Source organism: Mycobacterium sp. E136 (genome assembly GCF_001666865.1).
Taxonomy (GTDB): domain Bacteria; phylum Actinomycetota; class Actinomycetes; order Mycobacteriales; family Mycobacteriaceae; genus Mycobacterium.
In genome coordinates this window covers 1-57,323 of the sequence record NZ_LZJE01000315.1, presented here as the reverse complement: position 1 = coordinate 57,323, position 57,323 = coordinate 1, and the positions used below count along the sequence as shown (strand labels likewise).

General features: G+C 67.5%; 55 protein-coding genes, 1 tRNA gene and 1 pseudogene (1 of these 57 running past the window's edge). 39 read left to right on the top strand and 18 right to left on the bottom strand.

Annotation, left to right across the window (positions count from 1 at the left end):
* Positions 1-613: the 5' portion of a mechanosensitive ion channel family protein gene (locus tag A5698_RS20540; protein ID WP_068300551.1), read on the bottom strand. 365 nt of this gene lie to the left of the window's left edge; only the first 613 of its 978 coding nucleotides appear in the window; the start codon lies at positions 611-613; its stop codon lies off the left edge, out of view.
* Between the two features lie 7 nt (positions 614-620).
* Positions 621-1,727, bottom strand: coding sequence for a peptide chain release factor 2 (gene prfB, locus A5698_RS20535; RefSeq protein ID WP_068300549.1), 1,107 nt, complete (start codon positions 1,725-1,727; stop codon positions 621-623).
* Between the two features lie 161 nt (positions 1,728-1,888).
* Here prfB and A5698_RS20530 point away from each other — a divergent pair, with 161 nt between their 5' ends.
* The gene (locus A5698_RS20530) at positions 1,889-3,253 is read left to right on the top strand and encodes an FAD-dependent oxidoreductase (RefSeq protein ID WP_068300547.1); all 1,365 of its coding nucleotides are present in this window, start codon (positions 1,889-1,891) and stop codon (positions 3,251-3,253) included.
* Here the strand turns inward: A5698_RS20530 and A5698_RS20525 are convergent, their stop codons facing one another.
* Complete coding sequence (locus A5698_RS20525; protein WP_068300545.1) at positions 3,254-3,625, bottom strand: hypothetical protein; 372 nt, start codon at positions 3,623-3,625, stop codon at positions 3,254-3,256.
* 23 nt (positions 3,626-3,648) lie between these two features.
* On the opposite strand from A5698_RS20525, the gene hisN reads away from it, so the two are divergent.
* From hisN to A5698_RS20510, 3 genes are all read left to right on the top strand, one after another.
* Entirely contained in the window at positions 3,649-4,431 is a 783-nt protein-coding gene (gene hisN / locus A5698_RS20520; protein WP_068300543.1) for a histidinol-phosphatase, read from the top strand.
* A gap of 96 nt (positions 4,432-4,527) precedes the next feature.
* Positions 4,528-5,919 (top strand): acyl-CoA dehydrogenase family protein, encoded by a 1,392-nt coding sequence (locus A5698_RS20515; protein ID WP_068300542.1) that lies wholly within the window; start codon positions 4,528-4,530, stop codon positions 5,917-5,919.
* A 23-nt stretch (positions 5,920-5,942) separates the two neighbouring features.
* The gene (locus tag A5698_RS20510) at positions 5,943-7,157 is read left to right on the top strand and encodes an acyl-CoA dehydrogenase family protein (RefSeq protein WP_068300540.1); all 1,215 of its coding nucleotides are present in this window, start codon (positions 5,943-5,945) and stop codon (positions 7,155-7,157) included.
* A gap of 84 nt (positions 7,158-7,241) precedes the next feature.
* Here A5698_RS20510 and A5698_RS20505 read toward each other — a convergent pair whose 3' ends face one another.
* Both A5698_RS20505 and A5698_RS20500 read right to left on the bottom strand, forming a co-directional pair.
* Positions 7,242-8,240 carry an acrylyl-CoA reductase family protein gene (locus A5698_RS20505; protein ID WP_068300538.1) on the bottom strand — a complete coding sequence of 333 codons (999 nt, stop codon included), beginning with the start codon at positions 8,238-8,240 and terminating at the stop codon, positions 7,242-7,244.
* Positions 8,241-8,308: 68 nt separating this feature from the next.
* The gene (locus A5698_RS20500; protein ID WP_068300536.1) at positions 8,309-9,286 is read right to left on the bottom strand and encodes an esterase family protein; all 978 of its coding nucleotides are present in this window, start codon (positions 9,284-9,286) and stop codon (positions 8,309-8,311) included.
* Between the two features lie 309 nt (positions 9,287-9,595).
* On the opposite strand from A5698_RS20500, the gene A5698_RS20495 reads away from it, so the two are divergent.
* From A5698_RS20495 to A5698_RS20445, 11 genes are all read left to right on the top strand, one after another.
* Positions 9,596-10,153, top strand: coding sequence for a TetR/AcrR family transcriptional regulator (locus tag A5698_RS20495; RefSeq protein WP_068300533.1), 558 nt, complete (start codon positions 9,596-9,598; stop codon positions 10,151-10,153).
* Positions 10,154-10,188: 35 nt separating this feature from the next.
* Positions 10,189-11,358 (top strand): acyl-CoA dehydrogenase family protein, encoded by a 1,170-nt coding sequence (locus tag A5698_RS20490; protein WP_068300531.1) that lies wholly within the window; start codon positions 10,189-10,191, stop codon positions 11,356-11,358.
* Positions 11,359-11,372: 14 nt separating this feature from the next.
* Positions 11,373-11,762, top strand: a complete 390-nt coding sequence (locus A5698_RS20485) for a nitroreductase/quinone reductase family protein (protein WP_068300529.1) — start codon at positions 11,373-11,375, stop codon at positions 11,760-11,762.
* Between the two features lie 76 nt (positions 11,763-11,838).
* The gene (locus tag A5698_RS20480) at positions 11,839-12,933 is read left to right on the top strand and encodes a homogentisate 1,2-dioxygenase (RefSeq protein WP_068300527.1); all 1,095 of its coding nucleotides are present in this window, start codon (positions 11,839-11,841) and stop codon (positions 12,931-12,933) included.
* Entirely contained in the window at positions 12,930-14,123 is a 1,194-nt protein-coding gene (locus A5698_RS20475; RefSeq protein ID WP_068300524.1) for an alpha/beta hydrolase family protein, read from the top strand. The genes A5698_RS20480 and A5698_RS20475 overlap by 4 nt, the downstream gene beginning before the upstream one ends.
* Positions 14,120-15,322 carry a CaiB/BaiF CoA transferase family protein gene (locus A5698_RS20470; protein ID WP_068300522.1) on the top strand — a complete coding sequence of 401 codons (1,203 nt, stop codon included), beginning with the start codon at positions 14,120-14,122 and terminating at the stop codon, positions 15,320-15,322. The genes A5698_RS20475 and A5698_RS20470 overlap by 4 nt, the downstream gene beginning before the upstream one ends.
* On the top strand, positions 15,319-16,233 hold the full coding sequence (locus A5698_RS20465; protein ID WP_068300520.1) for a hydroxymethylglutaryl-CoA lyase: 915 nt from the start codon (positions 15,319-15,321) through the stop codon (positions 16,231-16,233). Before A5698_RS20470 ends, A5698_RS20465 begins: the two co-directional genes overlap by 4 nt.
* Positions 16,234-16,239: 6 nt before the next feature.
* Complete coding sequence (locus A5698_RS20460; protein WP_067285412.1) at positions 16,240-16,860, top strand: TetR/AcrR family transcriptional regulator; 621 nt, start codon at positions 16,240-16,242, stop codon at positions 16,858-16,860.
* A gap of 20 nt (positions 16,861-16,880) precedes the next feature.
* Complete coding sequence (locus tag A5698_RS20455; protein ID WP_068300518.1) at positions 16,881-18,119, top strand: acyl-CoA dehydrogenase family protein; 1,239 nt, start codon at positions 16,881-16,883, stop codon at positions 18,117-18,119.
* Complete coding sequence (locus A5698_RS20450; RefSeq protein WP_068300516.1) at positions 18,116-19,087, top strand: phosphotransferase family protein; 972 nt, start codon at positions 18,116-18,118, stop codon at positions 19,085-19,087. Before A5698_RS20455 ends, A5698_RS20450 begins: the two co-directional genes overlap by 4 nt.
* Positions 19,084-19,434 (top strand): DUF6285 domain-containing protein, encoded by a 351-nt coding sequence (locus A5698_RS20445; RefSeq protein ID WP_068300514.1) that lies wholly within the window; start codon positions 19,084-19,086, stop codon positions 19,432-19,434. Before A5698_RS20450 ends, A5698_RS20445 begins: the two co-directional genes overlap by 4 nt.
* 54 nt (positions 19,435-19,488) lie before the next feature.
* On the opposite strand, the gene A5698_RS20440 is transcribed toward A5698_RS20445, so the two are convergent.
* Positions 19,489-20,115 carry a class I SAM-dependent methyltransferase gene (locus A5698_RS20440; RefSeq protein ID WP_068300510.1) on the bottom strand — a complete coding sequence of 209 codons (627 nt, stop codon included), beginning with the start codon at positions 20,113-20,115 and terminating at the stop codon, positions 19,489-19,491.
* 48 nt (positions 20,116-20,163) lie between these two features.
* Between A5698_RS20440 and A5698_RS20435 the strand changes: the two genes are divergently transcribed.
* From A5698_RS20435 to A5698_RS20350, 18 genes are all read left to right on the top strand, one after another.
* Positions 20,164-20,556, top strand: coding sequence for a nuclear transport factor 2 family protein (locus A5698_RS20435; protein WP_068300508.1), 393 nt, complete (start codon positions 20,164-20,166; stop codon positions 20,554-20,556).
* A 34-nt stretch (positions 20,557-20,590) separates the two neighbouring features.
* Positions 20,591-21,124, top strand: coding sequence for a YceI family protein (locus A5698_RS20430; protein ID WP_068300506.1), 534 nt, complete (start codon positions 20,591-20,593; stop codon positions 21,122-21,124).
* A gap of 15 nt (positions 21,125-21,139) precedes the next feature.
* Positions 21,140-21,541, top strand: a complete 402-nt coding sequence (locus tag A5698_RS20425) for an Rv3143 family two-component system response regulator (RefSeq protein ID WP_067285397.1) — start codon at positions 21,140-21,142, stop codon at positions 21,539-21,541.
* A gap of 166 nt (positions 21,542-21,707) precedes the next feature.
* Positions 21,708-22,082: an NADH-quinone oxidoreductase subunit A gene (locus A5698_RS20420; RefSeq protein ID WP_067081950.1), complete on the top strand. Its 375-nt coding sequence runs from the start codon at positions 21,708-21,710 to the stop codon at positions 22,080-22,082.
* Positions 22,073-22,627: a NuoB/complex I 20 kDa subunit family protein gene (locus tag A5698_RS20415; protein ID WP_067081948.1), complete on the top strand. Its 555-nt coding sequence runs from the start codon at positions 22,073-22,075 to the stop codon at positions 22,625-22,627. The genes A5698_RS20420 and A5698_RS20415 overlap by 10 nt, the downstream gene beginning before the upstream one ends.
* Positions 22,624-23,313: an NADH-quinone oxidoreductase subunit C gene (locus A5698_RS20410; protein WP_068300504.1), complete on the top strand. Its 690-nt coding sequence runs from the start codon at positions 22,624-22,626 to the stop codon at positions 23,311-23,313. Before A5698_RS20415 ends, A5698_RS20410 begins: the two co-directional genes overlap by 4 nt.
* On the top strand, positions 23,313-24,683 hold the full coding sequence (gene nuoD, locus A5698_RS20405) for an NADH dehydrogenase (quinone) subunit D (protein WP_068300503.1): 1,371 nt from the start codon (positions 23,313-23,315) through the stop codon (positions 24,681-24,683). The genes A5698_RS20410 and nuoD overlap by 1 nt, the downstream gene beginning before the upstream one ends.
* A complete protein-coding gene (gene nuoE / locus A5698_RS20400) occupies positions 24,680-25,543 on the top strand; it encodes an NADH-quinone oxidoreductase subunit NuoE (RefSeq protein WP_068300502.1) in 864 nt (287 codons plus the stop codon). The genes nuoD and nuoE overlap by 4 nt, the downstream gene beginning before the upstream one ends.
* On the top strand, positions 25,540-26,856 hold the full coding sequence (gene nuoF, locus A5698_RS20395) for an NADH-quinone oxidoreductase subunit NuoF (RefSeq protein ID WP_068300501.1): 1,317 nt from the start codon (positions 25,540-25,542) through the stop codon (positions 26,854-26,856). Before nuoE ends, nuoF begins: the two co-directional genes overlap by 4 nt.
* A 52-nt stretch (positions 26,857-26,908) precedes the next feature.
* Positions 26,909-29,299 (top strand): NADH-quinone oxidoreductase subunit G, encoded by a 2,391-nt coding sequence (locus A5698_RS20390; RefSeq protein ID WP_068300497.1) that lies wholly within the window; start codon positions 26,909-26,911, stop codon positions 29,297-29,299.
* On the top strand, positions 29,296-30,552 hold the full coding sequence (nuoH, locus tag A5698_RS20385) for an NADH-quinone oxidoreductase subunit NuoH (RefSeq protein WP_068300495.1): 1,257 nt from the start codon (positions 29,296-29,298) through the stop codon (positions 30,550-30,552). The genes A5698_RS20390 and nuoH overlap by 4 nt, the downstream gene beginning before the upstream one ends.
* Positions 30,545-31,090 (top strand): NADH-quinone oxidoreductase subunit NuoI, encoded by a 546-nt coding sequence (gene nuoI, locus A5698_RS20380; protein ID WP_067285379.1) that lies wholly within the window; start codon positions 30,545-30,547, stop codon positions 31,088-31,090. Before nuoH ends, nuoI begins: the two co-directional genes overlap by 8 nt.
* Positions 31,087-31,857: an NADH-quinone oxidoreductase subunit J gene (locus A5698_RS20375; protein ID WP_067285377.1), complete on the top strand. Its 771-nt coding sequence runs from the start codon at positions 31,087-31,089 to the stop codon at positions 31,855-31,857. The genes nuoI and A5698_RS20375 overlap by 4 nt, the downstream gene beginning before the upstream one ends.
* Positions 31,854-32,153 carry an NADH-quinone oxidoreductase subunit NuoK gene (nuoK, locus tag A5698_RS20370; protein ID WP_067285375.1) on the top strand — a complete coding sequence of 100 codons (300 nt, stop codon included), beginning with the start codon at positions 31,854-31,856 and terminating at the stop codon, positions 32,151-32,153. Before A5698_RS20375 ends, nuoK begins: the two co-directional genes overlap by 4 nt.
* A gap of 7 nt (positions 32,154-32,160) precedes the next feature.
* Entirely contained in the window at positions 32,161-34,041 is a 1,881-nt protein-coding gene (gene nuoL / locus A5698_RS20365) for an NADH-quinone oxidoreductase subunit L (RefSeq protein ID WP_068300493.1), read from the top strand.
* Complete coding sequence (locus A5698_RS20360; RefSeq protein WP_068300492.1) at positions 34,035-35,603, top strand: NADH-quinone oxidoreductase subunit M; 1,569 nt, start codon at positions 34,035-34,037, stop codon at positions 35,601-35,603. Before nuoL ends, A5698_RS20360 begins: the two co-directional genes overlap by 7 nt.
* A complete protein-coding gene (nuoN, locus tag A5698_RS20355; RefSeq protein ID WP_068300487.1) occupies positions 35,600-37,174 on the top strand; it encodes an NADH-quinone oxidoreductase subunit NuoN in 1,575 nt (524 codons plus the stop codon). Before A5698_RS20360 ends, nuoN begins: the two co-directional genes overlap by 4 nt.
* Before the next feature lie 49 nt (positions 37,175-37,223).
* Entirely contained in the window at positions 37,224-37,997 is a 774-nt protein-coding gene (locus A5698_RS20350) for an enoyl-CoA hydratase (protein WP_068300485.1), read from the top strand.
* A 156-nt stretch (positions 37,998-38,153) separates the two neighbouring features.
* On the opposite strand, the gene A5698_RS20345 is transcribed toward A5698_RS20350, so the two are convergent.
* Complete coding sequence (locus A5698_RS20345; protein ID WP_068300483.1) at positions 38,154-38,756, bottom strand: TetR/AcrR family transcriptional regulator; 603 nt, start codon at positions 38,754-38,756, stop codon at positions 38,154-38,156.
* A 43-nt stretch (positions 38,757-38,799) separates the two neighbouring features.
* Here A5698_RS20345 and A5698_RS20340 point away from each other — a divergent pair, with 43 nt between their 5' ends.
* Together A5698_RS20340 and A5698_RS20335 are read left to right on the top strand one after the other, a co-directional pair.
* A complete protein-coding gene (locus tag A5698_RS20340) occupies positions 38,800-39,933 on the top strand; it encodes a phosphotransferase family protein (RefSeq protein WP_067081903.1) in 1,134 nt (377 codons plus the stop codon).
* Complete coding sequence (locus tag A5698_RS20335; protein ID WP_068300482.1) at positions 39,933-41,045, top strand: Rv3169 family protein; 1,113 nt, start codon at positions 39,933-39,935, stop codon at positions 41,043-41,045. Before A5698_RS20340 ends, A5698_RS20335 begins: the two co-directional genes overlap by 1 nt.
* 63 nt (positions 41,046-41,108) lie before the next feature.
* Here A5698_RS20335 and A5698_RS20330 read toward each other — a convergent pair whose 3' ends face one another.
* Both A5698_RS20330 and A5698_RS20325 read right to left on the bottom strand, forming a co-directional pair.
* Positions 41,109-42,584 carry a flavin-containing monooxygenase gene (locus tag A5698_RS20330; RefSeq protein ID WP_068300481.1) on the bottom strand — a complete coding sequence of 492 codons (1,476 nt, stop codon included), beginning with the start codon at positions 42,582-42,584 and terminating at the stop codon, positions 41,109-41,111.
* A gap of 40 nt (positions 42,585-42,624) precedes the next feature.
* A complete protein-coding gene (locus A5698_RS20325) occupies positions 42,625-43,614 on the bottom strand; it encodes a TIGR03617 family F420-dependent LLM class oxidoreductase (RefSeq protein WP_068300479.1) in 990 nt (329 codons plus the stop codon).
* Positions 43,615-43,633: 19 nt separating this feature from the next.
* Here A5698_RS20325 and A5698_RS20320 point away from each other — a divergent pair, with 19 nt between their 5' ends.
* The gene (locus A5698_RS20320; protein ID WP_068300477.1) at positions 43,634-44,986 is read left to right on the top strand and encodes a flavin monoamine oxidase family protein; all 1,353 of its coding nucleotides are present in this window, start codon (positions 43,634-43,636) and stop codon (positions 44,984-44,986) included.
* Here the strand turns inward: A5698_RS20320 and A5698_RS20315 are convergent, their stop codons facing one another.
* Positions 44,987-45,955 (bottom strand): alpha/beta fold hydrolase, encoded by a 969-nt coding sequence (locus tag A5698_RS20315; protein WP_067081889.1) that lies wholly within the window; start codon positions 45,953-45,955, stop codon positions 44,987-44,989.
* Positions 45,956-46,097: 142 nt separating this feature from the next.
* Here A5698_RS20315 and A5698_RS20310 point away from each other — a divergent pair, with 142 nt between their 5' ends.
* Positions 46,098-47,069 carry an NADPH:quinone oxidoreductase family protein gene (locus A5698_RS20310; protein ID WP_067081886.1) on the top strand — a complete coding sequence of 324 codons (972 nt, stop codon included), beginning with the start codon at positions 46,098-46,100 and terminating at the stop codon, positions 47,067-47,069.
* 6 nt (positions 47,070-47,075) lie between these two features.
* Here A5698_RS20310 and A5698_RS20305 read toward each other — a convergent pair whose 3' ends face one another.
* The 5 genes from A5698_RS20305 to A5698_RS20285 form a co-directional block, all read right to left on the bottom strand.
* On the bottom strand, positions 47,076-47,828 hold the full coding sequence (locus A5698_RS20305) for an alpha/beta hydrolase family protein (RefSeq protein ID WP_068300589.1): 753 nt from the start codon (positions 47,826-47,828) through the stop codon (positions 47,076-47,078).
* A gap of 30 nt (positions 47,829-47,858) precedes the next feature.
* Positions 47,859-49,382, bottom strand: a complete 1,524-nt coding sequence (gene mbtM / locus A5698_RS20300; RefSeq protein ID WP_068300587.1) for a long-chain-fatty acid--ACP ligase MbtM — start codon at positions 49,380-49,382, stop codon at positions 47,859-47,861.
* A gap of 99 nt (positions 49,383-49,481) precedes the next feature.
* The gene (locus A5698_RS20295) at positions 49,482-50,144 is read right to left on the bottom strand and encodes a class I SAM-dependent methyltransferase (RefSeq protein WP_068300475.1); all 663 of its coding nucleotides are present in this window, start codon (positions 50,142-50,144) and stop codon (positions 49,482-49,484) included.
* Positions 50,145-50,221: 77 nt separating this feature from the next.
* Entirely contained in the window at positions 50,222-51,265 is a 1,044-nt protein-coding gene (locus A5698_RS20290) for an alpha/beta fold hydrolase (protein WP_068300473.1), read from the bottom strand.
* A gap of 88 nt (positions 51,266-51,353) precedes the next feature.
* Entirely contained in the window at positions 51,354-52,097 is a 744-nt protein-coding gene (locus tag A5698_RS20285; protein WP_068300471.1) for an MBL fold metallo-hydrolase, read from the bottom strand.
* Positions 52,098-52,194: 97 nt separating this feature from the next.
* Here A5698_RS20285 and A5698_RS20280 point away from each other — a divergent pair, with 97 nt between their 5' ends.
* Positions 52,195-52,668, top strand: a complete 474-nt coding sequence (locus tag A5698_RS20280; RefSeq protein ID WP_068300464.1) for an SRPBCC family protein — start codon at positions 52,195-52,197, stop codon at positions 52,666-52,668.
* Between the two features lie 65 nt (positions 52,669-52,733).
* Here the strand turns inward: A5698_RS20280 and A5698_RS20275 are convergent.
* The 3 genes from A5698_RS20275 to A5698_RS20265 form a co-directional block, all read right to left on the bottom strand.
* Positions 52,734-52,807: transfer RNA gene (locus tag A5698_RS20275), tRNA-Met, on the bottom strand.
* A gap of 206 nt (positions 52,808-53,013) precedes the next feature.
* Positions 53,014-56,031, bottom strand: coding sequence for a UPF0182 family protein (locus tag A5698_RS20270; protein WP_068300462.1), 3,018 nt, complete (start codon positions 56,029-56,031; stop codon positions 53,014-53,016).
* A gap of 77 nt (positions 56,032-56,108) precedes the next feature.
* Positions 56,109-57,068: a YlbL family protein gene (locus A5698_RS20265; RefSeq protein ID WP_068300460.1), complete on the bottom strand. Its 960-nt coding sequence runs from the start codon at positions 57,066-57,068 to the stop codon at positions 56,109-56,111.
* Between the two features lie 80 nt (positions 57,069-57,148).
* Here A5698_RS20265 and A5698_RS28725 point away from each other — a divergent pair.
* Positions 57,149-57,323, top strand: a pseudogene (locus A5698_RS28725) (PDZ domain-containing protein); the annotation flags it as partial.

Genomic DNA, 57,323 nt, shown 5'->3' with positions numbered 1-57,323 from the left:
CGGCGCGCGCCCAGTCCTTCGACAGGTTGACCGATTTGACGATCTGACCGTTGGGGATCGTCATCATCTCGCCCTCGCTCGAGCGCAGCTTGGTGACGCGCAACGTGACGTCCTCGACGGTGCCCTCGGCCGGCGCCGCGACACCCGTCACCGTCAACGACACCAGATCGCCGAAGCCGTACTGCTTCTCGGTGATGATGAAGAATCCCGAGAGCAGATCCTGCACGAGCCGCTGCGCGCCGAAGCCCAGCGCGGCGCCCAGCACCGCGGCGGGGGCCACCAGCGATCCGATCGGGATGGCGAGGATGTCCGTCACCTCGACGATCACGATGACGAACAGCAGCGCGACCGAAACCCACGAGATCACCGACGCGACCGCCTGGCGGTGCTTGGTGGTCTCCGAGCGCACCAACTGGTCGCTGCCCGCGTACTCGGCGTCGAGGCGTCGCACGACCTTCATTGCGCCCCAGTTGATGAACCGCGCCGCCAGCACGCCGCCGATCAGCAGGAGCGCGATGCGCACCCCGCGGTCGAGGATCCACACCCCGATGTTGCCGGTCCAGAAGCCGGTCCAGCGCTCGGCGAAGTCGAAGGCGAGTACGGTGCTGTTCATCTCGGCGCTAATCGTCTGATTGGCTCTTGCGCCAACGGATCCCGGCTTCCAGGAATCCGTCGATGTCCCCGTCCAGCACCGCGGCCGGGTTGCCGACCTCGAACTCGGTGCGCAGGTCCTTGACCATCTGGTAGGGGTGCAGCACGTAGGACCGCATCTGGTTGCCCCACGAGCTGCCGCCGTCGCCCTTGAGGGCGTCCATCTCGGCGCGCTCTTCCAAGCGCTTGCGCTCCAACAGTTTTGCCTGCAGAACCCGCATCGCCGAAACCTTGTTCTGCAGCTGCGACTTCTCGTTCTGACACGTCACCACGATGCCCGTCGGGATGTGGGTCAGCCGGACCGCCGAATCCGTGGTGTTCACCGACTGCCCGCCCGGCCCGCTGGAGCGGTAGACGTCAACGCGCACATCGCTTTCCGGGATGTCGATGTGGTCGGTGGTCTCGACCACCGGCAACACCTCGACGTCGGCGAACGACGTCTGCCTGCGGCTCTGGTTGTCGAACGGGCTGATGCGCACCAGGCGGTGGGTGCCCTGCTCGACCGACAGCGTGCCGTAGGCGAACGGCGCGTGCACGGCGAAGGTCGCGCTCTTGATGCCCGCCTCTTCGGCGTAGGAGATGTCGAAAACCTCGACGGGATAGTCGTGCTGTTCGGCCCAGCGGATGTACATGCGCATCAACATCTCGGCCCAGTCCGCGGCGTCCACCCCGCCGGCCCCCGAGCGGATGGTGACGACGGCCTCGCGCTCGTCGTACTCGCCGGACAGCAGCGTGCGGACCTCCATCGCCTCGATGTCCTCGCGCAGCTTGCCCAGCTCCGCGTCGGCCTCGGCGAGTTCGTCGGCACTGCCCTCTTCGGCGGCCAGCTCGTACATCACCGGCAGGTCGTCGAGCCGCTGCCGCAGCTCCTCGACGCGCCGCAACTCGCCCTGCGCGTGCGACAGCTCGCTGGTCACCTTCTGAGCACGCGTCTGGTCGTCCCACAGGTTCGGGTCGGAGGCCTCGTGCTCGAGCTTCTCGATGCGACCGCGGAGGCCCTCGACGTCGAGCACCCGCTCCACCGTGGTCAGGGTGGAGTCAAGTGCGGCGAGGTCGGCTTGACGGTCAGGATCCACGGGAGTTCAGGTTACCCGGGTGCCGATCCAGGCCGGTTCTCACGACTGGCGGCAACGAACGCGGTGCGCGTTCTAGCATCGGAGGCGTAACCGCCCGGCCCCGACGCGACAGCCCCCTGCGCGAGGCCGGACAGCGACAGGAAACTCGACAAAAGGTATCCATGCGCCCCTACCACGTGGCGATCGTCGGCTCAGGGCCCTCGGGTTACTTTGCCGCCGCGTCGTTGCTCAAGTTCGCCGACTCCGCCGACGACGCCGACGTGCGCGTCGACATGCTCGAGATGCTCCCGACCCCCTGGGGGCTGGTGCGCTCGGGTGTGGCCCCCGACCATCCGAAGATCAAGTCGATCAGCGCCCAGTTCGAGAAGACGGCGCTCGATCCGCGGTTCCGGTTCTTCGGCAACGTCGCGGTCGGCGAGCACGTGCATCCCGCCGAGTTGGCCGAACAATATGACGCGGTGATCTATGCCGTCGGTGCGCAGTCGGACCGGGCGCTGGGCATCCCGGGCGAGGACCTGCCCGGCAGCGTCGCCGCCGTCGATTTCGTCGGCTGGTACAACGCGCACCCGCACTTCGAGGAGATCGCGCCGGACATCTCCAGCGGCCGCGCCGTCGTGATCGGCAACGGCAACGTCGCACTCGATGTTGCGCGGATCCTCGTCACCGACCCCGATGTGCTGGCCGCGACGGACATCGCCGACCACGCATTGAAGTCGCTGCACGACCGCGGGGTCGAGGAGGTCCTCGTCGTCGGCAGGCGCGGTCCGTTGCAGGCGCCGTTCACCACCCTGGAGCTGCGCGAGCTCGGACACCTCGAGGGGCTCGGCGACGTCGACGTCATCATCGATCCCGCCGACTTCGCCGACATCACCGACGAGGATCTCGAGGCGGCGGGCAAGACCGTCCGCAACAACATCAAGGTGTTGCGCGGCTACGCCGAGCAGACACCCAAGAATGCCAAGCGGCGCATCGTGTTCCGGTTCCGCACCTCGCCGATCGAGATCAGGGGCGACGGGCGCGTGGAGTCGATCGTGCTCGGGCGCAACGAGCTGGTCGAGGAGAACGGCCGCATCGTCGCCAAGGACACCGGCGAGCGCGAGGAGGTGCCGGCCCAGCTGGTGGTGCGCGCGGTCGGCTATCGCGGTGTGCCGACGCCGGGCCTGCCGTTCGACGAACGCAGCGGCACGATCCCGCACACCGGCGGCCGCGTCGACGGCAGCCGCAACGAGTACGTCGTCGGCTGGATCAAGCGGGGCCCGACCGGTGTCATCGGCAGCAACAAGAGCGACTCGCAGGAAACGGTCGACACGCTGATCGCCGATCTGTCCGGTGCGCAGTTGTCCGACTTCGACGAGAACCATTCGAGACGGCTGGCGGAATGGCTGGTCGAGCGTCAGCCGAAGGTCATCACCGACGACCACTGGCGGCTGATCGACGAGTACGAACGGTCAGCGGGTGAACCGCATGGGCGGCCGCGCGTGAAGCTGACCAGCGTGGCCGAAATGCTGAGGATCGGGCACGGCTGATCAGGGGTACGGCTGCGGCGGCGGAGGCGGCGGCGCGGCGTCCGGCGGCAGGCCCTGCGGCGCGAACCGCCAGTTGTCGGGGTTCTTCGGCGAGTAGACGACCGGGAACAACTGGCCCATCGTCGGCCAGTCGTCGACGTCCACCTCGAGCCGCTGGTACACGACGTGCTCGTTGACCGTGGGGCCGTTGATGACGCCGGTGATCGTCACGTATTGGGGCCCGGTCACGTCAGTGGGTCGCGGGCTGACGCCGGTGACCAGCAACTGACCCGAGGGCCAGTCGGTCGGCGCGCCGCGGCGGCGCATCAGCATCGGCCGGGCCAGCAGCACCAGCGCACCGACCAGCAGCAGTATCACCGCGAATTCCCACATCCCGACATGGTAGGACGACAGGCATGGATTCCGAGGCGGACGATCTGGCACTGGCACTGGCCCTGGCCGACGAATCGGACGCCAGGACGATGGCCCGCTTCGGCGCGGTGGACCTCGTCGTCGAAACCAAACCCGACCTGACCCCCGCCACGGACGCCGACCTCGAGGTCGAGTCGATGATCCGGCAGCGACTCGAGCGGGAGCGCCCGAACGATTCGGTGTTCGGCGAGGAGTTCGGCGGGACGAAGGAATTCGTGGGCAGGCAGTGGGTCGTCGACCCGATCGACGGGACCAAGAACTTCGTGCGCGGCGTGCCGGTGTGGGCGACGCTGATCGCGCTGTTGCACGACGGCGTTCCGGTGCTCGGCGTGGTGAGTGCGCCCGCGCTGCAACGTCGATGGTGGGCGGTGGCCGGCCGGGGCGCTTTCGCGCGGGTGAGCGGGCAAGCGGAACGTCGGTTGACCGTGTCGAAGGTCGGCGACCTCGGGTCGGCGAGCCTGGCGTTCTCCAGCCTCTCGGGCTGGGCCGACCGCGGCATTCGCGACCGGTTCGTCGCGTTGACCGACGCCGTGTGGCGGGTGCGCGGCTACGGCGACTTCTACAACTACTGCCTCGTCGCGGAGGGCGCCGTCGACATCGCGATGGAGCCCGAGGTGTCGACGTGGGACCTGGCGCCACTCGACATCCTGGTGCGCGAGGCCGGCGGCCGGTTCACCAACCTCGACGGCGAGGACGGGCCTCACGGTGGCAGCGCGGTCGCGACCAACGGCCTGCTACACGATGAAGTTCTGCGTCGGCTGCTGTGAGTTCGACAACAACTTACTTGTGAGTCAGTTCCGATACCTTACTCTGGAGTCAGTTCGACGAGTTCGGACGTCCCCAATCAAAGCGAGGCAGTCGAAATGAGCAAGAACCTGCCGTCGAAAAACGGATCCAAGCCCAAGCGAAGCGGCAAGGAAAGCGCCGTCGGCTTGAAGAAACACAAGCGCTCCGCGACCGATCTCGGGCTCGCGCTGGTCACTCCCCTGGTCGGTCAGGAGTTCCTGGATCGCTACAACCTGCGCGACCCGCTCAACCGCGGATTGAAGTACGGCGTCAAGCAGGTCTTCTCCGTCGCGGGCGCCGCCAACCGACAGTTCAAGCGCGTGTCGGGTAATCAGAGCGGCCCGACACGGTTGAAGAAGAGCGGATCGGACTACTTCGATCTCACTCCCGACGACGAACAGCAGATGATCGTCGAGACGGTCGGCGAGTTCGCCGACGAAGTCATCCGCCCGGCGGCGCGCGAAGCCGACGAGGCCGCCGACTACCCCGTCGACCTGGTGGCCAAGGCGTCCGAACTCGGCATCACCGCGATCAACGTGCCCGAAGATTTCGAGGGCATAGCGGCGCACCGCGCGGCCGTCACCAATGTCCTGGTCGCCGAGGCACTCGCTTACGGCGACATGGGCCTCGCGCTGCCGATCCTGGCTCCCGCGGGCGTCGCATCGGCGCTCACCCATTGGGGCAGCGCCGATCAGCAGGCCACTTATCTGAAGGAGTTCGCGGGCGAGAACGTCCCGCAGTCCTGCGTCGCGATCGCCGAACCGCGTCCGCTGTTCGATCCGACCGCGTTGAAGACCACGGCCGTGCGCACGCCGAGCGGTTACCGCCTCGACGGCGTGAAGTCGTTGGTGCCGGCGGCCGCGAACGCCGAATTGTTCATCGTCGCAGCGCAACTCAATGGCAAGCCCGCGCTGTTCATCGTCGAATCGTCGTCGAAGGGGCTCAGCGTCACGCCGGACCCGGGTATGGGCATCCGCGGGGCCGCGATCGGTCAGGTGTCGCTCGACGGGGTCACCGTGCCACTGTCGGCGCGGCTCGGCGAAGAGGGCGCCAACGATGAGGACTACTCGGAGGCGCTCGCGCTGTCTCGGCTCGGCTGGGCGGCGCTGGCCGTCGGAACGTCGCATGCGGTGCTCGACTACGTCGTGCCATATGTCAAGGAGCGCCACGCTTTCGGCGAACCGATCGCGCACCGCCAGGCGGTCGCCTTCATGTGCGCCAACATGGCGATCGAGTTCGACGGTCTGCGCCTGATCACCTGGCGCGGCGCATCGCGGGCCGACCAGGGCCTGCCGTTCGCCCGCGAAGCCGCGCTGGCCAAGCGGCTGGGAACCGACAAGGGAATGCAGATCGGCCTGGACGGTGTGCAGCTGCTCGGCGGCCACGGTTACACCAAGGAACACCCCGTCGAGCGCTGGTACCGCGATCTGCGCGCCATCGGCGTCGCCGAGGGTGTCGTAGTCATCTGAGTCTTACGAGCGAAAGTCGAACCATGGCAATCAATCTGGAACTGCCGCGCAAGCTCGAGGCGGTCATCGAGAAGGCCCATCAGGGTGCCGCGGAGATGCTGCGCCCGATATCCCGCAAGTGGGATCTGCGCGAACACGAGTACCCGGTCGAATTGGACACCCTGGCCACCCTCTTCGAGGGCATTCAGGATGCGAAGGCGTTCGCGTTCGCGGGCGCCGAGGCGTTCGCCGGTGGGGACGAGCCCAGGGACGTCAACCACAACGGCGCCAACATGTCGGCCGTGCTCAACGTGATGGAGATCAGTTGGGGCGACGTGGCTTTGATGCTCTCGGTGCCGCGCCAGGGGCTCGGCAACGCCGCGATCTCCAGCGTCGCCACCCCTGAGCAGCTCGAGCGGCTGGGCAAGGACGTGTGGGCCGCGATGGCGATCACCGAACCGGGCTTCGGCTCCGATTCGGCGGCGGTGTCGACGACGGCGAAGCTCGACGGCGACGAGTACGTGATCAACGGCGAGAAGATCTTCGTCACGGCGGGCTCGCGGGCCACCCACATCGTGGTGTGGGCGACGCTGGACAAGTCTCTGGGCCGCGCGGCGATCAAGTCGTTCATCGTGCCGCGTGAGCACCCCGGCGTGACGGTCGAACGGCTCGAGGACAAGCTCGGCATCAAGGCCTCCGACACCGCGGTCATCCGGTTCGACAACGTCCGGATCCCCAAGGAGAACCTGCTGGGAAGCCCGGAGATCCACGTGGAGAAGGGTTTTGCCGGGGTCATGGAGACCTTCGACAACACCCGGCCCGTCGTCGCCGCGATGGCTGTCGGCATCGCCCGCGCCGCGCTGGAGGAGCTGCGCAAGCTGCTCACCGAAGCCGGTGTCGAAATCTCTTACGACAAGCCGTCGCATGCCCAGAGCGCACCGGCCGCGGAGTTCCTGCGGATGGAATCCGATTGGGAGGCCGCGTATCTGCTGATGGTGCGCTCGGCGTGGCAGGCCGACAACGACATTCCGAACTCGAAGGAAGCGTCGATGGGCAAGGCGAAGGCCGGCCGGGTGGCCAGTGACATCACCCTCAAGGCCGTCGAACTCGCGGGCACCGTCGGCTACTCAGAGGTCACGCTGCTGGAGAAGTGGGCGCGCGACAGCAAGATCCTCGACATCTTCGAGGGCACCCAACAGATTCAGCTGCTCGTGGTCGCGCGGCGCCTGCTCGGGCTGTCGTCGGCCGAACTGAAGTAACTCCTCCCCTACCGTCGCCGAGCAGACGTAAAACTGCCCATTTTGCGGCGATTTTGGGCAGTTTCGCGTCTGCTCGCGAGGAAATCAGAAGCCGTCGTGCACGACCACACGGGTGCGACCGGTGACGCCGCCGCCGATGATCGTGCGCAGGGTGTGCGGAGCGTCCAATATCGTGACGTCCTTGGTGACGTCCGCTAGGTGCTTGGGCCTGAGCTCTCCTTCGAGCTGCTTCCAGATCTCGCGGCGCGGTCCGATGGCGAGCTGCACGGAGTCGATCCCGGCGAGCGTGACACCGCGCAGAATGAACGGCATCACCGTCGTCGGGAGGTCAGCGGACCGGGCCAGGCCCGAAATCGCCGCGACACCAGCGTAATTCAGCGTGCTCAATGCATACGCGAGGGTGTCGCCGCCGACGCTGTCGACCACGGCCGCCCATTTCGACTTGCCGAGCGGACGAACCTTCTCCCCCTCCTCGGGCAGCCGTCCGATCACCTGGTACGCGCCGAGGCCCATCAGATAGTCGTGGGCTTCGGCCTTCCCCGAGGATGCGATCACCTCGTAGCCGAGCCCGGCCAACAGGTCGACACTGATGCTGCCGACGCCTCCGGTCGCACCGGTGACCAGCACCGGCCCGTCCTGCGGCCGGACGCCGTGCGCGCGAATCGCGTTGACGCTCATGGCCGCGGTGAATCCGGCGGTTCCGATCGCGGCGGCTTCGCCCGTCGTCAACCCCTCGAGCTTGACCACGTAGTCGGCCGGGAAACGGGCGGTGTCGGCGTATCCGCCGTGCCTGCCGATGCCGATGTCGTAGCCGTGCGCGATGACCCGGTCACCCACCGCGAAGTCCGATGACGACGACGCCGTGACGGTGCCTGCCACGTCGATACCCGGGATGAGCGGATACGAGCGGGCCACACCACCTTTGGGCGTCACCGCCAGTGCGTCCTTATAGTTGATCCCCGAGTACTCGACGGAGATCGTGACCTCACCGTCGGGCAGGAAGGCGTCGTCGACGACTTCGTGCCGCAGGGAGATCTCCCCGGCGGAGTCCTGATGTGCGACCAAGGCGTTGACTGCGCTCATGACGCTCATTGTTCACCACAGACAAAAGTCCCCGGACGCGTGCTGCGCCCGGGGACTTCTGACGTGCTTTACGAACCGAGATGCGAGATCAAGTCTGGCTTCATCTCCTGCAACTGAGCACCCCAGTACTCCCAGCTGTGCGTGCCGTACGGCGGGAAGTTGAACACACCGTTGTTTCCGCCCGCGGCGATGTAGTTGTCGCGGAACGCGATGTTCGTGCGGATCGTCAGGCCCTCGAGGAACTCGGCGGGCAGGTTCGCACCACCCAGCTCGTTGGGCGTGCCGTTACCGCAGTACACCCACAACCGGGTGTTGTTCGCGACCAGGGTCGGGATCTGCAACATCGGGTCGTTGCGCTTCCAGGCGCTGTTCGGGTCCTCGGTCGGACCCCACATGTCGTTGGCCTTGAAGCCGCCCGCGTCGCCCATCGCCATGTTGATCAGGAACGGCCACTGGCCCTCCGACGGGTTCAGGAACGCAGACAGCGCGCCGGCGTAGATGAACTGGTCCGGGTGGTAGACGGACAGGATCATCGCCGAGTTACCCGACATCGACAGGCCGACCGCGGCGTTGCCGGTGGTGGACACGCCCCTGTTGGCGGCGAGCCACTGCGGCAGCTCGCTGGTCAGGAACGTCTCCCACTTGTAGGTCTGGCACCCGGCCTTACCGCAGGCCGGCGCGTACCAGTCGGAGTAGAAGCTGGACTGGCCGCCCACGGGCAGGACCAGCGACAGCGGCGTCTCGTAGAACCACTCGAACGCCTGGGTCTCGAGGTCCCAGCCGTTGTAGTCGTCGCGAGCGCGCAGGCCATCGAGCAGGTACACCGCCTTGGAGCCGGTGCCCTTCTGGAACTGCACCTTGATGTCGCGCCCCATCGACGGCGACGGCACCATCAGGTACTCGACCGGCAGGCCGGGCCGGGAGAACGCCCCAGCGGAGGCTGACTGGCCGGCGAGGCTCACGAAACCCGGTAACAGGGCCGCCGCGATGGCCGCCACCGCGAAGCGCCGCGCCCAGGGGCCGCGAATTCTGTCAATCAAGCTCATTCTGCAAGTCCATCCATCTTCCGGTTGCCACTTAGGAGGCCGTTCCGTCTGCGATCGAGCGATCGCCATCGACACCGCAGCGGCTGCTCCACTGCGCTGTCATGCCCGCTCGACTGGACCCGGGGCCGTCGAACGGACCGAGAAAATTTCAGTTGTCGCGTGTGCAGTAAAACATGATGATCAGCGCAGGAGAAACCCCGGGCGGTCCCGCGCGCCGCTTTCTGTGAGCAAATTGTTGCCCGCGGGACGGTCGAAAACGCCCTCTGTCGTGCCTCAGCGGTCGCTGAGCGCACCCGTAGGCTTGCGCATATGGCACCGGCCCGCACGCCGCGACTGTCTGTCGACGACTGGATCCAGGCCGGCTACGAGATCCTCGCCGAGCGAGGCATCAAGGCACTCAAGCTGGACGCGCTGTGTGAGCGTGTCGGCGCCACCAAGGGCAGCTTCTACTGGCATTTCACCGACATGGCCGGCTATCGATCGGCGCTGGTCAGCGCATGGGGCGAGGTACGCGACGACGACCGGCGGCACTTCGCGGCGCTGAGCGACCTACCACCGCGCGAGCGGCTGTCTCGCATGATGAGCGCGCTGGTCGACGCCCGGCACCGGACGCTGGAACGGGCGATGCGGGAGTGGGCCCGCACCGACGAGGAGGTCGCCGCGGGCGTGCGCGCCTCGGACCGGCGGGTCCTCGAGGCCGTCCGGCAGGCGTTCATCGAGGACGGGTTCGACCCCGAGGAGGCCGACCTGCGCGCCAACGCCACCTTCGCGGCCGGTATCGGCTTTCTGCACTTGTCCGGGGCGAAGGCGAGTGCGAGGGCAGCGGCGCGGCGGGAACGGTTCCTCGACATCATGCTCGCGCGCTAGTTTCCATACAAAAAAGTATGGTAACGTCCGGACCCATGACGGCCTCGGCTCTTCCGCTGGTCGACGCCGATTTCGTCGACCGGCTCGCCGATCGGGCGGCCGAGGCCGAGCGATTGCGCCAGTTGCCGCAGGCGACGGTCGATGAGCTTCTGGCGTCGGGGGTGACCGATCTGCTGGTGCCCGCGCGGTACGGCGGCATGCAGGCGCCGCTTCCGGCGATCTTCGATCCGGTCCGGCGGATGGCGCACGGCTGCGCGTCCACCGCGTGGACGATCGGCTTCTACATACTGCACAACTGGATGCTGGCGCTGTTCGACGAGCGCGCGCAGGAGGAGGCGTTCGCAACGCGCCCGTTCCTCGCCCCCGCTCCCCTGGCGCCGACGGGTCGGGGCCTGCCCGCCGACGGCGGCATACGGCTGAGCGGCCGGTGGTCCTGGGCCACCGGCGTCATGCACGGCAACTGGATCATGGTCGGCGCGCTCTGCGGCCCCGAAGACGATATGGCCGCCATCTATCCCGCGCTCGCCCTGCTGCCGATCGAGGACGCCGTGATCGACGACGTCTGGCACACCGACGGCATGCGCGCCACCGGTTCGAACGACGTCGCGATCGACGACGTGTTCGTCCCCGACCACCGGTTGGTCCGGGTCGTCGACATCTACACCGGCACCGCCCCCGGGTCGGCGCTACACGACGCCGACACCTACCGCTGGCCGATGGTGCCCGCTCTCGCGCTGCTGGCCGCGATGCCGGCCCTGGGCAGCGCCGAACGTGTCGCCGAGATCTACGCCGAGCGGCTCGCGGGACGGGTGCTGGCGTACGAGGGCGTCATGCAGAAGGACAAGCCGATCGCACAGGCCCGCCTCGGGGAGGCCGAAGTGCGGCTGCGGGCGCTGCGCGGTCTGCTGGCCGACACCGTCGGCGAGATCGAGACGATCGTCGCCGCCGGCGATGCCGTGCCCAGACCGGTGCGCGGTGCGGCCCGGATGGCGGCCGCGCACATCGTGCACGAATCGCGCGCAGTGATCGGACTGCTGCTCGAAGCCTCCGGCGCCAGCGCGCACTTCGTCGACAACCCGCTCCAGCGGATCAAGCGCGACGTCGACGTCGTGGCCGGTCACGTCGTGTTCGACTACGACACCAGCCGCGAACTCGCCGGAGCGCTGAGGTTGGGTATGAAGGTGTCACGGACCGCGATGGTGTGACCGAAGGGGTAACCATGGCCGAGGACTTGCGCGATCGAGTCACCAAGCTGTTCCAGAAGAACGTCGCCAACCGGGTGATGCGGCATCTGCCGTTCCAGACGTTGCTGGAGACGACGGGCCGCAAGACCGGCCAACCCCGGCGAACCCCGCTCGGCGGTCGCCGAGTGGGCAACGAGTTCTGGTTTGTCTCCGAATTCGGCGACAACTCGCAGTATGTCAAGAACATCCGAGCGAACCCCGCGGTGCGGGTTCGCCTGAACGGCAAGTGGCACAAGGGAATCGCACACATCGTCGCGGACGACGATCCGCATGAGCGGTTGCGATCGCTGCCGCAGTTCAACAGCTTCGGGGTGCGGACCTTCGGTACGAATCTGCTGACCATCCGGGTCGACCTCGAGGATTGACTCGCACTGTAGGTAAAACTAAAGTCAGTTTTAGTTCTGGGCGTCCGGCCCGCCGTCACCGTCGATGGAGCGAACCATGGAATCATTTGTCCACCTGCGCAAGGGCCGCACCCCCAAGCGCCTGCACGCCGACCTCGACGGACTGAAGGACGACGAACTCGGCCGCGGCGGATTCGTCGGGCGCACCGCGAACATCTACCGCCGCCACGACCCCACCGCGTATCGGGCGTCGGGGCCGCTACGCCCGGTCGACGTGATGACCAGCGAACTCAAGCCCAGCGACGCCACCGATCCCGCGGGCACGCCCCTGCTGCTCTTCAGCAACCCGGACTGCCGGATCTCGCTGAGCCGGCGCAGCGAGGAGATGCCGTTCTACGTGCGCCACGTGGACGGCGACGTGCTGTCGTTCGTGCACCGCGGCACGGGTCTGCTCGAGACGGAGTTCGGCCCGCTGCGCTATCGCGAGGGTGACTGGGTCTACATGCCGAAGGCGACGACGTGGCGCCAGATACCCGACGCCGAGACAACCCTGTTGATGATCGAGGCCACCGACGAGTTCCGCGTTCCGCCGCCGGGACCGCTGGGCAGGCACTTCCCGTTCGACCCGTCACAGGCCACGGTGCCCGACCCGCAGCCAATCGACGATGACGGTCGTGCCGAATACGAAGTTCGTCTCGTCCACGAGGGCGGACCGACATCGCTGTTCTACCAACACAATCCGATGGACGTCGAGGGATGGCGCGGCGACAACTTCCCGTTCACGTTCAACATCGCCGACTACAACGTCATCGCCAGCGAGAGCGTGCACCTCCCCCCGACCGTGCACCTGTTCATGCAGGCTACGGGCGTTGCCGTGATGAACTTCCTACCCCGGCCCGCCGAAAGCGTGCCCGGCACCGAGCGTCCGCCGTGGTATCACCGCAACGTCGATTACGACGAGGTCTCCTTCTTCCACGGCGGCGACCTGTTCGGCATCCCGATGCCGCCCGGTCTCGTCAGCCACGCCCCGCAGGGCGTGCACCACGGCGCACCGGAGAAGGCGCGCGAGCGGGCGCGCCGCAAGTTCGACGAACAGGACCGCGTCGGTTGGTACGTGATCTCGGTCGACACCACCAGGCGACTCACGCCGTCGGCCGAGGTGCTGGCGAACGATCTGGGACAGCACTCGTGACGCAGACGACCGAGGCGCCGGCGCGCTACGAATACGACCGCATACCCTATCTCGTTGCCTTCCTGAACAACTCGGGTGTTCGCGACACCTACGGCGGGGTTGCCGAACTCGTCGTGATGGAGAGCTACCTGCTCAAGCCGAAGGACAAACCGAGCGATACCGTGCTGGTGTTCATGCACCCGATCGGCGGCGGCGCCTACCTCCCGATGATCAACGCGCTGGCCCGCGCCGGCCATCACGTCATCTACTGCAACAGCAGATTCCGCGGGACGGACGTGGCGCTGTTGATGGAGAAGGTCGTCGAGGACCTTGGCGAGTGCATCAAAGACGCCAAAAACCGGCTGGGCTACTCGAAGGTGGTGCTCGCCGGGTGGAGCGGCGGCGGTTCGCTGTCGGTGTTCTACCAGCAGCAAGCCCAGAACCCCACGATCACCGCCAGCCCGTCGGGCGACGGCCCGGACCTGACCAAGCTCGACCTGATTCCCGCCGACGGGATCATGCTGCTCGCGGCGCACGTCAGCCGGCACGGCACGCTCACCGAGTGGCTGGACGCCTCGATCCTCGACGAGTCCGACCCCTCCAAGCGCGATCCCGAGCTGGACCTGTACAACCCGGACAACCCCAACCAGCCGCCCTACACCGAGGAGTTCCTCGAGCGCTACCGCGCGGCGCAGATCGCCCGCAACCGCCGAATCACCGCGTGGGTCAAGGACAAACTGGCGGAGCTGAAGGCCGCCGGACGCGCCGAGGACGAGTTCGGTTTCGTCGTGCACGGCACGATGGCCGACCCGCGGTGGCTGGACCCCGCGGTCGATCCGAACGAGCGGGCGCCACGGATGACCTACCTGGGTGATCCTCAAGTGGTGAACAACAGCCCGGTGGGGCTGGCCCGCTTCTGCACGCTGCGCAGCTGGCTGTCGCAGTGGAGCTACGACGACGCCAACGGCGACGCGGTGAAGTGTGGACCCGACATCGCGGTGCCCACGCTGGTGATCGGCAACCTCGCCGACGACGCCTGCACGCCGAGCCACACCCGCAGGCTCTACGAGGCGATCGGGCATTCTGACAAGGAGATGTACGAAATCCCGGGCGCCAACCACTACTACTCCGGTCCCGATCAGCGCGAGACGCGTGCCAAGGCCGTCGCGATCTGCACGGACTGGCTGCACCGGCACAGGTTCTCGTTATGACCACCGGCCCGCTGGACGGTGTCCGGGTCATCGAGGTCGGCACGCTGATCTCCGGCCCGTTCGCGGGTCGGCTGCTCGGCGACATGGGCGCCGAGGTCATCAAGGTCGAACCGCCGGGCGCACCGGATCCGCTGCGCACCTGGGGCCAGGCCGAGCTCGACGGGCACCACTTCTTCTGGACCGTGCACGCACGCAACAAGAAAGCCGTCACGCTGAACCTGCGGACGGACGGCGGTCGTGCGCTGTTTCTCGACCTCGTCGAGCGCTCCGACATCATCGTCGAGAACTTCCGGCCGGGCACGCTCGAGAAGTGGAATCTCGGTTATGACGTGCTGCGCGAACGCAATCGCGGAATCATCCTGGTCCGCGTCTCCGGCTACGGGCAGACCGGTCCCGAGGCGCACAAGGCCGGCTACGCCTCGGTCGCCGAGGCGGCCAGCGGGCTGCGGCACATGAACGGTTTCCCCGGCGGCCCGCCGCCGCGGCTGGCACTGTCCCTGGGTGACAGCCTGGCCGGCATGTTCGCCGCGCAGGGTGCGTTGGCGGCGCTGTACCGGCGCACGGTCACCGGCGAGGGACAGGTCGTGGACGCCGCGCTCACCGAGGCCTGCCTGGCGGTACAGGAATCCACCATCCCCGACTACGACGTCGGTGGCGTGGTGCGCGGCCCGTCGGGCACGCGGCTGGAGGGCATCGCGCCGTCGAACATCTACCGCAGCGCCGACGGCAGCTGGGTGGTGATCGCCGCCAACCAGGACACCGTGTTCCGCCGACTCTGCGGGGCCATGGGCCGCCCCGAGCTGGCCACCGACGACCGGTTCGCCAACCACGTCGCCCGCGGGCGCAACCAGGACGAACTGGACAAGATCATCGGCGACTGGGCCGCCGAACGCGAGCCCGGCGACATCATCGAAACCCTCAGTGCCGCAGGCGTGATCGCCGGTCCGATCAACACGGTCGCCGAGGTCGTCGAGGACCCGCAGCTGCGGGCCCGCGGGATGCTCGTCGAGCACTGGGACGAGCGGGTCGGGCGGTCCGTGCTGGGGCCCGGTGTGGTGCCGGTGCTCTCGGAGACGCCCGGCACGGTGCGCTATGCGGGGCCGGCCGCACCCGGCCAACACAACGACGAGGTCTACCGCGGCCTGCTCGGCAGGACTTCCGCCGAACTCGACGCGCTGAAGGCGGAGGGAGTGCTGTGAACCAGCTACCCGAACACGTAAGGATCCGCGACGTCTCGCTGCGCGACGGCCTGCAGATCGAAGACCCGATTCCATTGTCGGCCAAGCTCGAACTGCTCGCCACGGTCGCCGCCACCGGGGTGCGCGAGATGGAGGCGACGGCGTTCGTCTCGCCCTCGAAGGTGCCCGCGCTGGCCGATGCCGCCGAGTTGGCCGCGCATCTGCAGGAGTACCGCGACTCGCACGACATCGAGTTCTCCGCACTGGTGGCCAGCCCGAACGGCGCAAAACGCGCGATTGCGGCGGGGTTGTCGTCGATCGAGTACGTGGTGTCGGCCGCCGACGGGCACAGCCGAGCCAACGTGGGCCGCACGTCCGCGGAGGCGACGGCGCTCATTCCGGAGATCATCGCGATAGCCCACGACAGCGGGGCGACCGTCGAGGTCATCGTCGCGACCACGTGGGACTGCCCGTTCGACGGACCCACCCCACACCAGCGCGTCGTCGACGTGATGACCACCGCGCTGTCGAGCCAGGTCGACCGGTTGGCGATCGCCGACACCATCGGCACGACCACCCCGCGGCGGGTGACGGAGACGATCGAGGCACTGCGCCCGCTGATCGGTGATGTCCCGCTAGGCGCACACTTCCACAACACCCGCGGAGCGGGGCTGGCCAGCGCCTATGCGGCGGTCACGGCGGGCATCACCCGGCTGGATGCCTCGGTGGGCGGGCTCGGCGGCTGCCCGTTCGCGCCCGGCGCCAGCGGCAACATCGCCACCGAAGACCTCGTATACCTGTTGCGCGACAGCGGGATCGGCGTCGACGTCGACCTCAGCGCCGCGATCGAGGCGGCGGGTGTCGCGCAACGCCTGGTCGGGCATGACCTGCCGAGTTCGCTGCTGCGCGCCGGCGACCGAATCCTGAACTGAGCCGACGTGCCCACCGGACCGTCGACCACCCTGAGCGCCAAGGGCCGCCAGACCCGCGAGGCCATCGAGCAGGCCGCGCGGAAGCTGTTCGCCGAACGGGGTTTTCACGGGACGACGCTCGGCGACATCACCTCCGCGGCGGGTAAGTCGCCCGCGGCGTTCTACCGGTACTTCGCCGACAAGGAAGATCTGCTTGCGGTGCTCGCGCAGTCGTTTCTCCGCGAGGTGGTGGCCCCCTCCGGCGGGGCTCTCGACCTGCCGGAATCACCTGATGACGACGCGTTCTTCCGCTCCGTGGTCACGGGCTACTGGAACATGTTCAAACAGAACATCGGCATCATGATCGCGGTCGCGCAGCTGGCCGCGACACAACCCCGATTCGCCGCGGTGCAGAACGAGTTTCGCCGGTTCGGGATGGAGATCGTGGCCGCCTCGGTGCGCCGGGCGCAGGAGCAGGGCTACGGCGCCGAGCTCAATCCCGAGCACACCGCGGCGGCCATCGCGCTGCTGTTCGAGAACTTCACCACCGTCTTCGTCGGAACGTCGGGCCTCGGTGTCGAGCTGACCGACGAGGATGCGATCGTGACGCTGTCGAGGATCTGGAAGAAGACGCTGTACGGGTTCTGAACCCCGGAAAGGAAATCAACGTGGATTTCGCCCTGCCCGACCACCTGCCCGGGCTTCTCGCGGAGATGGACGCATTCATCGAAGCCGAGATCAAACCGCTGGAACGCGAGAACACCCAGTACTTCGACAAGCGTCGCGAACACGCCCGCACGGACTGGGACAACGACGGCATCCCCCGCCGCGAGTGGGAGGACCTGCTCGACGAGATGCGCAGGCGCGCCGACGCGGCGGGCTGGCTGCGCTACGGGTTGCCGTCGCGGTTCGGCGGTCGCGACGGCAGCAACATCGACATGGCGGTGATCCGCGAACACCTCGCGCACAAAGGTCTCGGGCTGCACAACGACCTGCAGAACGAGTCGTCGATCGTCGGCAACTTCCCCCAGGTCATCATGATGGACCGGTTCGGCACCGAGGCGCAGAAGGTCGAGTGGACCGAGGCGTTGATCACCGGGGAACGGTCGATGGCCTTCGGGCTCACCGAACCCGGGCACGGCTCGGATGCCACGTGGATGGAGACCACCGCGGTGCGCGACGGCGACGACTGGGTCATCAACGGCGCCAAGCGGTTCAACACCGGTGTGCACCGCGCCACCCACGACCTCGTGTTTGCCCGAACCTCGGGCGATGCCGGCCAGGCCCGCGGCATCACCGCATTCCTGGTGCCCACCGACGCGCCCGGATTCACCGTCCCGTACTACTGGTGGTCGTTCAACATGCCCACCGACCACGGCGAGGTGGAGTTGAAGGACGTCCGGGTGCCCGCCGACGCGGTGCTCGGCGAGGTCGACCGCGGCCTGGAGGTGGGCCAGACGTTCCTGCACGAGAACCGGATCCGGCAGGCCGCGAGCAGCCTCGGCGCCGGGCAGTACTGCATCGACCGCGCCGTCCAGTACGCAGGAGAGCGCAAGGTGTTCGGCAAGCCGCTGGCGACGAACCAGGCCGTGCAGTGGCCGCTGGTCGAGCTGCAGACCGAGGCCCAGATGGTGCGGCTGCTGGTGTATTACGCGGCAACGGAATTGGACCGAAACCACCACATGGAGGTCTCGGACAAGGTGTCGATGGCCAACTACCGGGCCAACCGGCTGGTGTGCGATGCCGCCGACCGCGCGATGCAGGTGTTCGGCGGCGTCGGCTACAGCAGGCACGAACCGTTCGAACACATCTACCGGCACCACCGCCGCTACCGGATCACCGAGGGCGCCGAGGAGATCCAGATCCGGCGGGTCGCGCAGCGGCTGTTCGGGTTCGGCAAACGTTGAACCGCGAACTCGCCGAAGCCCTCACCACCGTCCTCGGCCCGGTGCTCGGCGGGGGCGTCGCCGTCGAGAACCTGCACGCGCTCACCGGCGGGGCGAGCCGCACGACGTGGGCGTTCGATGCGGTCACCGACGACCGTCGTGCACTGATCCTGCGCACCGGCCCGCCCGACGACGTCCACGCCAGCATGGAACTGGAAGCTGCCGTTCAGAAGCGGGCGGCCGCCGCGGGAGCACCGGTGCCGCACATCCTAACCGCCGACAACTCCCCTGCGGCGCTGGGCAATCCGTACCTGATCTGCGACGCGATCGGCGGCGAGACCATCGTGCGGCGGATCTATCGCGCACTGGACGACGCCGGGCGCGAACGGCTGCTGCACCAGTGCGCACAGGCACTGGCGGCCATCCACCGCGCGGACTATCGGGGCATCGACGTGCCGCCGTCGGACCAGCTCTCGGAGTGGCGCGCGCGGCTCGACGAAATGGGCGACACCACAGCGACATTCGAATGGGCGTTCCGCTGGCTCGAAGCCAACCGGCCGGCCCCGTCATCGCAGGTGCTGGTGCACGGCGACTTTCGGATGGGCAATCTGATCGTCGACGACACCGGGTTGGCGGCGGTGCTGGACTGGGAACTCGTGCACGTCGGCGAGGTCTACGAGGACCTGGCCTGGTTCTGCATCCGGGCCTGGCGGTTCGGCGCACCCGAACATCACGGTGCCGGCGGCCTGGGCAGCGTCGAGGATTTCCTGTCGGCCTACGAGTCGGCGGCGGGTATGGCGCTGGACCGCGCGGCATTCCGCTGGTGGCTGACGGTGGCCACCCTGCGGTGGGGGGTCATCTGCCGATATCAGGCCGAGCGTCATCTGTCGGGGCAGACGGAGTCGGTCGAGCTGGCCGCGATCGGGCGGCGCGTCAGCGAAACCGAATGGGACGTGCTGGATCTGCTCGAAGGAGGTGGACCGCGATGAGTTGGCTCTACGGGCGCCCCACCGCGGCGGAACTCGTCGCCGCCGTCGCCGGCTTCCTCGAGAAGGACGTTCGCGAGGCCACCGGTCCCGACGGCCGGGGCGACGCCGGCCAAGTCAACTTCCACGCCCGCGTCGCGGCCAACGTGTTGCGCATCGTCGAACGCGAACTGCTCGACACCTCGGCAGGCGAGGTCGTCGATGCGCTGCGCGGAATCGGTTACGACGACGAACCGCAACTGGCGGCAGCGATCCGCTCGGGCGACCTCGACGGTCGCGCCGCGGAGGTCCTGCCCGTGCTGCGGGCGCTCGTGCGGCACCGACTCGACGTCAACCACCCCGGTTACTGACGCGATTTGTGAGTGAAAACGATCGCTGAGCGAACGGAATCACGCATAAACCGCTCAGGGGCGGCGGATTCTGGTCAGCCATGCCGGTTCGTCGACCAGCGAACCCGCCGCCAGTCCGATGGCCTCGGCCTGGGACGGCTGGACCACGCCGCGGTAGGTGGTCGCCTCCATCGACTCCAGCACCCAGCCGTCACCGAACGCGTCGCGAATGTCGGATTCGCTGACCTGCGGGCCGAATCCACGGCCGCGGTCGGACAGCGCGAGCACATGAACGAGGCCGCCGGCGCGGCACGCCGCGTGCAGGCTGCGCACGTACTCGGCGCGGTCGGCCGCATCGAAGATGTGGAACAGCGCGCTGTCGACGATCGTGTCGTAGGCACCGTTGCCGAGGTCCATCGCGTCGGCGACCTCGAACCGTGCCTCGACGCCCTTGGCCTCGGCGTTCCTGCGCGCATGCTCGACCGCGGACGGCGCGTAGTCCACGCCGAGCACGTCGTATCCGAGCTTGGTGAGCAGGATCGTGTGCTCGCCGGCGCCGCAGCCGACGTCGAGGATCCTGCCGCGGATCAGGCCCGCGCGTTCGAGGTCGACGACCGCCTTCTGCGGCCCGCCGATCACCCACGGCGCGGTTCCGCTCTTGTAGGCATCGTCGATTAGCGAGAGAGTAGGTGTCACATCCATGCCGCACAGTGTTCAACCTCAACCGACGTTGAGGTCAAGGAGGACCACGTGACCGTTGCCGACGACACCGTCACCAGCGTGGCGGATCGCCTCTTCCGGGCGATCGAGTCCGGCGACCGCGACGAGATCTCGCGCCTGTGGAGCAACGACATCGTGGTGTGGAAGGTCGCCGACCGTGACCGCGACAAGGACCGCGCGCTCCGAGTGCTGCACTGGTTCATCGACGCCACCTCGGCGCGCCGGTACGAGGTCATCGACCGCGAACTGTTCGACGGCGGTCTGGTTCAGCAGCACATCCTGCACGCCACCGGACACAACGGCGGCGCGATCGCGATGCGCGTCGGCATCATCATCAGAATCGGCGCCGACGGGCTCATCAGCCGCATCGACGAGTACTTCGATCCGGCGGAGATGGCACCGTTGCTGGAATCCGCACAGTGACCTGTCGGCGAGCCCGACCCTACAAGGAGTCGACATGGCAAGTCTGAGCGAGCTTTTCAGCGACCCGGCCTCGACGGGCACATGGACGCTGGACCCGTCGCAGTCGACGATCGTCGTGCGCAGCAAGTCGATGTGGGGCCTCGTGCCCGTCAAGGGCAGCTTCTCCGAATTCAGCGGCGACGGCCAACTGTCCGCGCCGCAAACGGTTTCCGGGCATGTTGACATCAAGGCGGCGTCGCTGCGGACGGGTATCCGCAAACGCGACGAACACCTGCACTCCGCCGATTTCTTTGAGGCCGAGCGGTTCCCGGAGATCAGCGTGCTCGTCGCCGGCGCCGACGCCATCGACGGCGACACCATCGACCTACGCGCCGAGCTGACCATCAAGGGCACGACGAAACCGCTGACCCTGCGCACCAAGGTCGCACCGGTCGGCGACGGCGGGATGCGGCTGACCACCGAGGCCACCGTCAATCGGCAGGACTTCGGAGTCGACGGCAACCTGGTCGGCATGATCGGCGACAAGGCCACGATCTCCGGCGACTTGGTGTTCCGGCACACCCGCTAGCCGTACGATCACCGCATGGCCGACTCATCGCGTCCACTGCGGGTCCTCGTCTACAGCGACAACCCCAGGACCCGGGAAGAGGTACAACTCGCGCTCGGTAAGCGGGTGCATCCGGAGTTGCCGGAACTGACCTACGTCGAGGTGGCGACCGGACCCATGGTCATCCGCCAGATGGACGAGGGCGGGTTCGATCTGGTGATCCTCGACGGCGAGGCCGCCCCGACCGGCGGGATGGGAATCGCCAAGCAACTCAAGGACGAGATCGCCGATTGTCCGCCGATCCTGGTGCTCACCGGCCGGCCCGATGACGCTTGGCTGGCCCGCTGGTCGCGCGCCGAAGCCGCGGTCCCCCACCCGATCGATCCGATCCGGCTGGGCGACGCCGTGGCCTCGCTGCTGCGCACGCTGGTGCAATAGCCAGAAAACACGTAAACAGCTGTCGCACTTGCCTATTGGAGGCATGACGACATAGCCACGCGTTGCTAATAGCGATACTAACCAAAAGGTGTGGCGCGCATCCCAAAGGGCGCTAGGGTGTGGGTAAGCTCACATCGAACAGCCCACGAGGGAGCGTTTGCTCGGTATGGATTTGTACACGCCAATCCTGGTGCTTGGCGCTATTGCGGCCGCGTTCGCAGTCGGGTCGGTCGCCATTGCTCTGCTGGTCGGCCCGCGCCGCTACAACCGGGCCAAGCTCGAGGCCTATGAATGCGGGATCGAGCCCGTGCCGCACGGCGGCGCGTCCGGTCAGCCCAGTGGCCAGCGGTTTCCGATCAAGTACTACTTGACCGCGATGTTGTTCATCATCTTCGACATCGAGATCGTCTTCCTCTACCCGTGGGCCGTGGCGTTCGACAACCTCGGGCTGTTCGCGCTGGTAGAGATGCTGCTGTTCATGGCGACGGTGTTCGTGGCCTACGCCTATGTCTGGCGGCGGGGAGGTCTGGCATGGGACTAGAGGAAAAGCTGCCCGGCGGGATCCTGCTGTCCACCGTCGAAAAGGTGGCCGGATACATCCGCAAGGGCTCGCTGTGGCCGGCGACGTTCGGGCTGGCCTGCTGCGCGATCGAGATGATGGCGACGGCGGGACCGCGATTCGACATCTCGCGATTCGGCATGGAGCGGTTCTCGGCCACTCCGCGCCAGGCCGACCTGATGATCGTGGCGGGCCGGGTCAGCCAGAAGATGGCGCCGGTGCTGCGGCAGATCTACGACCAGATGGCCGAGCCGAAATGGGTGTTGGCCATGGGGGTGTGCGCCTCCTCGGGCGGCATGTTCAACAACTACGCGATCGTCCAGGGTGTCGATCACGTCGTGCCGGTGGACATCTACCTGCCGGGCTGCCCCCCGCGACCGGAGATGCTGTTGCACGCGATCCTCAAGCTGCACGACAAGATTCAGGAAATGCCGCTCGGCGTACACCGCGAAGAGGCCATCCGCGAGGCGGAGAAGGCGGCGCTGGCGGTCACGCCGACCATCGAGCTCAAGGGTCTGTTGCGGTGAGCGAGGCCAGCGGGACCAACGGTCACGGCGGTCCCGAGATCATCGGTGTGCGCCGCGGCATGTTCGGGGCACGAGGCTCGGGTGATACCTCGGGTTACGGCCGACTCGTGCGTCCGGTGGCGCTGCCCGGCAGCTCCCCGCGCCCGTACGGCGGATACTTCGACGAGGTCGTCGACCGGCTCGCGGAGGTGCTCGGTGAGGACGGTTACGCCGCCTCGATCGAACGCGTCGTGGTCTACCGCGACGAACTCACACTCGAGATCCAGCGCGATCAGTTGCCTGCGGTTGCTCAGGCCCTGCGCGACGACGCGGAGTTGCGCTTCGAGTTGTGCCTGGGAGTGAGCGGCGTACATTACCCCGACGACGTCGGGCGGGAACTGCATGCGGTGTATCCGCTGATGTCGATCACGCACAATCGGCGGATCCGCATGGAGGTCACCACGCCGGACGCCGATCCGCACATCCCGTCGCTGTTCGGGGTGTATCCCACCACCGACTGGCACGAACGCGAGACCTACGACTTCTTCGGCATCATCTTCGACGGCCACCCGTCGCTGACCCGGATCGAGATGCCCGACGACTGGGTTGGGCATCCGCAACGCAAGGACTACCCGTTGGGCGGCATCCCGGTGGAGTACCACGGCGCCGAGATTCCTCCGCCCGATCAACGGAGGGCCTACAGCTGATGAGCATCTCCCACGTTCCGCCCACGCAGGGCGGCGCATCATCGCCGGACGCCTCGGACAACAGCGAGACGGTTGTCGTTGTCGGCGGCCAGGATTGGGACCAAGTGGTGCAGGCCGCCAAGGAAGCGGCCGCGGCGCACGCCGGTGAGCGGATCGTCGTCAACATGGGACCGCAGCACCCCTCCACCCACGGCGTGCTGCGGCTCATCCTCGAGATCGAGGGTGAGACCGTCATCTCGGCCCGCTGCGGAATCGGGTACCTGCACACCGGAATCGAGAAGAACCTCGAGTTCCGCAACTGGACCCAGGGTGTCACGTTCGTCACGCGGATGGACTATCTGTCGCCGTTCTTCAATGAGACCGCCTACTGCCTGGGCGTCGAGAAGCTGCTGGGCGTCACCGACGCGATCCCCGAGCGCGCCAGCGTCATTCGCGTGATGATGATGGAGCTCAACCGGATCTCTTCGCACCTGGTGGCGTTGGCGACCGGCGGAATGGAACTGGGCGCGATGAGCGCCATGTTCTACGGATTCCGTGAGCGCGAACAGATCCTGTCGGTGTTCGAGACCGTGTCCGGCCTCCGGATGAACAGTGCCTACGTACGCCCGGGCGGGGTGGCGATGGACCTGCCCGATGAGGCCATTCCGCAGATCCGCGAACTGCTCGAGCTGATGCCCAAGCGGCTCAAGGACCTCGAGGACCTGCTCAACGAGAACTACATCTGGAAGGCCCGCACGGTCGGCGTCGGCTATCTCGATCTGACCGGGTGCATGGCGCTCGGCATCACCGGGCCGTGCCTGCGCTCCACCGGGCTTCCGCACGACCTGCGCAAGGCCCAACCCTATTGCGGCTACGAGACATACGACTTCGACGTGATCACCGATCAGGGTTGCGACTCCTACGGCCGGTACCTGATCCGGGTCAAGGAGATGCACGAGTCGCTGAAGATCGTCGAGCAGTGTGTGGAGAGGCTAGGCCGTCTCACCTCGGAACCCGTGATGATCCAGGACAAGAAACTGGGATGGCCGGCCGATCTGAAAGTCGGTCCCGACGGGCTCGGTAACTCACCCGAGCACATCGCCAAGATCATGGGCCATTCGATGGAGGGACTGATCCACCACTTCAAACTCGTCACCGAGGGGATCCGGGTGCCGGCCGGTCAGGTCTACGTCGCAATCGAGTCTCCCCGAGGCGAACTCGGCGTGCACATGGTCTCCGACGGCGGCACCCGCCCCTACCGCGTGCACTACCGCGACCCGTCGTTCAACAACCTGCAGGCCGTCGCCGCGATGTGTGAAGGTGGCATGGTCGCCGACCTGATCACCGCCGTGGCGTCGATCGACCCGGTCATGGGAGGCGTGGACAGGTGAGCGTATTCCTGGAGCTCGGTCAGCGACCCGAGGAACCCGGCCCGCCGATCAACGGGCCGGTGTCGTATCCGGACGACGTCGCGGCGCGACTGGCCGCCGACGCCGAGCGAATCATCGCGCGCTACCCGCAATCGCGTTCGGCGCTGCTGCCGCTGCTGCATCTCGTGCAGTCCGAGGACGGCTGCCTCACCCCGGCCGGTGTCGCGTTCTGCGCCAAGCAGTTGGGGCTCACCGACGCCGAAGTCACCGCCGTGGCGACGTTCTACTCGATGTACCGGCGCACGCCGACCGGTGAGTACCTCGTCGGGGTGTGCACGAACACGCTGTGCGCGGTGATGGGGGGCGACGCGATTCTCGACGCACTGCAGGAGCATCTCGGCGTGCGCGCCGGCGAGACGACGCCGGACGGGCGCATCACGCTCGAACACGTCGAGTGCAACGCGGCGTGCGACTACGCGCCGGTGGTGATGGTCAACTGGGAGTTCTTCGACAACCAGACGACGTCGTCGGCGCGCGATCTGGTCGACGCGCTGCGCGACGGCAATCCGCCCGAACCGACGCGGGGCACGCCGTTGTGCACCTTCCGGGAGACGGCGCGCACGCTGGCCGGCCTCCCCGATCCGCGGTCGGGTGGCAGCAGGATCGGCGACGCGACGCTCGCGGGTCTGCGGGTGGCGCGCGAACGCGGCATGCAGGCACCCGACGCCGACGCCCCCGCCGCTTCCACCGAGACGCCCGACGACGAGAAGGCGGGTGCCGAAGCCACCTCGAACGCACCCGCACCCGGCCCGTCGGCGACCATCCCGCCCAAGCCGAACAACATCGAAACAAGCCCGGACGCAACGGATTCACGCGCATGACAGCTCTGACACCCGTGCTCAGCCGGTTCTGGGACGAGCCAGAACCGTGGTCGCTGGACACGTATCGCCGCCACGGCGGTTACCGCGCCCTGGAGAAGGCCCTCGCGATGGGTCCCGACGACGTCATCGGGCTGGTGAAGGACTCCGGCCTGCGAGGTCGTGGCGGCGCCGGCTTCCCCACCGGCACGAAGTGGTCGTTCATCCCCCAAGACGACACCGGCGCGGGCGCCAAGCCCCACTACCTGGTGATCAACGCCGACGAGTCGGAACCCGGTACGTGCAAAGACATTCCGTTGATGTTGACCACCCCGCACTTCCTCGTCGAGGGTGCGATCATCGCGGCCTACGCGATCCGGGCGCATCATGCGTTCATCTACTTGCGCGGTGAGGTGGTGCCCGTGCTGCGGAGGTTGCAAGCCGCGGTGGCCGAAGCCTACGAGGCGGGTTTCCTCGGCAACGACATCCTGGGGTCGGGCTTCGACCTGGAGTTGATCGTGCACGCGGGCGCGGGCGCTTACATCTGCGGGGAGGAGACCGCGCTGCTGGACTCCCTGGAGGGCCGCCGCGGACAACCGAGGCTGCGGCCGCCGTTCCCTGCCGTGGCCGGTTTGTACGCCTGTCCGACCGTCGTCAACAACGTCGAGTCGATCGCCAGCGTGCCACCCATCCTGCTCAACGGCATCGACTGGTTCCGCTCGATGGGGTCGGAGAAGTCACCGGGCTTCACGCTGTATTCGTTGTCGGGTCACGTCGCCAATCCCGGCCAGTACGAGGCGCCGCTGGGCATCACGCTGCGCGAACTGTTGGAGTATGCGGGCGGAGTTCGTGCCGGACACCAGTTGAAGTTCTGGACGCCCGGCGGGTCCTCCACACCCCTGCTGACCGACGAACACCTCGACGTGCCGCTGGATTACGAGGGGATGGCCAGCGTCGGCACGATGCTCGGCACCAAGGCGTTGCAGATCTTCGACGAGACCACCTGTGTGGTGCGCGCGGTGCGCCGCTGGACCGACTTCTACGCCCACGAGTCGTGCGGCAAATGCACACCGTGCCGCGAGGGCACCTACTGGCTGGCACAGATCTACGAACGTCTCGAGACGGGCGCGGGCACGGAGGCCGATATCGACAAACTGCTCGACATCTCCGACAACATCTTCGGGAAAGCGTTCTGCGCCTTGGGCGACGGCGCGGCGGCGCCCATTATGTCGTCGATCAAGTTCTTCCGAGACGAGTACATCGCCCACCTCGACGGCGGGTGCCCGTTCGATCCGCACGCCTCCACGCTGATGGCGACGGAAGGCGTCGGGGTCTGATGGGGACGAATCCTTTGCAGTGGCCGCGTGTTCGCGGCGAAAAGGGGGCACAATGACGCAGACCGCTGATACCGGGGCGGACACCGGCGTCGAGATGGTCCAGTTGTCGATCGACGGCGTCGACGTCAGTGTTCCGAAGGGCACGTTGGTGATTCGGGCCGCCGAACTGATCGGGATCCAGATCCCGCGGTTCTGTGACCATCCGCTGCTCGACCCGGTGGGTGCCTGTCGGCAGTGCCTGGTCGAGGTCGAGGGGCAGCGCAAGCCGATGGCGTCGTGCACGACGACCTGCACCCCGGACATGGTGGTGCGCACGCAGTACACCTCAGCGGAGGCGGACAAAGCGCAGCAGGGCATCATGGAGTTCCTGCTGATCAACCATCCGCTCGACTGCCCGGTGTGCGACAAGGGTGGCGAGTGCCCGCTGCAGAACCAGGCAATGTCCAACGGCCGCGCCGAAACACGCTTCGAAGACGTCAAGCGCACCTTCCCGAAGCCGATCAACATTTCCTCCCAGGTGCTGCTGGACCGCGAGCGCTGTGTGCTGTGCGCGCGCTGCACCCGGTTCTCCGAGCAGATCGCCGGCGATCCGTTCATCGAGCTGCTGGAACGCGGTGCGCTGCAACAGGTCGGCATCGCGCCGGGCGAGCCGTTCGAGTCGTACTTCTCCGGCAACACCGTGCAGATCTGCCCGGTCGGCGCGCTGACCGGGGCGGCCTACCGGTTCCGGGCCCGGCCGTTCGACCTTGTGTCGAGCCCCAGCGTGTGCGAGCACTGCGCGTCGGGATGCGCCCAGCGCACCGATCATCGGCGCGGAAAGGTCATGCGCCGGTTGGCCGGTGACGAACCCGAGGTCAACGAGGAATGGAACTGCGACAAGGGCCGGTGGGCGTTCACGTACACCACTCAGGGCGACCGCATCACCACACCGCTGATCCGCGACGAGGACGGCAAGCTGCGGCCGGCGTCCTGGTCCGAAGCGCTGGTGGTGGCCGGCAACGGGCTGGCCGCGGCCAGCGGCAGCGCAGGTGTGCTGGTCGGCGGTCGGATGACCCTCGAAGATGCCTACGCCTACTCCAAGTTCGCCCGGATCGCGCTCGACACCAACGACATCGACTTTCGGACCCGGCCGCACAGCGCCGAGGAGGCCGACTTCCTCGCCGCCCACGTCGCGGGTCAGCCGATGACGGTGACCTACACCGACCTCGAGAACGCACCGGCGGTTCTGCTGGCCGGGTTCGAGCCCGAAGAGGAATCTCCGATCGTGTTCCTGCGGTTGCGCAAGGCCGTGCGCAAGAAGGCGCTGCAGGTGATCGCCGTCGCGCCCTTTGCCACCCGCAGCCTGTCCAAATTGCGCGGCCGGCTGGTCACGGCCGCCCCGGGACACGAGGCCGCCGCGCTCGACGAGCTGGCCAGCGACCCGCAGCTGCGGCTGCCCGGCGCAATCATCATGGTCGGCGAGCGCCTGGCCACCTCGCCCGGAGCCCTCTCTGCGGCAGGCAGATTGGCCGAAGCGACCGGCGCGAGGCTGGCGTGGGTGCCCAGACGTGCCGGTGAGCGCGGCGCGGTGGAAGCCGGTGCGCTGCCCAACTTGTTGCCCGGCGGCCGGCCGATCAGCGATGGCACAGCCCTCGAGCAGACCGCGACGGCGTGGCACGTCGACGCGCTGCCCAGCGCGCCGGGCCGGGACACCACCGCGATCCTGGAGGCCGCGCGCAGCGGCGAACTGGGCGCCCTGCTCGTCGGCGGCGTGGAGGTCGCCGACCTACCGGATCCCGAGGCGGCGCTGGCCGCGATCGAGTCCGCGCCCTTTGTCGTCAGCCTCGAACTGCGGGAGAGCGCGGTCACCGCGGCGGCCGACGTCGTCTTCCCCATCGCGCCGGTGGTGGAGAAGGCCGGTTCATACCTGAACTGGGAGGGCCGACTTCGCCCGTTCCAGCCGTCGCTCAAGACCAATGCCACCCCCGATCTGCGGGTGCTGAACTTCCTGGCCGACGAGATCGGTGTGGCGTTGAACCTGCCGACCGCGTCGGCCGCCGGCGACGAGATCTCCCGCCTGGGCATGTGGGCGGGACGGCGACCCGAAGCACCGAGCGTCGCGCCGTCGAAGCGCACGCTTCCGGTCGAGGGACAGGCCGTGCTCGCGGGTTGGCGGATGCTGCTCGACGAGGGCCGCCTGCAGGACGGCGAACCGCATCTGGCAGGCACCGCGCGCACGCCGGTGGCCCGGCTCTCGGCGACCACGGCCGCCGAAATCGGTGCTCAGAACGGCGATCTGGTCACCGCGCGGACGCCACGCGGGACGATCACGCTGCCGCTGGTCATCACCGACATGGGCGACCGTGTGCTCTGGCTACCGCTGAACTCGCCGGGTTCGGCGGTCCACCGCAGCCTCGGCGTCTCGCCCGGGGACGTCGTGTCGATCGGGCGGGCCGAGCCGTGATCCATCCCGATCCCACTCTGTTCGGACACGACCCGTGGTGGCTGATCCTCGGCAAGTCGGTGGCGGTCTTCGCGTTCCTGATGCTGTCGGTTCTCTCGGCGATCCTGATCGAGCGCAAACTGTTGGGGCGCATGCAGATGCGGTTCGGCCCCAACCGCGTCGGGCCCAAGGGACTCCTGCAGTCTTTGGTCGACGGCGTCAAACTCGCCCTTAAGGAGGGCCTGGTCCCCACCGGGGTGGACAAGTTCGTCTACCTCGCCGCGCCGGTGATCTCGGCGGTGCCCGCCTTCATCGCGTTCGCCGTCATCCCGTTGGGCGGCGAGGTCTCGATCTTCGGTCACCGCACCGCATTACAGCTGACCGACATGCCCGTCGCCGTCCTCTACATCCTTGCCGCGACGTCGATCGGCGTGTACGGGATCGTGTTGGCCGGTTGGGCGTCGGGTTCGACGTATCCGCTGCTCGGCGGGATACGGTCGAGCGCACAGGTCATCTCGTACGAGATCGCGATGGCTCTGTCGTTCGTGGCGGTGTTCATCTATGCGGGTTCGATGTCGACCTCCGGCATCGTCGCCGCCCAGGACGGCACCTGGTTCGTCTTCCTGCTGCTGCCGTCGTTCCTGGTCTATGTCACCTCGATGGTCGGCGAAACCAACCGCGCGCCTTTCGATCTGCCCGAGGCCGAGGGCGAACTGGTCGGCGGGTTCCACACCGAGTACTCGTCGATCAAGTTCGCGATGTTCATGCTCGCCGAGTACGTCAACATGACGACTGTGTCGGCGCTGGCGACGACGATGTTCCTCGGCGGCTGGCACGCCCCGTGGCCGATCAACATGTGGGACGGCGCTAACACCGGTTGGTGGCCTTTACTTTGGTTCGTCGCCAAGGTGTGGGGGTTCATGTTCTTGTTCTTCTGGCTGCGCGCCACGCTACCCCGCATGCGCTACGACCAGTTCATGGCGCTGGGCTGGAAGGTGCTGATCCCGTTCTCGTTGGCGTGGATCATGATTGTCGCCACGGCGCGGGCGCTACGCAACGAAGGCTTCAGCCAGGTCACCACCACGCTCGCCTCTCTTGGCACCATCGTCGCGCTGCTGGTCGTCGTCGGTTTGTGGCGGTCGGCGCGCCGTCGCAATGTCCGCGAGATCCCGCAGCAGAAGCTGGATCCGGAAAGCTTCCCCGTCCCGCCCCTGCCGAGCAGCACAGAGCCTGGTCTGGGGCCGACCGCAACCAAGGAGCGAGCCGATGCCTAAGTTCCTCGACGCGATAAAGGGTTTCGGAGTCACCTTCGGGACCATGTTCAAAAAGCCGATCACCGAGGAGTATCCGGAGAAGCCGGGGCCCGTCGCCAAGCGCTATCACGGGCGTCACCAACTGAACCGGTACCCCGACGGTCTGGAGAAGTGCATCGGGTGCGAACTGTGCGCCTGGGCGTGCCCCGCCGACGCCATCTACGTCGAGGGCGCCGACAACACCGAAGACGAACGGTACTCCCCCGGTGAACGCTACGGCCGCGTGTACCAGATCAACTACCTCCGCTGCATCGGCTGCGGCCTGTGCATCGAGGCGTGTCCCACGCGGGCGTTGACGATGACCAACGAATACGAGATGGCCGACGACAACCGCGCCGACCTCATCTGGGGTAAGGACAAGCTGTTGGCGCCGTTGCGATCCGGCATGCTGCCGCCGCCGCATCCAATGGCGCCCGGCGCCACCGACGACGACTACTACCTGGGCAACGTCGGGCCCGTCGAACCGGAGACCCAGAAAGTCACCGGGGACGTCCGATGAGGCTCGACCTGCTCGCGGCGGTGGCCGCGGACACTCCCGGGCACACCACGACCACCGAGGCCGTGCTGTTCTGGGTGCTGGGCGCCGTCGCGGTGCTCGGCGCGCTCGGGGTGATCTCCGCGCCGAAAGCCGTGTACTCGGCGATGTTTCTGGCCATGACGATGATCGTGCTGGCGGTGTTCTACATCGCCCAGGGTGCGCTGTTCCTCGGCGTCGTGCAGGTGGTGGTCTACACCGGCGCCGTCATGATGCTGTTCTTGTTCGTGCTGATGCTCATCGGCGTCGACTCCTCGGACTCACTCGTGGAAACGATTCGCGGACAACGGGTTGCCGCCATCGTCATCGGTGTCGGCTTCGGAATCCTGCTCATCGCGGGCATCGGCAACGTCTCGGCCGGCGGGTTCACCGGGCTCGCGCAGGCCAATGCCGGCGGCAACGTCGAAGGGTTGGCGGCGCTGATTTTCGTGCGCTACCTGTGGGCGTTCGAGTTGACCAGCGCGCTGCTGATCACCGCCGCGCTGGGCGCGATGGTGTTGGCGCACCGGGAACGCTTCGAGCGCCGCAAGACCCAACGCGAACTCGCCGAAGAACGGTTCAAGCCGGGCGGGTACCCGACAACGCTGCCGAATCCTGGTGTGTTCGCGCGCAACAACGCCGTCGACATCGCCGCCCGGTTGCCGGACGGTTCGGGGTCCGACCTGTCGGTCAGCCCCATCCTGCAGAAGCGGACGGTCACCGTCACGAACGGCAGAGGAGGTGGGGAATGAATCCCGACAACTACCTCTATCTGTCGGCGCTGCTGTTCACGATCGGTGCATCCGGGGTGCTGTTGCGCCGCAACGCCATCGTGATGTTCATGTGCGTCGAACTGATGCTGAACGCCGCGAACCTCGCGTTCGTCTCGTTCTCCCGCATGCACGGCCACCTCAACGGCCAAGTGGTCGCGTTCTTCACCATGGTGGTCGCCGCGTGCGAGGTGGTCATCGGCCTCGCGATCATCATGAGCATCTTCCGTGCCCGCCAGTCGGCCTCGGTCGACGACGCCAGCCTGCTGAAGAACTAGAGGCGCGATGACGATTCCTGTTTGGCTGACCATCGCGCTGCCGTTGGCCGGCGCGGCGATCCTGCTCCTGGGCGGCCGTCGGACCGACGCCTGGGGCCACCTGCTGGGCTGTGCCGCCGCCATCGGCTCGTTCGTGGTGGGCGCGCTGCTCTTCGTGGACATGCTGGGCCGGGACTCCGAACACCGCGCGGTTCACGAGGCGCTGTTCTCCTGGGTGCCGGTCGGCGGGCTGCAGGTCGACTTCGGGATGCAACTCGACCAGCTGTCGATGTGTTTCGTGCTGCTGATCACCGGTGTCGGCTCCCTGATCCACATCTACTCGATCGGCTACATGGCCGAAGACCCCGGACGGCGACGGTTTTTCGCGTACCTGAACCTGTTCCTGTCGGCGATGCTGCTGCTCGTGCTCGCCGACAACTACCTCGGCCTCTACGTCGGCTGGGAGGGCGTCGGCCTGGCGTCGTACCTGCTGATCGGCTTCTGGGCGCACAAACCGTCGGCCGCGACGGCGGCCAAGAAGGCGTTCGTCGTCAACCGCGTCGGCGACATGGGTCTGGCCATCGCGATGATGGTGATGTTCGCCTACATCGGGTCGATCTCCTATGCGGGCGTCTTCGCCGCCGCGCCGAGCGCCGGCGAGGGTGTGCTGACCGCGATCGGATTGCTGCTGCTGCTCGCCGCGTGCGGTAAGTCCGCGCAGGTGCCGCTGCAGTCCTGGCTGGGCGACGCCATGGAGGGCCCGACGCCGGTGTCCGCGCTGATTCACGCCGCCACCATGGTCACCGCGGGTGTCTACCTCATCGTGCGGTCCGGCCCGGTGTTCGACCTCGCACCCAACGCGCAGCTCGGCGTCGTCATCGTCGGCGCGGTCACGCTGCTGTTCGGTGCGATCATCGGCTGCGCGAAAGACGACATCAAGAAAGCGCTTGCGGCGTCGACGATGTCGCAGATCGGCTACATGGTGCTGGCCGCCGGGCTCGGACCGGTCGGCTACGCGTTCGCGATCATGCATCTGCTCACACACGGCTTCTTCAAGGCCGGTTTGTTCCTGGGCGCCGGTTCGGTGATGCACGCGATGGACGACGAAGTGAACATGCGCCGCTACGGCGGCCTGCGCAAGGCGCTGCCGATCACGTTCGCCACCTTCGGCCTGGGCTACCTCGCGATCATCGGCGTACCGCCGCTGGCCGGCTTCTTCTCCAAGGACGGGATCATCGAAGCGGCGCTCGGCGCAGGTGGCGCCAAGGGAATCATCCTGGGCGGCGCGGCGATTTTGGGCGCCGGCATCACCGCCTTCTACATGACCAGGGTGATGCTGATGACCTTCTTCGGCGAGAAACGTTGGGCGCCAGATGCGCACCCGCACGAGGCCCCCGCGGTGATGACCTGGCCGATGATCCTTCTGGCCATCGGTTCCGTCGGTTCGGGTGCGGCGTTCGCGATCGGCGGCACGCTCGAACACTGGCTCGAACCGGTGGTAGGCGCGCATGAGGTGCACCACGTCGCACCGGTCTGGGTGGTGACGACGGTGATCCTGGCCGTGGTGGCGGTGGGCATCGTCACCGCCTACCGGATGTACGCCACCAAGCCTGTGCCAGAGGACGTCCCGGACGGTTCGGCGCTCACCGTCGCGGCGCGCAACGACCTGTACGGCGATGCGTTCAACGAGGCGGTGCTGATGCGGCCCGGCCAACTGCTGACCCGCGGGCTCGTCGAGATCGACGACGAGGCGATCGACGGCGCGGCCAGCGGCCTGGCCGGGCTGGTGGCCCGGTTGTCTTCGGGCCTGCGGCGCGTGCAGACGGGTTACGCACGCTCGTATGCCCTTTCCATGCTTTCCGGTGCGGTTCTGGTGGTCGCGGCGATCCTGGCGGTGCAACTCTGGTGAACAACTTTCCCTGGCTCACGGTGCTCTGGGCGACGCCGACCGTCGGCGCCGCGCTGGTGATCCTCGTTCCCGCCGCCCAGCGGGTGCTGGCCAAGTGGTTCGCGTTGGCCGTCTCGATCGCCGTACTGGCGATCACCGCCGTCCTGGCGGTCGACTTTCAACCGGGCGGCGAGCAGTACCAGTTCGTCGAATCCCACCGGTGGATCCCGTCGTTCGGCACGGGTTACATTCTCGGTGTCGACGGGATCGCGCTCGCGATCGTGGTGCTCACCGCCGTGCTGGTGCCGCTGCTGATCATCGCCGGCTGGAACGACGCCGACGCCCAGACCGGGCTGCGCGGACGGTCGGTGCAGACCTACCTGGCGTTGACGCTGGCCGTCGAGGGCATGGTCCTGATGTCGCTGGTGTCGCTGGACATCCTGCTGTTCTACGTGTTCTTCGAGGCGATGCTGATCCCGATGTACTTCCTCATCGGCGGCTTCGGCGGCGAGAACCGCGGCAAGGCCGCGGTGAAGTTCCTGCTGTACAACCTGTTCGGTGGCCTGATCATGCTGGCCGCGGTGATCGGGCTGTATGTGGTCACGGCCTCCAGCGACGCGTTCGCCGCGGGGACGTTCGACTTCCGCGAGATCGTGGCCGCGGTGTCGAGCGGCGCGTTCGCCGTCAACCCTGCCGTGATGAACCTGCTGTTCCTCGGGTTCATGTTCGCCTTCGCGGTCAAAGCACCGCTGTGGCCCTTCCACCGGTGGCTGCCCGACGCCGCCGTCGAGGCCACCCCGGCCAGCGCGGTGCTGATGATGGCCGTCATGGACAAGGTCGGGACATTCGGGATGCTGCGCTACTGCCTGCAGTTGTTCCCCGATGCGTCAATGTATTTCCAGCCGCTGGTGGTCACCCTCGCGGTGATCGGCATCGTCTACGGTGCGATCCTCGCGATCGGTCAGACCGACGTGATGCGCTTGATCGCCTACACGTCGATCTCCCACTTCGGGTTCATCATCCTGGGCATCTTCGTGATGACCAGCCAGGGACAGTCCGGTTCGACGCTGTACATGATCAACCACGGCCTGTCGACGGCCGCGCTGTTCCTGATCGCCGGATTCCTGGTGTCGCGCAGGGGCACCCGCGTGATCCGCGCATTCGGCGGCGTGCAGAAGGTGGCGCCGGTGATGGCGGGCACCTTCCTGGTCGCCGGCCTGGCGACGCTGTCGCTACCGGGCCTGGCGCCGTTCATCAGCGAATTCCTGGTGCTCATCGGCACATTCACGCGGTACCCCGTGCTGGCGGTGTTCGCGTCCACCGCGCTGGTGCTCTCGGCGATCTACATCCTCTGGATGTACCAGCGGATGATGACCGGAGCCGTCACCGAGGGCAACGAGCGGGTGCGCGACCTGGTGCCGCGTGAACTCGTCGTTGTCGCCCCGTTGATCGCGCTGCTGCTCGTGTTGGGGGTGTATCCGAAACCCGCGCTGGATGTCATCAATCCCGCGGTCGACCACACCCTGACCACGATCGATCAACCTGATCCCGCTCCCAGACTCGCGGAAGGGCCGAGACCATGACCCTCACCCCGCCCACCGTCGAATACGGACTGATCTGCCCGTTACTGATCATCTTCGGGGTCGCCATCGCCGGGGTGCTCGTCGAGGCGTTCCTCCCGCGACAGCATCGGTATGCCAGCCAGCTGGTGCTCTGCTTCGGCGGATTGGCGGCCGCCCTGGTGGCCGTGGTGGTGCTGGCGCGGAATCTGCATGGCGCCGTTGGCCGCTCGGCGGTCATGGGGGCCGTCGTCATCGACACACCGGCGTTGTTCTTGCAGGGCACGATCCTGCTCGTCGGCGTCCTCGGCGTCCTCTTGATAGCCGAGCGGCAGGTCGGCGCGGAGGTCGGTGCCGGGGTGCGCCGCGGACTCGACGGGTTCACCCCTCAGGCATCGGCCACACCCGGAAGCGTCGCCGAACAACTGGCCACCAAGTCGGGAGTGATCCAGACCGAGGTCTTCCCGCTGACGATGTTCGCCGTCGGCGGAATGCTGCTGTTCCCCGCCTCTGACGACCTGCTGACCATGTTCATCGCGCTGGAAGTCCTTTCGCTGCCGCTGTATCTGCTGTGCGGGCTGGCGCGCAGGCGTCGTCTGCTGTCGCAAGAGGCGGCGCTGAAATACTTTCTGCTGGGCGCCTTTTCCTCGGCGTTCTTCCTCTACGGCGTGGCGATGCTGTACGGGTACGCCGGGACGCTGGATCTGGTCGGTATCTCCGAAGCCGTCGCCGCCGGCTCGGGTAAGACGTCGCTGGCGCTGATCGGCACCGCCCTGTTGCTCGTCGGTGTGCTGTTCAAGATCGGCGCGGTGCCGTTCCATTCGTGGATACCCGACGTGTATCAGGGTGCACCGACGTCGATCACGGCGTTCATGGCCGCGGCGACGAAGATCGCCGCATTTGGCGCGATGCTGCGGGTGTTCTACGTCGCGGTGCCGGGTCTGCACGAGGACTGGCGACCGGTGCTGTGGGCGATCGCCATCCTGACGATGGTGGTCGGCACCGTCACCGCGGTGACGCAGGTGGACGTCAAGCGGATGTTGGCGTATTCCGCTGTGGCCCACACCGGTTTCATCCTCACCGGCCTGATCGCCGCCAACGAGGCGGGACTTTCGTCGACGCTGTTCTATCTGTTCGCCTACGGCTTCAGCACGGTCGGCGCCTTCGCGGTCGTCGGCCTGGTGCGCGACCGCAACGGCGAGGAAGATACCGCGATGGCGCGGTGGGCGGGACTGGGACGCCGCTATCCCATTGTGGGGATCGTGTTTTCGCTCTTCCTGCTCGCATTCGCCGGCATCCCCCTGACCAGTGGCTTCGTCAGCAAGTTCGCGGTGTTCAAGGCCGCGGGTGAAGGCGGCGCGATCCCGTTGGTGATCGTCGGCGTGATCGCGAGCGCGATCGCCGCGTACTTCTACGTCCGCGTGATCGTGTTGATGTTCTTCACCGATCCGCCCGAGGACGCACCGACCGTGGTGGTGCCGAGCGCGCTCAGCACGACGGTGGTGACGGTGACCGCGGCGGTGACGTTCGCGTTGGGCGCGCTACCGCAACCGCTTCTGGATCTGGCCGACAGCGCCAACCAGTTCCTGCGTTAGGCCCGAGGCACGCCTTTCGTGCTCGGCGGCCCCGGGTTACCGTCATCGCATGACCGACTCGCTCGTGCTCGTCGAGGACCGTGGCCCGGTACGGGTGCTGACCCTGAACCGCCCGGAGGCCCGAAACGCCCTGAGCCGCGGACTGATCAAGGCAACTTACACCGCGCTCACCGAGGCCGATGCCGATGAGTCCGTCAATTCCGTCGTCCTCACCGGCGCCGACCCGGCGTTCTGCGCCGGTGTCGACCTCAAGGAGGCCCAACGTGACGGGCTCGGCTATTTCGAGGAGTTCCGGTCGCAGAGTTGTATCGCCGCGACGGGCAATATGCGCACGCCGACCGTCGCGGCCATCAACGGCGCGACCTTCACCGGCGGCCTGGAGATGGCGCTCGGCTGCGACTTCCTGATCGCCTCGGAGCGGGCCGTCTTCGCCGACACGCACGCCCGAGTCGGCATTCTGCCCGGTGGCGGCATGACCGCGCGGCTCCCGCAGGTGGTCGGGCTGGCCATGGCCCGTCGGCTCTCGATGACCGGCGAGGTGGTCGACGCGGCCCGCGCCGAGCGCATCGGACTGGTCACGGAGGTCGTCGCCCACGACCGGTTGCTCGGCCGGGCCGTCGAGTTGGCCACGCAGATCGCCGAGGTGCCGTCGTCCGTCATGCGCGGACTGAAGGAGATCTACACGACCGGCGCCGCCGCGGTGATCGACCCCGCGCTGGCCGCCGAGGAGAAGATCGCGTATGCCCAGCACCGCGATTTCGACGGCCTCGGCGACCGGTTCGCCGCGATCTCGGAGCGCAACAAGAGCCAGATCGACACCTGAGCAGGGTTTCCGCGAGCATGCGTGTCTGTAGACGACCCGCGGGTGATCCACAGCATTTCGCGCACGCTCGCGGGCGCCGAGCGTGCGCGAAGTGTTGCTTCGGCGCGGCGTGTCTTGTGCAAACACGCACGCTCGCGCATGAAGGGGTTAACAGAGTTAGGCGACGACGCCGTGGACCACAATCGCGGTGGTCTGCTCAACCCAGTCGTCGCCGAGCGGCTCGCCCGGTCGCAGCAGCATCCGTAGCAGGGTCGCGCCGCCGATCACCTCGACCAGCCGGTCCGGGTCGACGTCGGGATAGACTTCGCCACGCTGAACCGCGTCGGCCAGCCGATTGCGGACCGCCGCGAACACCCCGGTGAACCGGTCCATCACGCGCAAATTGAGCTCGGCGTCGGCGACCATGTCGGCGATCAGGCCGGGCAGCGCCGCGCGCACGACCGGGGTCGAGAACACGTCGCGAGTGGCGGCCAGCATGGCGCGGATGTCGGCGGCGATATCCCCCGGCGGCGTGGCGATCGCGGTCGGCGCAGCGGGGAACGCCGCCTCGTGCACGAGCTCGGCCTTACTGGACCACCGGCGGTACAGCGCGGTCTTGGTGGTGCCCGCCCGCTCGGCCACCGCAGCGATCGTCAGATTCGAATAACCGATCTCCGCAAGCAGATCCGCGGTGGCGCGCAATATGGCAGCGTCAATGCGCGGGTCGCGGGGTCGCCCGGCGCCGGGGGCCTTGTCAACCGATGACGCGTCTGGTTTCATAACGCTACCCACCGTATCGTAATTACCGTCGAAAGAAGAGCTTGTGGCCAATGAACCGGCTGTCGAAGATGTCAGCCGCCTAGAACACTCGAGTCGCGATCTCAGCTCCCTGCCCGGCGTGATGTCGCGGTGGTTGTCGACCGTCCTGCCCGGCGGGGCGGCCCCGGAGATCACCGTGGAAAGCGGTGTCGACGCCAACGGGATGTCGTCGGAGACCATCATCCTCACCGGGCGATGGACCGCCGACGGGCAGCCGCAGGAACAGAAGTGGGTGGCGCGGGTCGCGCCGACCACCGAGGACGTCCCGGTGTTCTCGTCGTACCGGATGGATCACCAATTCGACGTGATCCGGTTGGTGCAGGAGAAGACCGACGTTCCGGTGCCGCAGGTGCGGTGGCTGGAGAACAGCGGCGACGTGCTCGGGACGCCGTTCTTCCTGATGGACTACGTCGACGGCCGGGTGCCTCCCGACGTCATGCCCTACACCTTCGGCGGCAACTGGTTCTCCGACTCCCCCGCCGAACAGCGGCGCGAGTTGCAAGACGCCACCGTTGGCGTGATCGCCAAGCTGCACTCGATCCCGGAGCCCGAGAAGGTGTTCGGCTTCCTCGACAACGGATCCGATCGCAATGCGCTGCGGCGCAACCTCAATTGGCTGCAGGACTGGTATCGGTTCGCCGTCCCGGACATCGGTCGCTCGTCACTGGTGGAACGCGCGCTGGACTGGCTCGAGGCCAACTGGCCCGCCGATGCCGCGGCCAACGATCCGGTCCTGGTCTGGGGCGACTCCCGCGTGGGCAACGTGCTGTACTCCGGTTACCAGCCGGTCGCCGTCCTCGACTGGGAGATGGCGACCCTCGGACCGCGCGAGATGGATGCGGCGTGGATGATCTTCGCGCACAACGTGTTCCAGGAACTGGCGGGCCTGGCCGGGCTGCCGGGGCTGCCCGATTTCATGCGCGAGGAGGACGTCAAGCAGACCTACGCGGCGCTCACCGGTGTCGAACTCGGTGACCTGCACTGGTTCTACGTCTACTCCGGTGTGATCTGGGCGTGCGTGTTCATGCGCACCAGCGCGCGGCGGGTGCGCTTCGGTGAGATCGAACAGCCAGACGACGTCGAATCGCTGTTCTACCACGGCGCACTGCTGAAACGACTCATTGGAGATGACGCCTGATGCTCGGCCCCACCGACGAATTCCCGATCCACCAGATCCCGCAGCCGATCGCGTGGCCGGGGAGTTCCGACCGCAACTTCTACGACCGGTCCTACTTCAACGCCCATGACCGCAGCGGTGACATCTTCTTGATCACCGGCATCGGGTACTACCCGAACCTGGGGGTGAAGGACGCGTTCGTGCTGGTGCGCCGCGGCAGCACGCAGACTGCGGTGCATCTGTCCGACGGCATCGACTCCGACCGGCTCAACCAGCACGTGCTGGGCTACCGCGTCGAGGTCACCGAACCGTTGCACAAACTGCGCATCGTGCTCGAGGAGACCGAGGGCATCGCCGTCGACCTCACCTGGAACGGCCTCTTCGACGTTGTGCAGGAACAGCGCCACATGCTGCGCACCGGGACGCGAATCACGTTGGACGCGCAGCGTTTCGCGCAGGTCGGCACGTGGAGCGGCGTCATCGCGATCGACGGCGAGGAGATCACCGTGGACCCGTCGGTGTGGATCGGGAGCCGCGACCGGTCGTGGGGTATCCGCCCCATCGGGGAACCCGAACCCGCCGGCAGGCCCGCCCATCCGCCGTTCGAGGGAATGTGGTGGCTGTACGTGCCGATGGCGTTCGACGACTTCGCGATCGTGATGATCATCCAGGAGGATCCCAGCGGATTCCGCAGCCTCAACGACTGCACCCGAATCTGGCGCGACGGCCGCGTCGAACAACTCGGCTGGCCGCGGGTGAAGATCCACTACACCTCCGGAACGCGGATCCCCTACGGCGCCACCATCGAAGCGACCACTCCGGACGGCTCTCCGGTGGTGTTCGAGGTCGAGTCCAAGTTGCCGGTGCCGATCCACATCGGCGGCGGATACGGCGGCGACTCGGACTGGCTGCACGGCGTCTGGAAGGGCGACAAGTTCAGCGAACGCCTCACCTACGACATGACCGATCCGGCAGTCAACGGCCGCAGCATGTTCGGCGTGATCGACCACGTCGGCCGCGCCGAATGCACGGAGGGCGGCAAGACCAGCGAGGGCTGGGGTCTCTTCGAACACGGCGCGCTCGGCCGGCACGACCCCTCGGGCTTCAAGGACTGGCTGACCGTCGCGGACTGACGCGATTTCGGTGCACTACCTATCGCTCAGCGACTGGAAGTGCACCGAAATCGCCAAGGGTTTTCAGGCGACCGGCGTTACCGGAACCGGAGCCCGACCGAACACCATCGACTCCTCGATCCGGTCGAGCCGGTGATCGATCGCGTCGAGCACATAGTTGTGCCGGACATTCCACGGCCGGTGCGTGCCCGACTTCGGTAGCACGTGCGCGGCGCGCTGCACGTAACCGGCGTTGATGTTCCACGCCGGCTTCTCGGCCATCGGTTTGTCGCCCAGATGCGGGTAAGCGTGGGTGTACCCGTGAGAGTCCATGTAGGAGACCAGCTTTGCGAACGCGCGGGCGGTCAGATCGGCGCGCAATGTCCACGAGGCGTTGATGTAGCCCACGCACCAGGCCAGGTTCGGCACGTCCTCGAGCATGTGCTCCTTGTAGACGAAGCGGTCCTGCGGTTTGACCTCTTCGCCGTCGATGCTGATGAGCACCCCGCCGAGCGCCTGGAGCTGAATCCCGGTCGCGGTGATGATGATGTCGGCGTCGATCCGCTGACCCGACCGCAACTCGACGCCCGTCGAATCGATGTGGTCGATCTGGTCGGTCACCACATCGAGGCGCCCGGTGTTGATCGCATCGTAGAAGTCGTTGTCGAGCATCGCGCACAGCCGTTGATCCCACGGGTCGTACCGCGGCTTGAAATGCACGTCGACCGGATAATCCTTGGGCAGGTTGCGCTTTGCGTAGTTCCGGATGTAGCGCCTGCTGAGCTTCGGCGCTGCCTTGGCAAACGCGTAGATGAACACCGTGAAGATCGTGTTGTAGATGCGTGCGCCCCAGTAGCCCGCCCGGCCGGGCAGCACCTTGCGCAGCGCCTGCACGATGGGATTGACCCGCGGACCCGACAGCATGTAGGTGGGCGAGCGCTGCAGCATCGTCACGTGGCCGGCCGTCTCGGTCAGCGACGGGATCATGCTGACCGCCGTTGCGCCGCTGCCGATCACCAGCAGCCGCTTGCCCGCGTAGTCCAGCGATTCCGGCCAGTGCTGCGGGTGTACCACCTCACCGCTGAACTCCTCGAGGCCCGGGAAGTCCGGTCGGTAGGGCTCGTCGTAGTTGTAGTAACCCGTGCCGAAGAACAGGAAGCGGCTGCGATACGTGACGGGCGTCCCGTCCTCTTCGGCGTGCACCGACCACATATCGGTGGACGAATCCCAGTCCGCGGACAGCACATGGGTGTTGTACCGGATGTGTTCGTCGATGCCGTGCTTGCGCGCGGTCTGCACCAGGTAGTCGCGGATGTCCGGACCGTCGGCCACGTTCTCCGGCCGGGTCCACGGCTCGAACGGATAACTGAGCGTGAAGATGTCGCTGTCGGAGCGGATGCCCGGATAGCGGTGCAGATCCCACGTGCCGCCGATCCGCGCCCGCCGCTCGAGGACCTTGTAGGTCGCGCCCGGGTTCTTCTCCTGCAGGCGGTAGGCCGCGCCGATTCCCGATATTCCCGCCCCGATGATCAGCACGTCGGAATACTCATCGCGACTCATCCGCAACCTCCTTTGGTCCCGCTGAGTACCACCATAGGAGTCAAGCCGTCAGCGCGTCGACGATCTCGGACAACGCGTCGATCGCGATGGGGCCGGGCTGGTACAGGCAGACGCGGTCGGACACCCCGGCCACGCGGTCGCGGATGTGGGCGGCGATCTCGGCCGGCGCGCCACACGCGGCGATGGTGTGCAGCACCTCGTCGTCGATGAGCGTCGCCATCTCCTGCCACCGGCCCTGCTTGGACATCGCGTTCAGCTCCGGCTGCAGATCCCCCCACCCGTGCACGTCCAGCACCGGGCGGTAGGCCGGGGTGGAGCCGTAGAACGCCAACAACCGGCGCGCCGCGTCGTGAGCCGCATCGTGATCACCCACCGACACGATGATCTCGGGCACCAGTGCGAAGTCGTCGAAGGACCGGCCCGATTCCGACAGGCCGGCGCGCACCTGCGGCATCGTCACCTCGTGCAAGAACCGCTTCGAACCGAACGGCATGACCAACAGGCCGTCCGCTACGGCAGCGGTCGCGTGGGTCAACCGCGGGCCGAGCGCGCCAAGGTAGATCGGCGGAGGGCCGTACGCATTGGGACCCGGGTTGAACGTCGGGGTCATCAGCGTGTGCCGGAAGTACTCGCCGCGAAAGTCGAGACGCTCGCCGGTCTCCCACGCGGCGAACACCGCACGCAGCGCAGCGACCATCTCCTTCATCCGGGCGACGGGGCGGTCGAACGCCGCGCCGTAGCGCTTCTCCACCTGCGCGCGGACCTGCGTGCCGAGGCCCAGAATGAAGCGTCCCTCGGCCAGCAGCTGATGGTCGTACGCCTGGTGGGCGAGCTGAATCGGGTTGCGCGGAAACGCAATGGCGACATTGGTCATCAGGTCCAGGCCGCCGACGGTCGATGCCAGCGTCAGGGGTGCGAACACGTCGTGCGGTCCTTCGAACGTGAACACACCGCCGGCGCCCGCGTCACGCAGCAGTCGCGCGCGTTCGATCGCATCGGTTGGGCCGAACAACGCTGTCATGACCTTCACGCCGTGAGAGCCTAATCGCGTGGGGTTGCAAGGCAGTGCCGACGCGGTCGTGGTCGGCGCCGGATTCGCCGGGCTGACAGCGGCGCGCGAACTGGTCCGGCTCGGATACGACGTGGTGGTTCTCGAGGGGCGGGATCGCGTCGGCGGACGGTCGTCGACGGCGACCATCGCCGGAGTGCCAGTCGACCTGGGCGGCACCTTCATCGGACCCACCCAGGACGCCGTCGGTGAGCTGGCCACCGAGCTGGGCTGCGAGACGGTGCCCACCTTCAGCGAGGGCAAGAACCTGATCCGGTGGCGCGGACGAGTCCGCTCGTACCGCAGCACCATTCCGCGACTGTCGATCGTCGAACTGCTCGACGTGTCGCGCATCCAATGGCGCTTCGAGCGGGCGTCCCGGCGGGTGGCCGTCGAGGCGCCGTGGACGGCCCCGCAGGCCGACGCGCTGGACTCCCTGTCGCTCGACGGCTGGCTGAAGTCGGTACACGCGAGCGCCGGAACGCGGGACCTGATGGCGATCATGTCGCGGGTCACCTGGGGTTGCGAACCCGACGCGGTGTCGATGCTGCACGCCGTGCGCTACGTCAGGGCCGCGGGCGGGCTCGACCGCATGCTCGACGTCGAGGGCGGTGCGCAGCAGAGCCGCTTTCCCGGCGGCACGCAGCAGATCGCGCTGCGGATGGCAGAGGAGTTGGGGTCGCGCGTCGTGCTCAACGCCCCGGTCCGCAGCATCGAGACCCACAGCGACGGAATGCTCACGGTTACATCGGATCAGGGCGCCGTGCGCGCCAAAGCCGTCGTCGTCGCCATCCCGCCCGAACACCGCAAGGCGATCGAATTCCTGCCCGGCCTACCCGCGGAGTACGGCAAGCTCGCCCAGCACTGGCCCCAGGGCAACCTGAGCAAGGCCTACGCCGCGTACGAGACACCGTTCTGGCGTCCCAAAGGGCTTTCGGGAGAAGCACTTTCCGACGAGGGGCCGGTGTTCATCACGTTCGACGTCAGCCCCTCGGGGGACGGGCCCGGCATCCTGCTCGGCTTCGTCGACGCCCGCTCGTTCGACTCGCTGCCACCGGCGCAGCGCAGGGACCGCGCGCTGTCGGGCTTCGCCGCGCTGTTCGGTAATGCCGCCCTCGACCCGATCGACTATCTCGACCACTGCTGGAGTGCCGAGCAGTTCGCACCGGGCGGGCCGACCGCTGCTGTACCGCCCGGATCGTGGACGACATACGGACCGTGGCTGCGCAAACCGGTCAATGGAATCCATTGGGCCGGAACGGAAACCGCCGATACATGGACCGGCTTCCTCGACGGCGCCGTCCGATCGGGCAGGCGCGCCGCCGACGAGGTGCACCGCGCGCTGGCCGGCTGACTAGGAGCTGACCCGGCGCTCAGCGGTCACCGACTCGACCAGCGCACGCAGGTGCTTGTTGACCTCGGCGGGCCGTTCGAGGATGGCGCAGTGCCCACCGGCCAATTCCACGAACTCGGTGAGGTTGGGCACCTCTTCGGCGATGCGGCGAGACGACGTCACCGGCAGCAGCCGGTCCTTTTCGCTGCCGATCACCAGGGTGGGCACGACCAGATTGTGGAGGCCGATGTGCTGTGGGCCGAGGTGATCGACGAGTGTGCGGGCCCAGCCGCCGCGGCCGATCGGTGACGTGGCGGCGAACAGTTCGTGGACGAACGCCGTGATCGCGGGGTCGGCGTCGCGGCCCACCGCCAACATGGACAGGAAGCGCTGATTCGGGCCGTGGATGGCGCGCGGCACCGGCACCGCGCCGAACGTCTTCAGCAGGGTCCCCGCGGTGCGGACGCGGACGTTCGCCAGCGGTGCGGGCACCGGCAGCAGCTTGACGTTGCGCAACAGGTCGCCGGTGGTGGTATTGATCAGTGCGACGGCGTCGGCGCGTTCGGTCACCCGCTCGGCGAACCGCTCCGACCATGACGTGATCGCGATCCCGCCCATCGAGTGGCCCGCGATGACGGCGCGTTCGCCGGGTGCGAGCGTCGCCTCGAGCACGGAGTCGAGGTCGCCGGCCAAATGGTCGAGGCTGTAGGCGCCGCGACGGACCGGGACCGCGCTGCGGCCGTGGCCGCGGTGGTCGAACGCGATCACGCGGTAGTCCTGCGACAGGTCGGCGATCTGATGGGCCCACACCCGGAGCGCGCAGGTGATGCCGTGCGCGAGCACGATCGGATAGCCGTCCTCGCGTCCGAAGACCTCGGCGTGCAGGCGGATGCCATCTCGGGAGCGCACCTCGACGGCGCGACCGGGGGGCAGGGACTGCGCGGGCGCGAAGGCGTGAACCCTCGACCGGCTGCGGGGACCAGTGGTCATGTGCGCTCCGTTCGAACTCGGCAACGTTGCCGCGTAAGTGAGCTTATCTAACAGTGTGCGGCAACCGTGTAACCCCCGCCGCGTTTCGCGACGATCGGTGCCGCGGCGCAGGTCCACGAACCGAGGGGAGTTAAATGGCGGCATGCGCGCCATTCAGATAGCCAGCCTCGATGGACCTCAAGCCGCCAAGCTCGTCGATGTCGATGAGCCGGACGGCGACGGCGCGGTCGTCATCGAGGTGCACGCCGCCGGGGTCGCATTCCCCGACGTCCTGCAATCGCGCGGGCTCTACCAGTACAAGCCGGAGATGCCGTACACGCCCGGCGGCGAGGTCGCAGGCGTCGTGCGCAGTGCGCCAGCCGACGCGCATGTGCGGGCAGGCGACCGCGTCGCGGCGCTGACGATGTTGTGCGGCGCGATGGCCGAGGTGGTCGCGCTGCCCGCCGAACGGGTTTTCAAGCTGCCCGACAACGTCTCCTTCGAGGCCGGAGCGGGTCTGCTCTTCAACGACCTCACGATGCACCACGCGCTGCGCACCCGCGGACGGCTGGCCGAGGGCGAGACCGTGCTGGTGCACGGCGCGGCCGGCGGCATCGGCACGTCGACGCTGCGGCTGGCGCCCGCGTGGGGCGCGTCGCGGGTGATCGCAGTGGTGAGCACCGACGAGAAGGCCGAGGTGGCCAAGGCGGCCGGCGCGACGGACGTCGTGCCCGTCGACGGGTTCAAGGACAAGGTGAAGGAGCTGACCGAGGGCCGCGGCGTCGACATCGTCGTCGACCCGGTCGGTGGCGACCGGTTCACCGATTCGTTGCGGTCGCTCGCCCCCGGTGGCCGACTGCTCGTGGTCGGTTTCACCGGCGGCGAGATCCCGACGGTCAAGGTGAACCGGTTGCTGCTCAACAACGTCGACGCGGTCGGTGTGGGTTGGGGCGCATGGACTTTCACCCATCCCAACTATCTCGCCGAGCAGTGGGCCGAGCTCGAGCCGCTGCTCGCGTCGGGCAAGGTGTCGGCGCCGCAACCGCAGGTGTTTCCGTTCGAGCGCGCGGCGGACGCTATCGCCGCGCTCGAAGACCGCTCGGCGAAGGGCAAGGTCGTCGTCGCCGTCCGGTGACGCTGCCTACAGATACGGGTCGGCCCAGGCGCTCACAATGCGCGCCGCCCGCGCCGCCTGATCTTTGCCCGTCAGCAGATGGTCGGCGCCCTCGAGGGATACGAAACTGCGCGGATGCCGCGCGGCCTGGAAGATCTCGCTGGCGTTCTCGATGCCGACGGTGTTGTCCGTCGGCGAGTGCATCACGAGCAGCGCGCGGCGCAGGGAGTGGATGCGCTCGCGCAGATCGGCGTCGCGGACGTCCTCGAGAAAATGCCGCTTGAGGGTCAGCGCCTTGCCGCCGATGTGAAACTGCGCCTCCCCCTCCTCCTCGATGCGCTCGACGAGCGCGTCATAGATCCGCTCGACGTGGGCGGGTTCGTAGGGTGCGGCGACGGTGGCGACCGCCTTCACCGTCGGGCACTCGTGGGCGGCGGCGATGACGGCCGAGCCACCGAAGGAATGCCCCACGAGGAGGCGTACCTCGCGGTCGGAGGAGTTCATGAACTCGACGGCGCGCACGGTGTCGGCCACCTTGTGCGAAAACGAACCGTCGCTCCAGTCGCCCTCCGAATCGCCGAGGCCGAGGTTGTCGAACCGCAGCATTCCGATGCCCTCGCTGGCGAGTTGTTTGCAGATCCGGCTGGCGGCGGGCGAGTTCTTGCCGAGCGTGAACCCGTGGGCGAACACGCCCCATCCGCGGACGTCGCCGTCGGGGACGTCGATCACGCCCGCGAGGGCGGGTCCGCTGGTGCTCGGGAAGCTGACGCGTTCACCCACGCGCGTCATCCTGTCATGCGCGTCGGTGCGTCACTGCTGCTGTTGCAACAGGTCCCGTTTCACCTCGAGCCTGCGCAGCTTGCCCGACGAGGTGCGCGGCAGCGTGCCGGGCCGGACGAAGACGACATCGGTGGGTACCACGCCGCATTCGGATGCGACGCGCTCGATCAGGTCGGCGCGCGACGTCGCCTCGTCGGGTCCGCGGAACTCGGCGACGATCGCGACACCGGGCCGAATCGACCGCTCCCCCACTCCGACGGCCACCACTGCGCCCTCGCGCACACCCGGCGCACCTGCGGCCACCCGTTCCACCTCGGCGGGAAAGATGTTGCGCCCGGCCACCGTGATCAGTTCCTTGGCACGACCGCACACCACGAGGCTGCCGTCGACGACGTAGCCGAGATCGCCTGTGGCGAACCAGTCGTCGGCGTTGCGCGGGGTGTCGCCGCGGTAGCCCGACATCATCGAGGTGCCGCGGATGTGGATCTCACCGACCTTGTCGTCGCCGCGCGGTTCGATGCGCACCGACATACCGGATATCGGTTCGCCGAGCAGCGCGTGACCGTCGTCGTCGACGATCAGTCCGCGTCCGGGCTCGGGAACCGTTACCGCGCAGGTGGATTCGGCGAGCCCGTAGGAGGGTGCGAGCGCGCCGGCGGGAAACCCGAATCGGGCCATCTCGTCGGCGAACCGCGCGGTGAGCTCACAGTCGACGGGTTCACCGCCGTTGAGCGCGAAACGCAGCCTGGAGAGGTCGACGTCGGTGACCCGTCGCGAGTACTTGCCGATCAGGCCGTAGGCCATGTTCGGCGCGGCGGTGATGGTGGCGTGACTCTCGGTGAGCCAGCTCAGCCACCGAAACGGCGAGGCCTGAAACGCTCCGGTCGGCGCCTGCCACACGTCGATTCCGGCCAGCGCCCCGGCGAGCACGAAGCTCAAGCCCATGTCGTGGTACAGCGGCAGCCACGAGCAGCCGACGTCGTCGGCCCCTACCCCAATGCGCGAATTCAGCCCATCGAGGTTGGCCAGCACCGCATCCGGTGAGAGTTTTACTGCCCGCGGCACGCCCGTCGAACCCGCTGTGCCCTGCAGAATCGCGACGGCGGCCGGCCGGTCCAGCCGCTGGAAACTCGTCGATCTCGTCAGTGGGGCAACGGAATCCAACTCCTTGGCTACCGGGCCGCCGTCGATCAGACGCAGCTGTTCGAGCTGCCGACCCGTGCTGAGGACGTGACTGACGCCCATTCCTGCGAACCGGGCGACCGTGGACTGCGCCCACTTCTCGGCGTCGGCGCCTCGGACCGGGCCGGGCGCAATGGTCACCGGGACGCCGGCCTGGAATGCTCCGAGGATCGCCGCGATGAGTTCGACGGTGGGCTCGTTGGCCAGGCCGAGGGCCGCGACCTCCTCGTTGAGCAACCAGTCGGCAAGGTTCTCCGAGCGAGCGTGCACCTGCGGCCAGGGGTGGCGCGTCCAGGCGCCGTTGTCGAAGACGAAGAGGCCGTTCGCCGAGTTGGTCAAGCGTTCGGCCAATACCGCTGCCAACGATTCCATGAACACCCTCGCCGTGCTTATTCCCGCCTCGACGGGCGCTTGTCGGACTAGTCAATTTAGGTAAAGCTAACCGACGCCCGTTTGCGGGCTGGCAGGGGGTCAGAGGGTCGCGCGGCCCACCGCCAGTGGATGGACGACCGACGGCATGCCGCGCCACACCGCGCGTCGGGCGGTGACCGTGAAGCCGCAGGCGCGCATGGTCTCGACGGTCGACCGGTTGCAGATGCATCCGCCTGCAAAGTGTCGACAGGGTTCGCGGAGCGCGTCCTGGCATCCGGCGAGGAAGCGCGACTCCGCCCGCACGTGCTCGATGAACAGCAACTGTCCATTCGGGCGGAGCACGCGGGCGATCTCGCGCAGTGCGCCGAGCGGGTCGTCGACGGTGCAGAGCACCAGCGTCGAGACGACGGTGTCGACCGAAGCGTCGGCCAAGGGCAGGCGCTGCGCGGGCGCGTCGAGGATCCGTCCGACGCGGCCATGGCGGGCGAGGCGCCGGGCGAGCTTGCGGCGCATTCCGGGCTCGGGTTCGGTGAGGATGAGTTCGGTGACATCATCGGGGTAGTGCGCGAAGTTCAGTCCGGTGCCCGCGCCGATCTCGACCACCCGGCCGTAGGCGTCGGCGAGAAGTTCGCGGCGGCGGCGACGCATGCCGGATGCCTCACCCAGCCAGAGAAACGGGTCATACAGCCGGGCGAAGACTTGTAGCCACAGCGCGGACGGAGGGTTGGTCGACGGTGCGGTGGCGGTATCGATATCGGTCATGGCGTGACGATATGAAGGCGCCCGTGGGGCACGCATCGCCCGAAGCGGCCATCTTGCTCAGATGGCCGATTCCGGCATCACAGGAGGCCGAGGCGGGCGGCCTCGGCCACCGCGGCCGTGCGTGACGAGCTGCCGAGCTTGCGCCGGATGTTGGCGACGTGACGGTGCACCGTATGAGGGCTCAGCACAAGGTGTTCGGCGATCTCGCGGTCGCCGAGACCGCGTGCGATGCAGGCGAGGATTTCTCGCTCCCGCTCCGACAACAGGGTGGGCTCCCCCGCGCCCGGATCGTCGGTCGGCGTTGCGGCGGGCACCAGCCCCTGCCGGCAGGCGCGGACGACGGATGCGGCGTCGCCGTGCCAGGGGAAGTGTGCGCTGCCCTGCAACGGTAGGAGAGTCGCGCCCGCAATCGCGGCCGCGACCTCACGCCCGCAGCGGTACGGCACGGCCCGGTCGTCGCGGCGGTGGACGACGTGCACCGGGCAGCGAACGAGGGGCAGCTGATCGCGGACGTCGACGTGGTAAACGAAATCCAATAGGGCGGCAGCGGTTTCAGCCGTCGCCGCCTCGCGTTGAATCCGCGCGAAATGGTCCTGCTCCGCGGGCTCGGCACTGCCGAGGAAGATGTCGCCGAGCATGCGGGACCCCAGACCCCAGTGCGCGCGCACCGCCGCGAGGATCGCATCGGACACGTTGGGCGCCGTGAGAGTCGAGCCGTCACAGTAGGACCCGTACAGCACGAGGCGGTCGACACGCTCGGGAAACGCGGCGGCGAACGCTATGGCGGTGCAACTCCCCGACGAGCCGCCCAGCAGCGAGACGCGGTCGAGTTCGAGTTCGTCGAGGAGCGTGCGCAGCGTCGCGACCTCACGGTCGATGGTCAGGTCGGCCTCGGTGAGTGCGCGGTCCGACATCCCGACACCGAGGCGGTCGTAGCGGACGAGGGTGTAGCCGTCGGCGATGTCTCCCCAGAAGCGCCGGAAGATCGGGCTCTGCGCGTCGAGTTCGAGGTGGCTGACCCACCACGCCGGGGCGACGAGCGGTGGCCCGTCGCCGGAGACCTCGTACGCCATTCGACGGGCGCCGAGGGGAAGGAACCTGATCGTGGACTTCCCCAGCATCGCCGTGAGCTTACGACCGTCGGGGGGCGGTGGCGGCCGAATTCGCAGCGGCCCTTGCTGACAGGACTTCGCGACCTCTCCAACGGAATCAGCGCGTGTCGGCCCACACGTCGGCGCGGTGCACCGGCAGACCGTGGCCGGGCAGCAGATGCTCGACGGGCAGCGCGCGCATGCGCTTCTCACTGCGTGCCGCCGCGGAGTCGTCGACGGTCTCCGGGGTGAACCATGCCTGCCCGTCCGCGCTGAGCACCGCGTCGCCGGAGATCAGGGTCCGGCTTTCGGCATGCCAGAAGGCCGTCGAGTCGTCGGTGTGGCCGGGCACGTGTAGCACCTCCCAACCGGGCGAGCCGGGCAGCGGCTGACCGTCGGTCAACGGCTGTGCCCCACCCAGGGCGTCGCCGACCATCCCCTTGGCTCCGCCGTAGCCCGCGATGCGGGCGCCGGCGACGAAGCCGTGCAGCCCGGTCAGGTCCAGCGGCTGGCTCATGAGGGTGGGCCAGATCTGGGCGACCTTGCTCAATGTCGGGGTGCGCGGCATTCGCGTGCCGTCTAGGTACCCAAGAGTGACCTCGGGAAGATGCAGTCCCACCCCGTGCTCGGCGGCCAGGCGCGGCGCCCCGGCGACATGGTCGCTGTGACCGTGGGTGGCCACGACGGCACCGACGGTGCCGCGGTGGACCGAGAGCACGCCGGCGACGTCGTCGGCGCTGCCTGGCATGCCCGCGTCGACCACCACATAGGAGCGATCGCCACGGATCAGGTAGCAGTTGAAGATCCAGCGGGACAGACGGATGACCCCGATGTCGCCGAGCGGATCAACGACCAACGCCATCGCGGCCTCCTTCGTCGCGCAACACCTCAAGCAGTTTGGGCTGCCGGGATCGCACCCGGCAACCCGGGATCTCCGCACCGCTGGCTACGATCGCGGGATGAGCGAAACCGGGCCTGCCTCTATTGAAGAGTCGACGTACATCGCCGCCGACCCGGCCGCGGTCTACGCACTGATCACCGACCTTCCGACGTTGGCGTCGCTGGCCGAGGAAGCCGACCGGATGGAGTGGCACAAGGGCGACCGGGTCACTGCGGGCGCCGTCTTCAGAGGCCACAACAGCAACGGCGGCAAGGAGTGGACCACGACCTGCACCGTCACCGACGCGGAGCCGGGCCGGACGTTCGCCTTCGACGTGAAGAGCTTTGCCATTCCCGTGGCGCGATGGCGCTACGACATCACTCCTGCCGACGGTGGCTGCACCGTCACCGAACGCACCTGGGACAAACGGCCGGGGTGGTTCAAGACGGTCGCGGGGATGGCGACCGGCGTGCGCGACCGCGACTCCGCAAATGCCGAACACATCAAGCTCACGCTGCAGCGCCTCAAGGCGAAGGCCGAAGCGGCCGGCTGAGCGGCGCCCTTGAAACGCCATTGAAAACGGCCCCCGAAGTTTCCTCCGAGGGCCGTCTTACCTAGTAGCGGGGACAGGATTCGAACCTGCGACCTCTGGGTTATGAGCCCAGCGAGCTACCGAGCTGCTCCACCCCGCGTCGGGTGAACGCCACGTTACCGAAGGCGCTCGTCCAGTTCCAAATCGCGCGGTCACCGACGGTGGTGAGTCACGTCACGCCTGCGGTTGCGTGGCCTTTGAAACCGCGCGAGCGACCGCAAATGTACGCACTGTCGCGGCGTGTCGCTGTGCAAACACGGTCCCTCGCGGCTTCGAGTGGGGCACTCGCGCGTCACGCCGCCCGCGTCAGCTTGCGGACTGGTACCTCTCCATCGCGTCGTCGAGCCGTTGCAGCGCCTCACCGAACTCGGTGAAGTTCCCGCTCTGCTGGGCCTGACGCAGCGAGTCGAGCGCCGTGTTGACCTCTTGCAACGCAGCGGCTTTCGGGCCCGACAGCTGCACCGGGCCACTGGGCGGCACCGCAGCCGGCGTGGGTACCTCCGGCGCCCGACCTTCCTGGTTGGCAGGTGTGCGGCCCGTCGGCGGCTGGCCGTCGGCGGGGGTCTGCGCGGCGGGTTGCTGTCCGCCGGGTCCGGCGAGAGGCGCGGGACCGGTGGCTGTGGCGTCCGCGCCGGGACCGAACAGCTCGGTGAGCGCATCGCGCACTGTCGGCCCGTAGCCGACCTTGTCGTTGTACATCATCGCGACGCGGATCAGCCGCGGGTACGACGACGCGGCGTCGCTGGCCCCCGGCGAGGCGTACACCGGTGCGACGTAGAGCAACCCGCCCTGCGCCACCGGCAGCGTCAGCAGGTTGCCCCACCGGATGCGGTTCTGGTTGTCGCGGCCGATGACGCCCAGGTCCTGGCTGACCGCGGTGTCGGTGCTGATCGCGTTGAACGCCAGCTTCGGGCCGTTGACCTGACCGGGAATGGTCAACACCGTGAGTTTGCCGTAGGTGTCGGGATCCGAACTGGCGCTGATGTAGGCGGCCAGGAAGTCGCGGCGGAACCGGTTCATCGCGCTGGTCAGCTGGAATGATGCCGAACGGTCATCGGAGGCAAGGTCTTTGGCGACGATGTAGTACGGCGGCTGATAGCTGCTCGCCGTCGGGTTCGGGTCCAGCGGCACATCCCAGAAATCCGACGTCGAGAAGAATGTCACCGGGTCGTCGACGTGGTACTTGGCCAACAGCGCGCGCTGCACCTTGAACAGGTCCTCGGGATAGCGCAGGTGCTGCTGCAGTTCCGGCGTGATCTCGCTCTTCGGCTTCACCGTGCCCGGGAACACCTTCATCCATGCCTGCAGGACCGGATCGTTCTCGTCCTGCGCGTACAGCGACACCGTGCCGTCGTACGCATCGACCGTGGCCTTCACGGAGTTACGGATGTAGGACACCTGCTTGTCCGGCGCGAGGCGGTTGATGGCCACCTCGTTGGAGTCCGCCGTCGCGCTCGACAGCGTCGTCAGCTCCGAGTACGGGTAGTTGTCCAGCGTGGTGTAGCCGTCGACGATCCACACCATCCGCTTGTTCACGATGGCGGGATACACGCTGGTGTCGGTGGTCAGCCACGGTGCGACGGCCTCGACGCGCTTGGCCGGGTCGCGGTTGAACAAGATCTTACTGTTCTCGCCGATCACGTTCGAGAACAAGAAGTTTCGTTCCGCGAACTTGGCCGCGAACACCGAGCGCGCCAGCCAGTTGCCGACCGGCACACCGCCTTGGCCGCCGTAGGTGTAGTTCTTGGTCTCGGTGTTGGTCTCGTAGTCGTACTCGCGGTCGACGTCGCCGTTCTTGCCGACGATCGCGTAGTCGGCCGGGGTGTTGGCGATGACCGGTCCGTAGTAGATGCGCGGCTGATCCAGCGGCGCGGGGCCGGGCGAGACGACGCTGCCGTTGGCGCCCACCACGCTGGCGAGGAACTCCGGGTAGCCGCCGTTCTGGTTCGGGTCGTTGGCGACGCCGCGCACGGTGTTCGCCGGAGAGGCGATGAAACCGTTGCCGTGCGTGTAGACGCTGTGGCGGTTGATCCAGTCGCGCTGGTTGTCGATCAGCCGGTCGGGGTTGAGCTCGCGGGCGGCGACCACGTAGTCGCGCAGGTTGCCGTCGCGCCCGACGTAGCGGTCCATCGACAGCTGATCCGGGAAGTAGTAGAAGTTCTTGCCCTGCTGGAACTGGGTGAACGCGGGGCTGACGATGGTCGGGTCGAGCAGACGGATGTTCGACGTGGTCGCCCGGTCCGCGGCGACCTGCTGGGCGGTGGCCGCCGCATCGCCGCTGTAGTCGCGGTAGGTGACGACGTCGTCGGTCAGCCCGTAGGCGTTTCTGGTCGCCGAGATACTTCGGCTGATGTATTCGCTTTCCTTCTGCGCGGCATTGGGTTTGACGCTGAACTGCTCGACCACCAGAGGCCAGCCCGCGCCGACCACCAGCGACGAGAGCAGCAGCAGCACCACGCCGATCGCCGGGATGCGCAGATCGCGCAGCACGATCGCGGAGAACACCGCCGCCGCACAGATCACGGCGATCGCCAACAGGATCAGCTTCGCGGGCAGCACCGCGTTGATGTCGGTGTAGCCCGCACCGGTGAACGGCTTACCGCCGCGGGTGTGGCTCAGCAGCTCGTAGCGGTCCAGCCAGTACGCGAACGCCTTGAGCAGCATCAGGATGCCGACGAGCGTGATCAGCTGGATGCGCGCCGCACGGCTCAGCGCCCCGGCGCGCCCGGACAGCCGGATGCCGCCGAACAGGTAGTGGCCCAACAGGTTTCCGATGAAGGCCAGGAAGGCCGCGACGAACAGATAGTTCAGGACCAGACGGTAGAACGGCAGGTCGAAGGCGTAGAAGCCCAGATCCTTGCCGAACTGCGGGTCGGTGATCCCGAAGCTGTTGCCGTGCAGGAAGAGCTGCACGGTCTCCCACTGTCCAAGCGCGAACAGCCCGACGAACAATCCGATGAGCGCGGGGATCCCGAAGCCGACGAGCCGCAGCCGCGCCATCACCGCGGTGCGGTAGCTCGCCACCGGATCGTTGGGGCCGTTGGTCGGCACGAACACCGGCCGGGTGCGATAGGCCAGCGCCAGCCCGGCGAACAGGATCGAACCGATCAGCAGCGCAACGACAAGGAACAGCAGGATCTGGGTGAACAGCACCGTGGTGAACACCGAGCGGTATCCGAGTTCGCCGAACCACAGCCAGTCGACGTAGGTGTCGATCAGGCGCGGCCCGATCAGCAACAGGAGCACGATGACGGCCCCCACCGCGATGAGAATTCGGCTACGTCGTGTCAGCTTCGGCATTCGTGCCGCGGGCCGCATACCCACTCGATGACTCCAGTCTGGTTCCCGTACGTCCTGCTTGACGTGGCCACAACTCTACGCAACGGCTTTTCGCCGATGACCTAACAATGCGGCCGTTCGCCACCGGCGGACAAGGTCTTCAACGCGCCGACGGCCTCCGACAGGGTGCCGACCTTGACCAGCTCCATACCGTCCTGCGGTGCCGTCTTGGCCTCCTCGCAGTTGTCGGCCGGCACCAGGAAGATCGTCGCGCCCGCCTCGTGCGCGCTGAGCATCTTGTGGGTGATGCCGCCGATGGAACCGACCTCGCCGTCACCGGTGATGGTCCCGCTGCCGGCGACGAACTGCCCGTCGTTGAGGTCGCCGGTGGTGAGCTTGTCGACCACGGCCAGGGAGAACATCAGCCCCGCCGACGGTCCGCCGATGTTGGCGAGGTTGAAGTCGACCGCGAACGGCGCCCACGGCGCGTCGAGCACGCCGATGCCGAGGAACCCCTGATCGCGTTCGGGATGCTTGCCCAGCGTGATGGTGGCCGAGCCGGACGGCGCGTCCTTGCGCCGGTAGTCCAGGGTCACCTTGTCGCCCGGCTTGGTGTCCTTCAACAGGTCCTGGAACTCCTCGAGCTTGGTCACCGGCGTGCCGTTGACGGCGTCGATCGCGTCGCCGTCGTGCAGCTTGCCCGCCGACGGGCCCGGGTCGTTGACGTTCTCCACCGTCACCGCCATCGGGAAGTCCAGGTAGTGCAGTGCGGCGTACTCGGCGCTGCGTTCGGAGTTGCGGAAGTCGGCGGTGTTGGCCTCGTTGACCTCTTCGCGCGTCTTGTCGGGCGGGTAGACCAGATCGCGCGGAACCAGTTGTTCGCGGCCCGACAGCCACAGCGCCATCGCCTCGCCCAGCCGCAGCTGGTCGCGCTGCGACACCGTCGTCATGTTCAGGTGTCCCGACGTCGGGTAGACATCGGTTCCCTCGATCTGAACGACGGGCTTGCCGTCGACCTCGCCGAGCGTGTCGAACGTCGGCCCCGGCGGAGAAGCCGAAAGGCAGGTCAGCCATGCCCTCAACGGTACCCACCAGGACGCGCCCCGGTCGGTGGGCGCCTTCGCTGACAGCGAATCACGGCGCAACCTTTAGATTGGGCGGCGTGAACAGGCGGACTTTGACGTTGCTCGTCGCGCTCGTGCCGATCCTGGTGTTCGGGGTGCTGGTGTCGGTCGTGACGGTGCCGTACGTCTCCCTGGGGCCGGGGCCGACGTTCGACACGCTCGGCGAGGTCGACGGCAAGCCCGTCGTTCAGATCGAGGGAACCGATGTCTACC

Bases quoted from the DNA above. Each gene is read 5' to 3' on its own strand.
- A5698_RS20530 (WP_068300547.1), top strand. From the start codon at position 1,889: ATGCGCCCCTACCACGTGGCGATCGTCGGCTCAGGGCCCTCGGGTTAC.
- A5698_RS20525 (WP_068300545.1), bottom strand. From the start codon at position 3,625: ATGTGGGAATTCGCGGTGATACTGCTGCTGGTCGGTGCGCTGGTGCTG.
- hisN (WP_068300543.1), top strand. From the start codon at position 3,649: ATGGATTCCGAGGCGGACGATCTGGCACTGGCACTGGCCCTGGCCGAC.
- A5698_RS20515 (WP_068300542.1), top strand. From the start codon at position 4,528: ATGAGCAAGAACCTGCCGTCGAAAAACGGATCCAAGCCCAAGCGAAGC.
- A5698_RS20510 (WP_068300540.1), top strand. From the start codon at position 5,943: ATGGCAATCAATCTGGAACTGCCGCGCAAGCTCGAGGCGGTCATCGAG.
- A5698_RS20505 (WP_068300538.1), bottom strand. From the start codon at position 8,240: ATGAGCGCAGTCAACGCCTTGGTCGCACATCAGGACTCCGCCGGGGAG.
- A5698_RS20500 (WP_068300536.1), bottom strand. From the start codon at position 9,286: ATGAGCTTGATTGACAGAATTCGCGGCCCCTGGGCGCGGCGCTTCGCG.
- A5698_RS20495 (WP_068300533.1), top strand. From the start codon at position 9,596: ATGGCACCGGCCCGCACGCCGCGACTGTCTGTCGACGACTGGATCCAG.
- A5698_RS20490 (WP_068300531.1), top strand. From the start codon at position 10,189: ATGACGGCCTCGGCTCTTCCGCTGGTCGACGCCGATTTCGTCGACCGG.
- A5698_RS20485 (WP_068300529.1), top strand. From the start codon at position 11,373: ATGGCCGAGGACTTGCGCGATCGAGTCACCAAGCTGTTCCAGAAGAAC.
- A5698_RS20480 (WP_068300527.1), top strand. From the start codon at position 11,839: ATGGAATCATTTGTCCACCTGCGCAAGGGCCGCACCCCCAAGCGCCTG.
- A5698_RS20470 (WP_068300522.1), top strand. From the start codon at position 14,120: ATGACCACCGGCCCGCTGGACGGTGTCCGGGTCATCGAGGTCGGCACG.
- A5698_RS20445 (WP_068300514.1), top strand. From the start codon at position 19,084: ATGAGTTGGCTCTACGGGCGCCCCACCGCGGCGGAACTCGTCGCCGCC.
- A5698_RS20440 (WP_068300510.1), bottom strand. From the start codon at position 20,115: ATGGATGTGACACCTACTCTCTCGCTAATCGACGATGCCTACAAGAGC.
- A5698_RS20430 (WP_068300506.1), top strand. From the start codon at position 20,591: ATGGCAAGTCTGAGCGAGCTTTTCAGCGACCCGGCCTCGACGGGCACA.
- A5698_RS20425 (WP_067285397.1), top strand. From the start codon at position 21,140: ATGGCCGACTCATCGCGTCCACTGCGGGTCCTCGTCTACAGCGACAAC.
- A5698_RS20420 (WP_067081950.1), top strand. From the start codon at position 21,708: ATGGATTTGTACACGCCAATCCTGGTGCTTGGCGCTATTGCGGCCGCG.
- A5698_RS20415 (WP_067081948.1), top strand. From the start codon at position 22,073: ATGGGACTAGAGGAAAAGCTGCCCGGCGGGATCCTGCTGTCCACCGTC.
- nuoD (WP_068300503.1), top strand. From the start codon at position 23,313: ATGAGCATCTCCCACGTTCCGCCCACGCAGGGCGGCGCATCATCGCCG.
- nuoF (WP_068300501.1), top strand. From the start codon at position 25,540: ATGACAGCTCTGACACCCGTGCTCAGCCGGTTCTGGGACGAGCCAGAA.
- A5698_RS20390 (WP_068300497.1), top strand. From the start codon at position 26,909: ATGACGCAGACCGCTGATACCGGGGCGGACACCGGCGTCGAGATGGTC.
- nuoI (WP_067285379.1), top strand. From the start codon at position 30,545: ATGCCTAAGTTCCTCGACGCGATAAAGGGTTTCGGAGTCACCTTCGGG.
- A5698_RS20375 (WP_067285377.1), top strand. From the start codon at position 31,087: ATGAGGCTCGACCTGCTCGCGGCGGTGGCCGCGGACACTCCCGGGCAC.
- nuoK (WP_067285375.1), top strand. From the start codon at position 31,854: ATGAATCCCGACAACTACCTCTATCTGTCGGCGCTGCTGTTCACGATC.
- nuoL (WP_068300493.1), top strand. From the start codon at position 32,161: ATGACGATTCCTGTTTGGCTGACCATCGCGCTGCCGTTGGCCGGCGCG.
- nuoN (WP_068300487.1), top strand. From the start codon at position 35,600: ATGACCCTCACCCCGCCCACCGTCGAATACGGACTGATCTGCCCGTTA.
- A5698_RS20350 (WP_068300485.1), top strand. From the start codon at position 37,224: ATGACCGACTCGCTCGTGCTCGTCGAGGACCGTGGCCCGGTACGGGTG.
- A5698_RS20345 (WP_068300483.1), bottom strand. From the start codon at position 38,756: ATGAAACCAGACGCGTCATCGGTTGACAAGGCCCCCGGCGCCGGGCGA.
- A5698_RS20335 (WP_068300482.1), top strand. From the start codon at position 39,933: ATGCTCGGCCCCACCGACGAATTCCCGATCCACCAGATCCCGCAGCCG.
- A5698_RS20330 (WP_068300481.1), bottom strand. From the start codon at position 42,584: ATGAGTCGCGATGAGTATTCCGACGTGCTGATCATCGGGGCGGGAATA.
- A5698_RS20315 (WP_067081889.1), bottom strand. From the start codon at position 45,955: ATGACCACTGGTCCCCGCAGCCGGTCGAGGGTTCACGCCTTCGCGCCC.
- A5698_RS20310 (WP_067081886.1), top strand. From the start codon at position 46,098: ATGCGCGCCATTCAGATAGCCAGCCTCGATGGACCTCAAGCCGCCAAG.
- mbtM (WP_068300587.1), bottom strand. From the start codon at position 49,382: ATGGAATCGTTGGCAGCGGTATTGGCCGAACGCTTGACCAACTCGGCG.
- A5698_RS20295 (WP_068300475.1), bottom strand. From the start codon at position 50,144: ATGACCGATATCGATACCGCCACCGCACCGTCGACCAACCCTCCGTCC.
- A5698_RS20290 (WP_068300473.1), bottom strand. From the start codon at position 51,265: ATGCTGGGGAAGTCCACGATCAGGTTCCTTCCCCTCGGCGCCCGTCGA.
- A5698_RS20285 (WP_068300471.1), bottom strand. From the start codon at position 52,097: ATGGCGTTGGTCGTTGATCCGCTCGGCGACATCGGGGTCATCCGTCTG.
- A5698_RS20280 (WP_068300464.1), top strand. From the start codon at position 52,195: ATGAGCGAAACCGGGCCTGCCTCTATTGAAGAGTCGACGTACATCGCC.